The sequence below is a fragment of the Pseudomonas neuropathica genome (assembly GCF_015461835.1).
GTDB classification, from domain to species: Bacteria; Pseudomonadota; Gammaproteobacteria; order Pseudomonadales; family Pseudomonadaceae; genus Aquipseudomonas; species Aquipseudomonas neuropathica.
The window spans coordinates 1-57,439 of sequence record NZ_JACOPX010000025.1; the positions used below are offsets into that span (position 1 = coordinate 1).

The following is a 57,439-nucleotide window of genomic DNA, read 5'->3' on the forward strand; positions in this document are numbered from 1 at the left end:
GACTCGGACTGGTCTCGATACTGGATACGATAAACCGGCTTAACCGCATAACTTGAACCGCCGTATACGGAACCGTATGTACGGTGGTGTGAGAGGACGGCGGATGTGAATCCGCCTCCTACTCGATGGGTAAATGTTGGATCGCTATTGATAATCGGCGAGTGGATAGTCCCTGCACAGGGTTTCGACCTCTGAGCGAAACTGCGCGAGGAGCAGGGGTTCCAGTGTGTAATCCTGTTCGCCGAGCGGCGCTACCGTATTCAGAACCCGCACTATCAAATCGACGATCTGGCGGCTGCCGTGGACATCGACCCGGCGTTGCGCCAGCGCAGTGGTGCCGATACGCAGCCCGCTGGTGACAAGTGCCGAACGGGGATCGTCGGGTACGCGATGTTTGTTGACGATGATCCCGCAGTGCCCCAGCGCCGCCTCGGCGATAGCCCCCGTGATGCCACCCCGCAAGCGAACCAGCACCGTATGGTTTTCACTGCAGCCGCCGACCACTTCATAATCCTTGGCCTGAAACGCTTTGGCCATTTCATCCGCCGTACTGCGGATCTGCGCCATGCAGACATCGAATGCTGCGGACATTGCATAACCCAGCGCGGCAGCCTTCGCTGCGATCATGTTGGCAGCGAGCGCACCCTGCATTCGCGGGTAAACGGCTTGATCCAGCAGGCGACTGAAGGTGGTCCGCAAACCGGGAATCTTGGTGTTCGCATCAGCACCGCTGAGAATCACGCCACCGCGAGGCCCGGCGAGTTGCTTGTGCGTGCACGTGACGGTGACGTGGGCGGCGTCGATCGGACTTGGGTGTCGTCCGGTAGCGACGAGCCCGGCGATGTGCGAAATGTCGGCGAGCAGGATGGCCCCGGCTTCATCGGCAATTTCACGAAACCGCTGGAAGTCCACCACGCGCGAATAGGCGGTGGCGCCGCAGAGGATGACGCGTGGGCGATGGGCGAGTGCCAGTAGGCGAACCTTGTCGTAATCGATCAGGCCGTCTGCTGTCGTGCCGTACTGAATCGCCTTGTAGTAGGCGCCGGAAAATGCGGCAAGGCTGCCATGCGTGAGATGACCGCCGTGTTCCACCGCCATGCCCAACAGGGTATCGCCAGGCTCCATCAAGGCCGTAAGCACTTGGTAAACGGCGTTCGACGCAGAGTGTGGCTGCACGTTGGCGTATTGCGCGCCGAACAGTTGCCGCGCCCGGCGGATGGCCAGCGATTCGACCAGTTCGACGTTCTCGCACCCTGCGCTGTGGCGCTTGCCGGACATGCCCTCTGCCGTCACGTTGACCAGCACGGAAGCAGAGGCCGCCAAGGTTCGCGGCTGGACTGCGCAGGAGGACGAGACCAGTGAAAGCGTTTGCTGTTGACGCGTGATTTCCGCGTCGAGAATGGCCGCCAGTTCGGCATCTTCTGCGCGAAGATCCGCCAGGCCACGTCGCAGCAAGTCAGCCTGGTTTTCGAGCGGTTCAGTAATGACTGCCATTGCTTGATTCCTTCCCTGGTTTTGCGTGATTTGCGCATGTCCTTGCTTGCCAGATCTGTACAGGCGAATCCGTGTTTTGACCGCTGTGCGCGCAAAACTAAACCCTGTACAGGCCCCCCGTTTTTTCGTCCTTTCACTCTCGAGAATGGGACGCCGGATTGACGCATCATAAATTTTTCAGTGAGGAACGCCACAGAATTAATCAAAAAAATGAACATTCTTCAAAGAAAATGATTCTTTTTGTGGTCGCGTCGGGTGTAAAACAGGCATTGCCCGGTGCCGATTTTCCGGCCTTGGGTGGAAGTCGAAAGGAACTGACGAGTCGGTACGGAGGCTGAAATGACCCCGCACGTTGGCGGAAGCAGCCTGTGAAAGCTGACTTTTTATACCGAACCCAGGGAGGGAGAATGCTATGATCCTGCGCGGCACTGACAGGGATATAACTGCAATTTCCTACCTCACTTGTGTACGTCCGGAATGATCATTCGGGACGTGACATTGATTGCAGTTAAAAATGGATGATAAGCATGTGATGCACAGAAGAGAAAGATCGGAGAATCTGAAGAACAACATCAAATACCTGATAAAGAGTCGCGGGGAGACGCAGTTGTCCTTGTGTCACTCCAGTGGTTTGACGCGTACCACCATCTACAACATCCTTGAAGGCAAGGTGGTCAATGTCCAGCAGTCCACTGTGCGCAAAATTTCTGATTTCTTCGGCGTGTCTTACGAGGAAATAGAGACGATTGATTTTGAAGAAAAGGAAATCATCGAAAGCAGTATTTCGCCACAGGGAAACATGAACCCGGCGGCGGTTCCGGTGATTAAAGAAAGTCTGCTGCTGCAAAGTCTGGATAAGAGAATTGGTGAGTTGGCGACGATTTATCCACTGACTTACTATTTTGGCGCTTCTTTTAACCTGATTGGCGTGCTGCTGGAAAACGAAATCAGCGGTCTGCATGAACCCGGCGAACTGTTGATCGTGCAGAAAGGAGCATCAACCAGCGACAGGGAAAAACTGGTGTATGACAAAATCACAGCGAAGTTATCTATAAGCCATGAAGGCAGCTTTGATACGGATCGTGTATGCGTGATCGGAGATGTAATCGAGGAACGATTTAATGGATTGCAGTGTTGAAATGGAAAACAGCAAGTACAAATTGCTGGGGTTCGAAAATGGAAAAAGCCTGGCCGTTATCATGGTTATTGCGACAGGCAAGATAATTAAAATAAAACTAAGTGAAGTGTTGAATAGTGAGATTATGGATAATCTGAATAAAATCGAAGTGAAAAACCTCTACAAGAAGTTCTACTCCCAGGGTGGGGCGCTGACGGCTTACGAAATCAATGATCGTCATGAAAGTTCGTGGATGATCTACATCATCCTGAACCTGATGCTGTTCACGCTTTATATTTTCACCAGTATTGCAGCGACAAAACCGATCTACCTGGATTACTTTGACATTGTCGTGACCCCGGGAACCTTTCTTTACCCGCTGACCTTTCTGATCGTTGACTTGTTGAACGAGACGTTTGGTCTGCGGCTGGCGCGCCGGGCAATTCTCTTTGCGTTCATCAGCAATGCGGCGATTATCATTCTACTGGCGATTACCACCCATTTGCCGGGGCTGCCGGGGTGGAAGCTCGATGGGGCTTATAATGATGTTATCAGTCAGTTGTCAGCAGTTCTGGTAGCGTCTTCTATATCGTTTCTGGTTTCCGAGAACATAAACTCGTACCTGTTGTGCAAGATTAAAGAACTCACAAATTCCAGGTTTCTGTTTTTGCGAGTGTTTTTAAGCACATTGTTTGCCGTGATCATCGACAGCTTTCTGTTCTGCTATATCGCTTTCTACGGGACGATGGAAAATAGCGCGATACTGGGCATGATCTACGTTCAGATCGCAATCAAGGTAGGTTTTGCCTTCTTTAATATCTTGCCGGCCTACGGCGCAAGATCATTGTTCAAGAAGTACCTGACGGGTGCGCAGACGCAATAAAGAGAGGAGAGCGCTCACGCGGCATGCTTGAGTGAGCGCTTCTTGTTGCGGTTTTACTTTAAGCCAAGTTTTTCTTTCAAGCTTTGAGTGACCTGAACTTTATTATTCAGGAACTCATTCAAGCCTTTTGCGCGAAGATTGCAGGCATCACAATCGGAACATCCAGTGCCCTTGATGCCGTTGTAGCAAGTCAGTGTTTCTTCGCGAACCAGATCCAGTTGATGGTGGTAATCAGCCAAGGCCCAGGTTTCTGCCTTGTTCAGCCACATCAATGGAGTATCCAGTTGCAGATTGTAATCCATGCCTAATTCAAGGGCTTTATTCAGCGCCTTGACGAATTCATCCCGGCAATCCGGATAGCCCGAGAAGTCGGTTTCACAGACACCGGTAATGACCGTTTTGGCCTGGACTTGATAGGCATAGATAGAAGCCAGGGTCAGAAACAGGATGTTCCGCCCCGGAACAAAGGTGCTTGGCAGGCTCTCGCCGGAACTGTTCACGGTCGGGACCGGAATGTTGTCGCGGGTCAGGCTGCTGATGGCCAGTTCGTTGAGCAAGGACACATCCAGCGTTTTATGCACGGTCACACCGAGCTTTTTCGACAGCTGCTGCGCCACTTCAATTTCAGCGTGATGACGCTGACCATAGTCGAACGTAATGCAGTGGACTTCATCGTAGTGGGTCAGTGCATGGATCAGGCAAGTCGTAGAGTCCTGGCCACCACTAAAAACGATAACTGCCTTGTTGCTCATAAGTCTGCTTCCTGCATTAAACGGGTAGTTTTAAAGGTCGCAAGGGTAACTCGAAATGACGCTCGATATAAGTGCGCTGGAAGTTGCGCCCGCAGGCCGCAGGTCGCTTTGCAGCTAATCGCGGTATCCTGTGCACTCTGATTACGGACGCTTTTCCATGCTGGTGATTTCCAACAACGTGCATCTTCCCGATGCCGAGATCGAACTGACGGCCATCCGCGCACAAGGTGCCGGTGGGCAGAACGTCAACAAGGTTTCCAGTGCGATGCACCTGCGCTTCGATATTCCGGCCTCGTCGTTGCCCGAGTTCTACAAGGAGCGGCTGCTGGCGCTGCGCGACAGTCGCATCACCAGCGATGGCGTGTTGATCATCAAGGCCCAGCAGTACCGCACGCAGGAAGCCAATCGCGCCGATGCGCTTGAGCGTCTGGTCGAGCTGATCCTCAGCGCGACCAAAGTCGAAAAGAAACGCCGCCCCACCAAGCCGACCCTCGGCTCGAAGAAGCGCCGGCTCGAATCGAAAACCAAGCGCGGCAGCATCAAGGCCGGACGCGGCAAAGTGGACTTCTAGTCTTCGCGGTACTTGGCCGTGTGCTTGTACAGATAGACGCTCAAGGCCAATCCGCTCAATGCAGCGAGAGCGGCGAACAGGAAGATCGAAGCAAAGCCGAAGCCTGCCGCAATCGCTCCGGCCAATGGCCCGGTGATCCCCAGCGACAAATCAATGAACAGTGAATAAGCACCGACCGCTGCGCCACGGCTTGAAGCCGGCACCAGATTCACTGCCTCCACACCCAGCGCCGGGAACACCAGCGAGAAACCAAAGCCGCTCAGCGCCGCACCGGCCAGCGCCCAATGCGCGTCCGGTGCCAGCCACAACAGCAGCAGGCCCAGTGTCTCCACCGACAGGCAGGCAATCGCCACGCGAAAGCCGCCGAGGCGGTTGATCAGATTGCCGAACAGCAGGCGCGCACCGATGAAGCTGGCACCGAACAGGCTCAGGCACAGCACGGCGTTGTCCCAATGCTGGGTGGCGTAATACAGGGTGATGAAGGTGGCGATGGTGCCGAAGCCGATCGAGCCCAGCGCCAGACCGCAACCGTGGGGAAACACTTTGCCGAGCACGTGCATGAACGGCAGGCGTTCGCCGGCGACAATCGGTGCCGGCGTTTTTGGCCAGGCGAGCAGAAGGCCCAGCGCAGCCAGCAGGATGATGCTAACGCCCATGCTCCACAAACCCAACTGGGCGACCAGCCACACCCCGAACGGTGCGCCAACTGCCAGTGCGCCGTAACTGGCGATGCCGTTCCAGGAAATCACTTTGGCGGTGTTCGCCGCGCCAACGCGGCCAATGCCCCAGCCGATCGAACCAGAACCGACAAGGCTTTCGGCGCTGCCCAATACCAGTCGACCGATCAACAAACTGATCAAGCTGAGCATCGGCAGGTTCGGCGTCCACGCCGAGATCAACATGAACACACCGCTCAAGCCGCAACCGGCCAGGCCAATCATCACCGCGCGTTTGCTGCCCTGGTTGTCGATGATCTTGCCGGCATACGGGCGGCTGAGCAGGGTGGCGAGGTATTGCACGCTGATCACCAGGCCAGCGATCACCGCGCCAAAGCCCAGATCGCTGTGCACATAGCCCGGCAGCACCGCGAGCGGAATACCGATGTTCAGATAACCGATAAAGGTGAAGAGGACGATGGAAACGACTTGCAGCGTGACCGCCAGGGGGCGCTGGGGCTCGGACATAGAGGGCGACATGGGTAACGATCCACGGGAACGGCAGATTAGATAGGCTGCTTATGATACCGGCGTGGAGGCTTCTGGGGCGGGAAAAGTAAAACTATTTGCCGGGAGGCCGCTTCAGGGTTTGGCCGGGGCAACCAATTGTGTGGTGACCAGCGCCGCGAGGGCATTTTCTTCGCTGCCGAAGCGGGCGAGCAGGGCGGCTTGTTTCTCGGGAGAGAGGCGGTTCCAGATCTCGATCATTTTCTCGGTGGTGCCGATCAGGACGGCAGCTTGGCTTTCGGAGAATTCGTCGGTCATGGCAGGCTCGGGGTTCAGGCAGTGTGGAAAGCGCATGTTAGCGCTTTCCACACGGTCTGTACGACGGGGTCTTACTCTTCGTTGTCGGCCGGGCGGCTCTCAACGGCTTCTTTCTGCTCGGGCTGTTGGGCTCCGGCTTGCTGCGTGGTCGTCTGCTCAGGTACGTGCAGGCTTGGGAAGGGGAGATTAGGAATCTCGTGCATGGTTGCGCTCCTCGCTAAGTCTGTTGATAGATCTGGTAGATCCGCGCTTCTTGAAAGCCTGCGCAGGATACAGCAGGAAAAATGACAATCAGACTTTTAATTCAAATTAATGCGACAGATGGCCGCAGGGGAGGGCAAAACCCAAAGGTCACCGCAAAAACAACTGTAGGAGTGAGCCTGCTCGCGATGGCGGTGTGTCAGTCAACTTGAATGCTGGCTGATACACCGCCATCGCGAGCAGGCTCACTCCTACAGGGGGGTGCGGTATTACTTACAGACGCTGGCGATGGCTTCGGCCAGCAAGGCGAGGCGGGTGGCGTCGATGCCAGCGACGTTCGCCCGGCCCGAGCTGACCATGTACACGCTGTGATGCTCACGCAGTTGTTTCACGTGCTCCGGCGACAACCCGGTGTAAGAGAACATCCCGCGTTGTACGCCAATGTGTGCAAAACGCTCGCGCAGGCCATGCGGCTCCAGCGCTTCAACCAGGCCGCTGCGCAACTGCGCGATACGCAAACGCATGGCTTCCACTTCATCGGCCCAGCGGGCTTTCAGCTCGGGATCGGCGAGGATGTTCGCGACCACCGCAGCACCATGATCTGGCGGTGTCGACCACAAATTGCGGGCGATGTTGGCCAGTTGGCTGCGGATGTCGATGAGCTTGTCGGCGGTTTTCGCGCAGACGATCAGCGCACCGGTGCGGTCGCGGTACAGGCCGAAGTTCTTCGAACAGGAACTGGTGATCAGCAGCTCGGGCACTTCTGTCGCGAACAAGCGGGTCGACCACGCATCCTGCTCCAGACCGTCGCCAAAGCCCTGGTAGGCAAAGTCGATCAGCGGCAGCAGATTGCGGCTGCGCACCACATCGAGCACGCGCTGCCAGTCGTCATGGCTCAAGTCAAAACCGGTCGGGTTGTGGCAGCACGCGTGCAGCAGCACCACATCACCGTTCGGCACTTGGTTGAGTACGGCGAGCATGGCGTCGACGTCGAGGCGGTTGTCGCTGCCCACGTACGGGTAGTGACTGACCTTGACCCCGGCCGCGGCGAAAATGGTTTCGTGGATCGGCCAGGTCGGGTTGCTCAGCCACACGCCTTTGCCCGGCAGGCACTGGGCGATGAAGTCTGCGGCCAGGCGCAGGGCGCCAGTGCCGCCTGGCGTCTGGGTGGCGCCGGCACGTTGTGCGGCGATCAGCTTCGAGTCGGCACCGAGCACCAACTCATTGATCACTTTGCCGAACAACGGGTTGCCGTGGCCGCCGATGTAGGTTTTGGTGTCCTGGCTTTCGACCAGCCGCGCCTCGGCGATTTTCACCGCCTCCGGGATTGGCGTCAGGCCTTGAGCGTCCTTGTAGACGCCAACGCCCAGGTCGAATTTTCGCGGGTTGCTGTCCTGCGCATACGCCTCCATCAAACCGAGGATCGGGTCGCCGGGCACCCGGCCGATGGCGTCGAAATGCATTACTTGCGTCCTTCTGCGGTCTTGGCCACTTCGTCAGTGCGCGCAGCCATGATGAAGTCGTTGCGGTGCAGGCCTTTGATCGAATGGCTCCACCAGGTCACAGTGACTTTGCCCCATTCGGTCAGCAGGCCCGGGTGATGACCTTCGGCCTCGGAAATCTCGCCGACAGCGTTGGTGAACGCCAGGGCGTGCTTGAAATTCTTGAACAGGAAAACTTTCTCCAGTTGCATGATGCTGTCGCGGACTTCGATGTTCCAGTCAGGGATCTGCTTGATAAGGATCGGCAGTTCTTCGTCGCTGACTTGTGGCGCATCGGCGCGGCAGGCTTCGCAGTGGGCTTGGTTCAAAGTGGACATGGTGTATTCCTGAAATCGAGTGTGTTTTTTTTATAAAGGCTTCTGAGTCGTCAATGCCGTCACGCTAAACCAAAGTGGCGGCGACTGACAGGCTCAATTGTCAGCAAAAGTCGCGGTTCACGCGGCTTTCGGTTTCGGCGGAAATTTCGGTGCGTGCAGACCCAACTGCATGCCTTGGCGAACCATGGCCATGATGTCTTCATGGGCCACGTCGAACAGACGCTTGAGGTTCGGCAGGACAAAGTACAGCGGTTGCAGGATGTCGATGCGATAGGGCGTGCGCATGGCTTCGAGCGGGTCGAACGTCTGATGCTCAGGTTCGTCCGACAGCGAATAAACGGTTTCTTTTGGCGAGGACAGGATGCCGCCACCGTAAATGCGTTTGCCTTGCGGGGTGTCGACCAGGCCGAACTCGATGGTCATCCAGTACAGGCGCGCCAGATAAACACGTTCTTCCTTGGTGGCCTGCAAACCGAGTTTGCCGTAGGTGTGGGTGAATTCGGCGAACCACGGGTTGGTCAGCAGCGGGCAGTGACCAAAGATCTCGTGAAAAATGTCCGGCTCTTGCAGGTAGTCGAGTTCTTCGCGGGTGCGAATAAATGTCGCCACAGGAAACTGCTTGCTGGCCAGCAATTCAAAAAAGGTCTGGAAGGGGATCAGTGCCGGCACGCGGGCGACCTGCCAACCGGTGGTCTCGCCGAGCACCTTGTTGATCTCACCGAGTTGCGGAATGCGGTCGTGGGGCAGACCGAGTTTTTCGATACCGTCCAGGTACTCCTGGCAGGCACGCCCTTCAATCACTTTCAGTTGGCGAGTGATCAGCGTGTTCCACACCGCATGTTCTTCGGCGGGGTAGTCGATAAAACCTTGCGCATCGGGCTCGCGGGCCACGTATTGCGTCTGCTTCATACTGCTCTCCTGCTAGGGGAATTCGTTCTTGTTATGTCCAGCGATGGATTCAGAATTACCTGAGAGCGATGGGGTTTGCAGCAGGTTGATCGCGATGCGTGTAGGAAGAATCGCCGGAAATCGTAAAATAATCGTTACGCTTTGGCGGATATATCGCATTTACGGTGATTCGCGGGTTTGAAAAGGCCGATGGCTGTCACATAATCTTGACAACTATCTGCGTGCCACCATAGAAAAGTCTGGCGCGGTCCCCTGTAGGAGTGAGCCTGCTCGCGATAGCGGTGTATCAGTCAGCATCAATATCAACTGACCCAAAGCCATCGCGAGCAGGCTCACTCCTACAGGTTTCTCATCGTTTATTCGGGCGATTTATATGCGTATCAAAGTCCACTGCCAGAACCGCATCGGCATCCTGCGCGACATTCTCAACCTGCTGGTGGCCTACGGGATCAACGTGGCGCGCGGTGAGGTCGGCGGTGAGCATGGCAACGCGATCTATCTGCATTGCCCGAACCTGATCAACATCCAGTTCCAGGCGTTGCGCCCGAAATTCGAGGCGATCGCCGGGGTGTTTGGCGTCAAGCGGGTTGGGCTGATGCCCAGCGAGCGGCGGCACATGGAATTGAATGCGCTGCTCGGCGCGCTGGAGTTTCCGGTGCTGTCGATCGACATGGGCGGCTCGATCGTCGCGGCCAACCGCGCGGCGGCGCAGTTGCTCGGTGTGCGGGTCGATGAGGTACCGGGCATTCCGCTGTCGCGCTACGCCGAAGATTTCGACCTGCCGGAACTGGTGCGCGCGAATAAATCGCGAATCAACGGCATGCGGGTCAAGGTCAAGGGCGACATCTTTCTAGCCGATATCGCGCCGCTGCAATCGGAGCACGACGACAGCGAGGCCATGGCCGGTGCGGTGTTGACCTTGCACCGCGCCGATCGCGTAGGCGAGCGCATCTACAACGTGCGCAAGCAGGAACTGCGTGGTTTCGACAGCATCTTCCAGAGCTCGAAAGTGATGGCCGCCGTGGTGCGTGAAGCGCGGCGTATGGCGCCGCTCGACGCTCCGCTATTAATTGAGGGCGAAACCGGTACCGGCAAGGAATTGCTTGCGCGCGCCTGTCACCTCGCCAGTCCGCGGGGGCAGTCGCCGTTGATGGCGCTCAACTGCGCAGGCCTGCCGGAGTCGATGGCCGAGACAGAGTTGTTCGGTTACGGCCCGGGCGCGTTCGAAGGTGCACGCGCCGAAGGCAAGCTCGGGCTGCTGGAATTGACGGCGGGCGGCACGCTGTTTCTTGACGGTGTCGGTGAGATGAGCCCGCGTCTTCAAGTGAAGTTGCTGCGCTTTTTGCAGGACGGTTGCTTCCGCCGGGTCGGCAGTGATGAAGAGGTTTATCTGGATGTGCGGGTCATCTGTGCGACGCAGGTCGACTTGTCGGAGCTGTGCGCGCGCGGCGAGTTTCGCCAGGATCTGTACCACCGCTTGAACGTGCTCTCGCTGCACATTCCGCCGCTGCGTGAATGCCTCGACGGACTGACGCCGCTGGTCGAGCACTTTCTCGATCAGGCCAGTCGGCAGATCGGTTGCACACTGCCGAAACTGGCACCGGCGGCGATGGATCGCCTCAGTCATTACCACTGGCCGGGCAACGTGCGGCAACTGGAGAACGTTTTGTTCCAGGCAGTTTCGCTGTGCGATGGCGGCACGGTGAAGGCCGAACATATTCGTCTGCCGGATTACGGCGTGCGTCAGCCGCTTGGCGATTTTTCGCTGGAAGGTGGCCTGGACGAAATTGTCGGGCGCTTCGAGAAAGCGGTGCTGGAGCGGCTGTATTCCGAGCATCCGAGCAGTCGACAGTTGGGCAAGCGGCTAGGGGTTTCGCACACCACCATTGCCAACAAACTGCGTGAGTATGAAGTCGGCAAAGATCCCGAAGCTTAAGATCAAAAGATCGCAGCCTTCGGCAGCTCCTACAGGAATACGCATTTCAAATGTAGGAGCTGCGGCACGCTGCGATCTTTTGATCTTTTGCCGCCAAGCGGCATAACACCGCCGGTTTTTCGACTTCGATACATTTCAAATTCCCCCGCAACATCCCCCAAGTCCTTTGTTTACCGGGCCTTTGTGCGCCAGAAAAAAGTTGGTCTGCAAATTGCTTATGGCTCAGCAGTACAGCGGTGGGCGGCAAACGTCCGGCATGCAGAGGAAAGAGTGTGGACAAGTACCTTTATGTGGCAATGACCGGCGCCAGCCAGAACGCACTGGCGCAGAAGGCTCATGCCAACAACCTGGCGAACATCTCCACCAACGGTTTTCAGCGCGACCTGGAGCAGGCGCGTTCGATGCCGGTATTCGGTGACAGCTTTCCGGCGCGTGCGTTTGCCATGAGCGAACGGCCCGCCACCGACTTCACTCCGGGCTCGCTGGTGCAGACCGGTCGTGACCTCGACGTTGCGGTCACCGGCAATGGCTGGATCGCGGTGCAGAACCCGAATGGCGGTGAAAGCTACGTGCGCACCGGCAGCCTCAACGTCGACGCCCTCGGCGTATTGCGCGCCGGCAACGGGATGCCGGTGATGGGCAATGGCGGTCCGATCGCCGTGCCGCCCGAGCAGCAGATCGAAGTCGGTGAAGACGGCACCATCAGTATTCGTGCGATGGGCGAAGGCCCGCGCGTCATGGCGGAGGTCGACCGGATCAAACTGGTCAACCCGGACATCAAGAACATGAACAAGGGCCTCGACGGCTCGATCTACACCAAGGACGGCCAGCCTGCGCCGGCCGATGCCAACGTCAAACTGGTGTCGGGTTTCCTTGAATCGAGCAACGTCAACGCCGTTGAAGAGATGACCTCGGTGCTGGCCCTGGCCAAGCAGTTCGAGTTGCACGTCAAGATGATGAACACCGCCAAAGACGACGACCAGGCCATGGCTCGGGTCTTGCAGATCAGCTAATTATCAGAACGTCGCGCCGAAAAACAGGCGCACGAGGAGAATCGAATGCTTCCGGCTCTATGGGTTGCCAAAACCGGTCTGTCCGCCCAGGACACCAACCTGACCACCATTTCCAACAACCTGGCGAACGTGTCGACCACGGGTTTCAAACGTGATCGCGCCGAGTTCCAGGACCTGCTCTATCAGATCAAGCGCCAGCCAGGCGCTCAGTCGACCCAGGACAGCGAACTGCCGTCGGGTCTGCAACTGGGTACCGGTGTGCGCATCGTCGGCACCCAGAAAAATTTCACCGCCGGCAGCCTGCAAACCACCGAGCAGCCGCTGGACATGGCCATCGACGGTCGCGGTTTCTTCCAGATCCTGCAGCCGGACGGCACCACCTCCTACACCCGTGACGGTACCTTCCACCTCGATTCCAATGGCCAGATCGTCAACGCCAGCGGTTTCGCTCTGGAACCGGCCATCGTCATTCCGAACGATGCCCAGACCTTCACCGTCGGCCGTGACGGCACCGTGTCCATCACTGTCGCTGGCAACGCCGCGTCTCAGGTGATCGGCAACCTGCAAACCGCCGATTTCATCAACCCGGCCGGTCTGCAGGCCGTGGGTAACAACCTGTTCCTGGAAACTGCCGCTTCCGGCGCGCCGCAAGTCGGCACCCCGGGTCTGGCCGGTTTCGGTACCACCCTGCAGAACACCCTGGAAACCTCCAACGTCAGCACCGTGGAAGAGATGGTCAACATGATCACCACTCAGCGCGCTTACGAGATGAACTCCAAGGTGATCTCCACCGCTGACCAGATGCTCTCGTTCGTAACGCAGAATCTGTAATCAAGTCTATGAGGCGGCCATGAGGTCGCCTGCAACACCGTGAGGTAGGGTCATGAATCGCTTTGTATCTGTTCTGGCATTGAGTGGGGTCGTCTCGCTCGCGGGCTGCGTCGCTCCGACGCCCAAGCCCAATGACCCTTACTACGCCCCGGTGTTGCCGCGCACGCCGTTGCCGGCTGCCGCCAATAACGGCTCGATCTATCAGGCCGGCTTCGAGCAGAACCTGTACAGCGACCGTAAGGCTTTCCGGGTCGGTGACATCATCACCATCACCCTGAACGAGCGCACGCAGGCGAGCAAGAACGCCAACTCGCAGATGGACAAGAACAGCGATAACAAGGTCGGTCTGACCTCGTTGTTCGGCTCCAGCCTGACCACCAACAACCCGATCGGCGGCAACGACCTCAGTCTGAACGCCGGCTACAGCGCCGACCGCTCGACCAAGGGCGACGCCAAGTCCGGGCAGAGCAACAGCCTGACCGGTTCGATCACCGTGACCGTGGCTGACGTGCTGCCCAACGGCATCATCGCCGTGCGGGGTGAGAAGTGGCTGACGCTGAACACCGGTGACGAGCTGGTACGCATCGCCGGTCTGGTGCGCGCCGATGACATCGCCACGGACAACACCGTGTCGTCGACCCGGGTCGCCGATGCACGCATCACCTACTCGGGTACCGGCGCGTTTGCCGATACGAGTCAGCCAGGCTGGTTCGACCGTTTCTTCCTCAGCCCGCTGTTCCCTTTCTAGGTGGCTACGTTGAATCTGAAAAGCTTCATGCTGGCGGCGACCCTGATGTCCGCCGCTTTTGGTGCCCACGCCGAGCGGTTGAAAGACATCGCCAGCATTTCCGGCGTGCGCTCCAACCAGTTGATCGGTTACGGCCTGGTGGTCGGGCTTAACGGCACCGGCGACCAGACGACGCAAACCCCGTTCACCCTGCAGACCTTCAACAACATGCTCTCGCAGTTCGGCATCAAGGTGCCGCCGGGATCGGGCAACGTGCAGTTGAAAAACGTCGCGGCGGTATCGATCAGTGCCGACTTGCCGGCGTTCGCCAAACCGGGTCAGCAGGTCGACATTACCGTGTCCTCGATCGGTAACTCCAAGAGCCTGCGCGGCGGCACCTTGTTGCTGACCCCGCTCAAGGGTATCGACGGCAATGTCTACGCGGTAGCTCAGGGCAACCTTGTCGTCGGCGGTTTCGACGCCGAAGGCCGTGACGGATCGAAGATCACCGTCAACGTTCCGTCGGCCGGCCGTATCCCGGGCGGTGCCTCGGTGGAACGTTCGGTGCCGAGCGGTTTCAACCAGGGCAACAGCCTGACGCTGAACCTCAACCGTTCCGACTTCACCACGGCCAAACGTATCGTCGACAAGATCAACGACATGCTCGGCCCTGGCGTTGCGCAAGCTATCGACGGCGGTTCGATCCGTGTCACTGCGCCGCTCGATCCGAGCCAGCGCGTCGACTACCTGTCGATCCTGGAAAACCTCGAAGTCGACCCGGGTCAGGCGGTGGCGAAAGTCATTATCAACTCGCGTACCGGCACCATCGTCATCGGCCAGAACGTGAAAGTGTCGCCAGCCGCCGTGACCCACGGCAGCCTGACCGTGACCATCACCGAAGACCCGATTGTCAGCCAGCCCGGCCCGCTGTCCAACGGCCAGACCGCTGTTGTGCCGCGCTCGCGGATGAATGCCGAGCAGGAAGCCAAACCGATGTTCAAGTTCGGCCCTGGCACCACCCTCGACGAAATCGTCCGTGCGGTGAACCAGGTCGGCGCGGCACCGGGTGACTTGATGGCCATCCTTGAAGCACTGAAGCAGGCCGGCGCGTTGCAAGCCGACCTGATCGTGATCTGAGGCCGACCATCATGGATATGCGCAAGAGCGGTATGGTCAGCAGCAGCGATTCGGGTTCCTACTCGGACCTCAATCGTCTGAACCAACTCAAGGTCGGCGACAAGAACAGCGATGCGAACATGCGCAAAGTGGCGCAGGAGTTCGAATCGCTGTTCCTTGGCGAAATGCTCAAGTCGATGCGCTCGGCCACTGAAGCGCTGGGCCAGGACAATCCGCTCAACACGCCAGCGGCCAAGCAGTATCAGGAAATGTACGACCAGCAACTGGCCGTTTCCATGTCCCGCGAGGGCGGTGGTATCGGTCTGGCCGACGTGCTGATGCGGCAGATGTCGAAGAACAAACCGCTGGCGCCGGGTGAGGCTGCGGCCGCGTCCGCCGCCAAGCAGGAAGAGGCCAAGGCGAAAGCTGCGGCCGTGGTCACACCGGTTGCCGCTGGCACTGTTGCTACCAACGGCCCGTTGTCGCGCCTCAATGGCGAGCGTCCGTTGTGGGCTTCGCGTTCGGTGAGCGCGCCGAACACGCAACTGGCTCATCGCAATGACATGGAACTGATCAATCAGCGTCGTCTGGCTCTGCCACCGAAACTGGCCGATCGTTTGCTCGCAGGCCTGGTGCCATCGGCTACGCCGGCAGTGGCCACGCAATTGCCGCAACGCGCGACTACCGCGGCCACCACTGGCGCCGGCCCGCTGTACAACGGCGACTGGCTGGCACGCGCCGAGGGCGAAAAAGCCTCCGGCGGGCAGATGCAGATTTACGGTCGCGCCATGGCGCAGATCCCGTTGGCGCCGGCGAAGAAAGCCTTCAGTTCTGCCGACGAATTCGTCAACACCATGCTGCCGATGGCCAAGGAAGCGGCCGACCGCATCGGCGTCGATCCGCGTTATCTGGTGGCACAGGCGGCGCTGGAAACCGGTTGGGGCAAGTCGGTCATGCGTGCGCAGGATGGCAGTAGCAGCCACAACCTGTTCGGCATCAAGGCGAGCAGCAACTGGAAGGGCGATTCGGCCCGGGCGATCACCAGCGAGTTTCGCAATGGCGAGATGGTCAAGGAGACGGCCGAGTTCCGTTCCTACGCCTCGTACAAGGACAGCTTCCACGATCTGGTGACTTTGCTGCAGAGCAATAATCGCTATCAAGATGTGCTGAAGTCTGCCGATAACCCAGAACAGTTTGTACGCGAGTTGCAGAAGGCCGGTTACGCCACCGACCCGAACTACGCAAGCAAGATTTCGCAGATTGCCAAGCAGATGAACAGTTTCCAAAACTACGCTGCGGCGGGTGTATCCACCACGCCTTTATAAGGCACAAGGTATAAGGTCTGAACCATGAGTTTGCTCAATATCGGGATGTCGGGACTGTCGGCCAGCCAGTCCTCTTTGGCTACGACAGGCAACAACATTGCCAACGTCGACACCGCCGGTTATTCACGTCAGCAAACCGTGCAGGGCACCAAATCCTCGCAGCAGTTCGGCACCGTGTTCATCGGTACGGGCACGACCCTGGCCGACGTGCGCCGGGTGTATAACTCGTACCTGGAAAGCCAACTGCACACCGCTACTTCGCTCGACAGCGAATCGGCTGCTTACCTGGCGCAGGCCACACCGCTGGACTCGATGCTGTCGGACACCAACACCGGCCTGACCGGTGTGCTGCAGAAGTTCTTCACTACGATGCAGGGCGTTTCGACGTCGGCGACCGATGACACCTCCCGCCAATCGGTGCTGACCGGTGCGCAGGCGCTGACCAGTCGCTTCAATACCATCGCCAAACAGCTCAACGACCAGAACACCACCATCAACGGCAGCCTTGGCGACATGACGGCCCAGGTGAACAAACTGGCCACTTCGATTGCCAACCTGAACCAGAAAATCGGCGAGATCTCCACCAGTGGCGGTGCGCCGAACGATCTGCTCGACAGCCGCAACGAAGCCGTGCGCCAGCTCTCTGAACTGACGGGTGCACAAATCGTCGAGCGCGGCACCAGTTTCGACGTCTACATCGGCAGCGGCCAGCCGCTGGTGATCGGCAACACCACCAACACGCTGAGCATGGTCGCGAGCAAAGACGATCCGTCGCGCATGGCCATCCAGATGGATCGCGGTTCGAGCACCATCGACATCACCTCGGCGATGACCGGCGGTGAAATCGGCGGCCTGCTGACTTACCGCAAAGAAGTCCTCGACCCGTCGCTCAACGAGCTGGGCCGCGTGGCGCTGGTGATCGCTGATCAGGTCAACAGCCAGCAAGCCCAGGGCATCGACAAGAACGGTGACTTCGGCGCGGCGATTTTCAACAACATCAACAGTGCCGCGCTGATCAGTTCGCGCAGCATCGCGCAGTCGGGCAACAGCACCGGTTCGGGTAACCTCGATGTCACCATCAAGGACACCGGCAAGCTGACCACCAGCGATTATCAGGTGACGTTCACCAGCGCCACTGACTACACCGTCAAGCGCTCCGACGGCACCGATCTGGGTGCTTTCAGCACGACGACCAATCCACCTCCAGTGATCGACGGTTTCACCCTCGCGCTCAAGGGTGGTGCGTTGAGCGCCGGTGACAGCTTCAAAGTCACGCCGACCCGCAACGCGGCGGCGAGCATCCAGACAGTGCTCACCGATCCGAAGAAAATCGCTGCGGCCGGTCCGTTGACCGGTGTCGCGAGCGCCAACGGTCTGGGCACTTTCACCCAGCCGACGCTCAACAGCAAAATCGATATCTACAATCCGACTGCCCAGGCTGACATGCAGGCGGCGCTGAAGAATTCGACGCCGGTCAAGCTGGTGTTTGGTGCGGTCACCGGGGGCAGCCAGTCCTACACCTTTGTGGATGCCAAGGGCGGCCTCATCAGCAGCGGCACTATCGTTCCCGGTCAATCGAACACGCTGGACCTGAAAGTCGGCATCGTCGATGCCAGCGGCAACCCGGTGATGGACACCAGTGTTACGCCGAACGTGCAGAAGACATTCTCCGTACAGACCACCGTTGGCGGCACGCCGAAGTCCGGCGAAACCTTCACCATGAATCTCACCGGTGCGGCGTCTTCGGACAATCGCAACGCGCAATCGCTGGTCGCCCTGCAAACGGCGCAGACCGTCGATACCGGTTCGGCGAGCAAGGGCATCAGCCTGACTGACGCCTACAACAAGCTGGTGACCAACGTCGGTACCAAAACCGCCCAAGGCAAGTCCGACAGCGCCGCCACCTCGGCGATCCTGGATAACGCCAAAGGCGCGCGCGATTCGCTGTCCGGGGTCAACCTGGATGAAGAAACCGGCAACCTGGTCAAATATCAGCAGTACTACACAGCGTCTTCGCAGATCATCAAAGCTGCGCAGGAAACTTTCGCCACGCTGATCAACAGCCTTTAAGGAGTCGTAATTCATGCGCATTTCCACCGCCCAGTATTACGGCACGCAAGCGTCGGACTATCAGCGTAACTTCAACAAGGCCGTCGCCACCGCCAGCGAGGCGAGCAGCCTGCAGCGCATCAATACCGCCGCCGATGATCCGATCGGTGCCGGGCGCTTGCTGCAACTGGGCCAGCAGGCCGCGATGCTCGATCAGTACAAGACCAACGTCGACAGCACCAAAAGTGCATTGACCGTGCAGGAATCCACGCTGGATTCGATCACCACCGCGTTGGCCCGCGCCAAGGAACTCGCCCTGGCCGCCAACAATGGCACGGCCACCGACAAGGACCGCCAGGCTTACGCTTCGGAAATGGGCCAGATCCAGCAACAAGTGCTGGGTCTGATGAACGCCAAGGATGCCAGCGGCAACTACCTGTTCTCTGGTTCGAAGACCGACACCGCGCCGTATTCGCAGAATGCCGACGGCACCTACAGCTACAACGGTGACCAGACCACGATCAATCTGGGCATCGGCGATGGCATGACGATCGGCACCAACACCACCGGTTGGGCTGCTTTCCAGCAGACCATCAATACCGCGCGTACCAACGTCGCCATGACCGCACCGGCAGTGGATGACGGTCGCGTCGTACTGTCCAACGGCACGATCGGTACCGTAGCCACTTACAACTCCAAGTTCACCGCTGGCCAGCCGTATACCGTCAGCTTCCTCAGCAGCACCCAGCTGAAAATCACCGATGCCCTTGGCAACGACGTGACGGCTGAGGCGAGCCAGAACGGTTTGGTCAGCAACAGCAGCGGTGCCAACCAGACGGTCAGCTTCCGTGGCGTCGACATGAAGCTGAACATCAACCTGAAGGCTGGTGATACCAACCCGGACGCGGTCATTGCCGGGCACAGCTTCCAGTTGTCCACCGCGCCTGACTCGTTCACTACCACGCGCAGTCCGGGTAACCCGTCGACCGCCGTGATTACCGGTTCGAGCATCACTGACCAGGCGGCGTACACTGCGGCATTCCCGCAGGGCGGCGCCGTTCTCAAGTTCACCAGCGCCACCGCATTCGATCTGTATGCTGCGCCGGTGACTGCGGACAGCAAGCCGGTGTCCTCGGGCACCGTGACCGGTAGCAACGCCACGGCGGCAGGCGTGACCTTTGCTCTGGGCAGCGCACCGGCAGCGGGTGATCAGTTCTCGATCCGCCCAAACGATCACCAGACCCAGAACGTGCTCGACACCCTCGGTCAGATGATTACTGCTCTGAATACACCGATCGATGGTGATCCGGTGGCCAAGCAGAAATTCCAGGGCGCCATGGAGGCGGGCCTCGGCAACATCGACGCGGCCAACAATCAAATCGGCGCTGCGGTGACCGAGATTGGTGCCCGTGGTCAGGCGCTGGAAATGCAAGCCACCACCAATGACAGTCTGAGCACCGCGAATACCACCACGCAAGGTTCCATTCGCGATTCGGATCCGGCTGAAGTGATGACGCGACTGACCCTGCAGCAGACCATGCTGCAAGCTTCGCAGCTTGCGTTCAGCAAGATCAGCCAGTTGGGTCTGTTCAACAAGATCTGATCCTCAACGGGCGCGTAAGCGCCCGTTAACCCTGCCACTCAGTCATGTTTTTTAGCGGTATCAAGGGCTCGCTTTTCCGAGCGGGCTCGCACCGCCTGTGAGCCCGCCGTGAATTCACTCCCTCTTGTCAGTCTTGTCATTCCCGCCTTCAATCCGCGCTTCTTCGAGCGGACGCTGAACAGCGCTGTCAGCCAGAATTACGCCAATCTTGAAATCATTGTGTGCGATGACAGTCGTGGCGACGAGATTGAAGACATCGTTACGCGGGTGACGGAGCAGACCGGCTTTGCCGTGCGTTACGTGCGCAACCCTCGAACGCTGGGGCTGGTCGGTAACCTGAAGGCCTGCCTTGAGCAAGCCCGGGGCGAGTTCATCAAATTCCTGTGTGATGATGACCTGCTGTATTCGGCCTGTATCGAACAGCAAGCCCACGAACTGCGGCGTGACGAAGTCAGTCTGGTGGTAGCGCAACGGTTGTTGTGGGATGCCAACGACATCATCCTGCCCGCACGTCTGGAAAACAGCTCATTGTCGCCGGCCAGTGGCTTGCTCAAAGGCGACGATGTACTGAGCATCTTTGAAAAATTCCCGGTCAACGTACTGGGTGGATTCAGTAGTGCGCTGTTTCGCCGTAGCGATGTTGTGGAGCTTTTGCCAGCCTTGACCGAGGAGGGGGCCTGCTTCGTTGCGACGCTGGATTTTGCCTTGTACGTCTGTCTGCTGCGGCGCGGCAATCTGGTGGTCTCCAACAACGTGCTGAGTGCTGAGCGTCTCTACCCCGAGCGTCTGAGCGCGCAGCAACCGATGAAAGACGCGGCCGAGATCGAGCGCGAGTGGATCTCGCAAATGCTCAAGGTCCGCAGCGGCGAGTCGGCACCGGCGCCGGGCTGGGTTCGTTATGTGCCGTTGACCAAGGCCGATGAGTCGCCTCGGGTCTGGCAGGAGCTGCCGTTGAGCCGTACCCTCGGCACCAAGCAGAGCCGTCAGGAGCTGGGGGTCGGAGTCGACAGCTTCAGTTTTGGCGAACTCTATGCACAATGGCTGGCGGTTCGGGTGTTGACCGAGGCGCAGCGCCAATGGCTGCCGGAAACCCTCGCTGGCTGGCCGTACCGACCGCGCATCGTGCCGATCATCATTGATGCCCAAGGCAGTCGCGATGGCCTGAAGCGCACCCTTGAGGCGCTCGCCGCTCAGGATTACCCGCCGGAGCTGGTTCTGGTGCTGTCCACGGCTTGCAGCGAAGCGAAGCTGGACGATCGGGTGTTCCACATGCCGTTGCAGGGTGACGGCCTGGAGCAGATCAACGCTCTGCTGCCGCAACTGGAAGGCGCCGACTGGTTTTATCTGTTGCAGCCAGGTGACTGCCCGGTGGCGCCAGCATTGTTGGTGATGGCCGATCGCATTGCGCACGCAAGCTCATTGACATGCCTGTACAGCGACGAAGGCAGTCTGCGCGATGGTGAGTCGGCCGAGCCTGCGTTCAAGCCGGATTTCAACCTCGACCTCATGCGCAGCTACCCTTACGTCGGGCGTGCGCTGGCGTTCCAGCGCGAACGGTTCCTGGCGCTTGGTGGTTTTACCTCGACGTTCGCCGAACTCGCACCCCACGATGTGCTTTGGCGCATGGTTGAAAGCGATGGCCTGCAAGTGGTCGGGCACATTGCTGAAGTGTTGCTGGAGTCGAAATTCGATCTCTCGCAATGGCTCACTGATCCTGGCGTTGCGCAGCAAAGTCCGCGAATCCTCGAAGCGCATCTGCACCGCCTTGGCATTGCTCACGACATTCGCGACCGTAACGGCGGGCTGCTCAATCGTGTCGACTATCACCATGCCCGGCGCCCATTGGTGTCGGTGGTCATTGTCACGCAGGACCAGACGGCTGCCTTGCAACGCTGCGTCGAGACATTGCTGGAAAAGACCGACTACACCGAGTACGAATTGCTCTTGGTCGATAACGGCAGCGAAAGCGCTGAAGCGTTGGCTTGGCTGGACGGTATGGCGCAACTGGGCAGCGAGCGGATTCGCGTGCTGAGCTACCCGCAAAAGGGTAACGCGGCAGCGGTGCACAACTATGCCGTCAGCCAGGCGCGCGGTGAGTATGTGTTGATGCTCAACGCCTTTGCGGTGATCACCCGGAACGACTGGCTCGACGAACTGCTCAATCATGCGCAACGCCCTGAGGTCGGTGTGGTCGGCGCCAAGCTGTTCAATCCGGACGGCGGCGTGCTGCACGCCGGCCTGATTCTTGGCTTGAACGGGCCGGTCGGGTTGCCGTTCTATGGCCAGCCGATGCAGTCGGAAGGGTACATGCATCGCCTGCAGGCGGTGCATGACCTGAGTGCCGTCGGCGGTGATTGCCTGATGATTCGCAAGTCGGTGTTCGCAGCCGCCGGCGGGCTGGACGAGCAGGACCTGAAACAAACGCTCAATGTCGTGGACCTGTGTCTGCGCGTTGGCCGCGACGGTTATCTGGTGGTGTTGAACCCCAATGCGATCCTGGCTGTGGGTGCGCGGCCAAGTGCGATGGCGACGCCGGAGGAGGAAGCGCTGCACACCGAGGAGCGGGAGACGTTTTACCAGCGCTGGCTGCCGCTGGTGGCGCGTGACCCGGCCTACAACGTCAACCTGACGTTGCAGGGCGTGGGCGCCACCAACTTCAGTCTGGAGCCGGGACTGCGCACGGGGTGGAGTGCATTCTCCAAGGCGCAGTTGCCCAATCTGCTGGTGGTGCCGATCAACGCTTCGGCCATCGGCCATTACCGCATGAGCCAGCCGATGATCGAGCTGGAAGCGGCCAATCGGGCAGAAGGGCGCATTTGCTACGGCTTGCCGTCGATCATCGACATCGAGCGTCAATCGCCCGATGTGATTGTTCTGCAAGGGCGCTACTCGGAGCACGCCATCGATGAAATTCCACCGCTGAAGAAATACTTCAACGCTCGGCGCATCTTCGAACTCGACGACTATGTCATCGACGTTCCCCACCGCAACGCGCACATACGCAACATGCCGAGCAAGCAGGACATGGAGCGTATGGTGCGCCGCGCGATCGGGCTGTGTGATCGTGCGGTCGTATCCACCGCACCACTGGCTAATGTGCTCTCGGACATGCACCACGACATTCGTGTCGTCCCCAACATGTTGGCGAAGGATTTGTGGGGCCACCTGCGCAGTCAGCGCCGGACCTCGAAGAAACCGCGGGTCGGCTGGGGTGGCGGCACCAGTCACCACGGTGATCTGGCGGTAATCGCCGAGGTCGTTCGTGAACTGGCCAATGAAGTCGACTGGGTGTTTTTCGGCATGTGCCCGGATGATTTGCGTCCCTACATGCATGAGTTCCACGGTGTCATCGGTCTGGACGTGTACCCGGCAAAACTGGCCAGTCTCAACCTCGATCTGGCACTGGCGCCGCTGGAATTCCATATCTTCAACGACTGCAAGAGCAACTTGCGGCTGCTGGAATACGGCGCCTGCGGTTACCCGGTGATCTGCACCGACACCGAGGCCTATCGCGGTTACTTGCCGTGCACGCGGATCAAGACCAACTCCACGGATGAATGGCTGCAAGCGATCCGTATGCACCTGGCGGATCCGGATGCCAGTTATCGCATGGGCGATGAATTGCGTGAGGTGGTGCTGCGCGATTACGTGTTGCGCGGCGATAACTTGCGCTACTGGGAATACGGCTGGCTGGCGGATTGATCGAGCGGGGCTTGGCGGCCTTTGGGCCGACCATGCTCTTGGGGTTTTGGGGGTATATCCGTTGCTGCGGGGGTTGCTGGTTAGGGTCTGCCCTTACGGCGGGTCACTTTTTCCAGGCGCCGGAATGCCGGCCCAGCGAAGAGTAACCAAAAAGGCTTGCTCCTACGTGCGGCCCGCTCGCTGGGGCTCGGGGTTCCTTCGCTCCGGGATCGATCCGGGGGGGCATCGCCTACGGTTTGCTTCGCTGCACCTCCTCTTGCTGTGTTTGGCTTCGCCAAACGGTCGCTACGCTCCCACCCCCGGATCAATCCCTCCGCTCAGCCTTCCGACGTCTGTTCGGCTTTGGATTTGTGGTGGGTTTTCCGCTTGTTCCAGAGGGAGTCGATTTCGGGCTTTTCAAAACCTGAGTTCGACCCGGTCTTTCACGTCGGCGTAGCTCTCCCAAACGCCTCACCCTAACCCTCTCCCTTTGGGAGAGGGTTAGGGGCTTGTGGAGCTGGCGCGTTTCCTGCAAGTCCCCTGTAAATCGCCATAAAACGAGCGCTCGCGGTCACTCCAGCGGCGCCCGGAGCGGCAAAAGGTTTAGCCAGACGGCCCGCAGCGCTCAACAAAGCCATGCGCAGCCCGGTGAAGAACAAGAGGGGAGACGATGAAGGCAGTTATTTTGGCGGGTGGCCTCGGCACGCGCATCAGTGAAGAGTCGCACCTCAAGCCCAAGCCAATGATCGAGATCGGCGGCAAGCCAATTCTCTGGCACATCATGAAGCAGTATTCCGCCCATGGAATTCACGACTTCGTGATCTGCCTCGGCTACAAGGGCTATGCGATCAAGGACTTCTTCGCCAACTACTTCCTGCACACCTCTGACGTCACCTTCAACATGCGTGAAAACCGCATGGACGTGCACCAGAATTACAGCGAGCCGTGGAGCGTCACGCTCATCGACACCGGTGAGGAAACCATGACCGGTGGGCGTCTGCTGCGTGCCGGCCGTTACCTCAAGGATGAAGAGGCGTTCTGCTTCACCTACGGCGACGGCGTTTCCGATATCAACATTGCTCAACTCGTGGATTTCCACAAAGCCCACGGCCGTCTGGCGACCGTCACTGCCGTGCAACCGCCGGGCCGCTACGGCGCGCTTGAGCGTCAGGGCGATCAAGTGCTGGGCTTCACCGAAAAACCTCGCGGTGACGGTGGCTGGATCAACGGTGGCTTTTTCGTGCTCTCGCCGAAAGTGCTGCCGTACATCGCCGATGACGCCACCACCTGGGAAGCCGAGCCGCTGGCGCGTCTGGCCGCGGACGAACAGTTGAAAGCCTTCGAGCACGAAGGTTTCTGGCACCCGATGGACACCCTGCGCGACAAAAACCATCTCGAAGCGTTGTGGCAGAGCGGGGAGGCCCCATGGAAGCAATGGGCCTGAGTGCGGATTTCTGGCGCGGTAAACGCGTCCTCGTTACCGGGCATACCGGTTTCAAAGGCAGCTGGCTGACCCTGTGGCTGCAAAGCCTCGGCGCGCAAGTCAGCGGCTTTGCCCTGGATCCGTCGACCGAGCCGAGCCTGTTTGAACTGGCGCGGGTGCATGAGGGCATCAACGATCAGCGCGGTGATCTGCGGGACCTCGGTGCCTTGCTGGAAATCATCGCCGACACCGAGCCTGAGATCGTTCTGCACCTGGCTGCTCAGCCATTGGTGCGCGAAGGCTATCGCGATCCGCTCGGCACGTACTCCAGTAACGTCATGGGCACGCTGAACCTGCTCGAAGCGATTCGTCAGGTCGGTTGCGTGCGCGCCTGCGTACTGGTGACCACCGACAAGGTCTACGCCAACAAGGAATGGCTGTGGCCATACCGCGAAGACGAAGCCCTTGGTGGCCACGATCCTTACAGCAGCAGCAAGGCCTGCTGTGAATTGCTCGCACAGTCGTATGCCGCGTCGTTTTTCCCGGCGGACAAATACGCCGAGCACGGTCTGGCCCTGGCCACCGCGCGCGCTGGCAACGTCCTGGGCGGCGGCGATTTTGCCCCTGAGCGCCTGATTCCCGACGTGCTCAAAGCATGGAGCGCCGACGAACCGGTGACCCTGCGTTATCCGCAAGCCGTGCGCCCGTGGCAGCACGCGCTGGAGCCACTGGCCGGTTATCTGCAACTGGCCGCCGGTCTCTACGAACAAGGCCCGGAATACGCCGGGGCGTGGAACTTCGGCCCGGGTGAAGCGGACATGTGCAGTGTTGGCGAAGTGGTCGAATTGCTCGCCAGCCGCTGGCCGCAGGCGTGCGGTTTGCGCATCGAAAAAAGCGAACTGCACGAGGCCGGCCTGCTGCGTCTGGACAGCAGCCGCGCGCGGCAACTGCTGGGCTGGCAACCGCGCTGGACCTTGCAGGCCTGCCTGACCCAGACCCTCGACTGGCACTTGGCGTGGCAGAACGGCGATGACATGCGCAACGTCACTCTCGGCCAACTGAACCTGTACCGAGGCGCGTTGTGAGCGAATTCTCCCTGAAGGCATTGCCGCTGGCCGGACTGTTCAGCGTCCAGCACAAACGTTTCGAAGATCAGCGCGGACACTTTGCCCGGCTGTTCTGCGAAGGCAGCCTGAGTGCGTTCGGCAGTGAGTTCCATATCCGTCAGATCAACCATTCCTGCACCCGTGAGAAGGGCAGTGTGCGTGGTCTGCATTATCAGAATGCCAATGCCCCGGAAGCCAAACTGATCACTTGCCTGCGCGGTGAAGTGTGGGACGTGGCGGTGGATCTGCGTCCCGACTCGGAAACCTTTTTGCACTGGCACGCCGAGCACCTCAAGGCCGGTGACGGTCGCAGCCTGTTGATTCCTGCTGGCTTCGCCCATGGTTTCCAGACCCTCACCGAAGACGCCGAACTGCTTTATCTGCACAGCGCCGATTATGCGCCGGAGCACGAGGGCGGGCTGTCGGTGAATGATCCACGGCTGGCGATTGCCTGGCCGTTGCCTGTCAATAATTTGTCAGCGCGTGATTCCAGCCATCCCGCGCTCGATCAACACTTTGCTGGAGTGCGTCTATGAACTGCCGTGGGTGCGCCGCACCGCTGAGCCTGCCGCTGATCGACCTCGGCACCTCGCCACCGTCCAACGCCTACGTCCACGCTGATCGCCTGGAGCAGGCCGAGCAATGGGTGCCGCTGAAAGTCGCAGTGTGTCAGCAATGCTGGCTGGTGCAGACCGAGGATTACACCCGCGCTGATAGCCTGTTCGACGCCGAGTACGCCTATTTCAGTTCGTTCTCCAGCACCTGGCTGGCCCATGCCGAGCGCTATGTCGCCGAGATGGTTGAGCGTTTCGGCCTGACCGCCGACAGCCGTGTGGTTGAAGTCGCCGCCAACGACGGTTACCTGCTGCAATACGTCGCCGCTCGCGGCATTGCCTGCCTGGGCGTTGAACCGACGCGCAGCACTGCACAAGCGGCACGCGAAAAAGGCCTGGAGATCCGTGAGCTGTTCTTCGGTCGCGACACTGCCATGCAGCTGAAAAGCGAGGGTTGGGGCGCTGACCTGATGGCGGCCAACAACGTGCTCGCTCATGTGCCGGACATCAACGATTTCCTCGGTGGCTTCGCGACGCTGCTCAAGCCGACCGGCGTCGCCACCTTCGAATTCCCGCAACTGCTGACGCTGATGGCTGGCGCGCAGTTCGACACGCTGTATCACGAACACTATTCCTACCTGTCGCTGACCGCCGTGCAGTCCCTGTGCGAGCGCAATGGTCTGGAAGTCTTCGACGTCAGCCAACTGAGCACCCATGGCGGATCGCTGCGGGTGTTCGTCCAGCGCAAGGACGGTGAACGCCGCGCGGTTCAATCAGCGGTGCAACAACAGTTGCAGGCCGAGCTGGAGGCCGGGGTAAAAACCGCCGAGTACTACGCCAGCCTCGCGCCCGCCGCAGAACGCATCAAGCATGACTTGCTGCGCTTTCTGTTGCAGGCCAAGGCCGACGGCAAGCGGGTAGTCGGTTATGGCGCGGCGGCCAAGGGCAACACCTTGCTCAACTACGCCGGGGTCAAAGCGGACCTGCTCGCCTGGGTGGCTGATGCCAACCCGCACAAGCAGGGTAAATTCCTGCCGGGCAGTCGCATTCCGATTGTCGCGCCGGCGCAGATCGCTATCGAGCAACCGGATTACGTGCTGGTGCTGCCGTGGAACCTGCTGCAAGAAGTCAGTCAGCAACTGGCGCAAGTGCGTCAGTGGGACGGCCGCTTTGTGATCGCCGTGCCCGAGTTGAAAGTGCTGTGAAGGTCCTTGTTACCGGCGCTACCGGTTTTGTCGGCCGCCATCTGGTTGCGGCGTTGCTGGCCCGTGGCTGTGACGTCCGGGCGGTGGCGCGCAACGCAGAAACCGCGCAAGGCATGCCGTGGATCAACGACGTCGAGTTTGTGCGCGCGGATATTCACGCCGCCGATCTCGATGTCGCTGCGTTGACCGCTGGTATCGATGCACTGGCGCATCTGGCCTGGCCGGGTTTGCCGAACTATCGGGCGCTGTTTCATTTCGAGCACAACCTGATGGCCGATTACCGCTTTATCAAAAGCGCGGTCGAGGCGGGCGTGCAGCAGGTGCTGGTCACCGGCACCTGTTTCGAATACGGCATGCAAAGCGGTCCGCTCAGCGAAAGCTCCGCGCCACAGCCGAGCAACCCTTACGGTCTGGCCAAGCATACGCTGCACCTGTTTTTGCAAAACCTGCAGCAGGAACTGCCGTTCACATTGCAGTGGGCGCGCTTGTTCTATCTGCATGGCGAAGGGCAGAACCCCAACAGCCTGTTGGCGGCTCTGGACCGGGCGATCGATACCGGTGAGCCGTCGTTCAACATGTCGGCCGGTGAGCAACTGCGTGATTTTCTGCCGATTGAAAACGCTGCCGGTTACCTCGCCGCGATCCTGCAACGACACGACTTCGACGGCGTGATCAATTGCGCCAGCGGCCAACCGGTGTCGGTGCGTTCATTGGTTGAACAGCGCCTGCGCGAACGTGGCGCGACACTGAATCTGAACCTCGGCCACTACCCATATCCGACCCACGAGCCCTTGGCGTTCTGGGCGGTGACCGAGCGCTTGCAACAGTTATTGGGAGAGCCGCAATGAGGCACGAGTTGTACCGGGTCACCGACCTGCCGGTGCTGCAGAATCGCACCTTTGCCGATCCCGCGTCGGCGCAGGCCTCGGCCAGTGCCGACATGCTGTTGGTGCAGGACGAGCGCAGCGGTCTGATTTTCAACGCGGCGTTCGACGCCGACAAGCTCAGCTACGACGCCGATTACCAGAACGAGCAGGCGCATTCCGGCCAGTTCCAGAAGCACTTGAGTGACGTCGAAGGCATCATCGCCAAGCACTTCAAGGGCCAGGAGTTGATCGAAGTCGGCTGTGGCAAAGGCTATTTCCTTGAGCTGCTCAAGGGCCTCGGTTATTCGATCACCGGCATCGACCCGGCGTACGAAGGCGAAAACGCCGACGTGATCAAGGCACCTTTCACTCGGGGCCTGGGTCTGGCAGCGGACGCCATCGTCCTGCGCCATGTGCTGGAGCACATTCAGGATCCGGTCAGTTTCCTCGCTGAAATGGCCAACGCCAATCAGGGCGGACAGATCTACATCGAAGTGCCGTGCTTTGACTGGATCCTCGAGCACAAAGCCTGGTTCGATCTGTTCTACGAACACGTCAATTATTTCCGTCTCGATGACCTGCGCCGGATGTTCGGCACCGTGCACGAGGCCGGTCACCTGTTCGGTGGCCAATACCTGTACATCGTCGCCGACCTGTCGACCTTGCGCCTGACTCCGGACCAACCGGTGCCGCGCCTGAGCCTGCCTGACGGTTTCACCGCCAGCCTCGATCGCGCCGTGCAGATCATTCAGTCCGCCCCCGAGCAGGGTTCGGCGATCTGGGGCGCTTCGTCCAAAGGCGTGATCTATTCGCTGTTCCTGCAACGTGCCGGTGTGGCGGTGGATCGTGTGGTGGATATCAACCCGGCCAAGCAGGGGCGTTATCTGCCGTTGAGCGGCGCGCGGGTGTCCTCGCCGCAAGAGGCCATGGACGCGCTGCCCGAGGGCGCCAACCTGTTTGTGATGAATTCCAATTACCTCGAAGAGATCAAGCGGATGACCGGTGGACGCTACGTCTATCACGCCGTCGACAGCGCTTCGTTTCAGTGACCCTTGAGATTATTAAAATGACCGACAACAGCATCAACCAAGCCTTCGAAGCCGAGTGCCGGGAACAGATTGCCCAGCAGGGTGATGACCAGAAACTGACCGGCCTGGCCCGCGATTTCTTCAACGAATCGGCCAAGCACAAATACAGCTACCACTTCTCGTGGATGGGCCGTCCGATCATCCAGTTGCCACAAGACATGATGGCCATGCAGGAGATCATCTGGCAGGTCAAACCGGATCTGGTCATCGAGTGCGGCATCGCCCACGGCGGTTCGATTATCTACTACGCCTCGTTGCTGGAGTTGCAGGGCCACGGCGAAGTGCTGGGCATCGACCTCGACATTCGCCCGCACAACCGCGAAGCGATCGAAAGCCACCCGATGGCCAAGCGCATCAAGATGATCGAAGGCTCGAGCATCGACGCCGGCATTGCTGCCCAGGTGCAGGCGGCGGCCAAAGGCAAGAAAGTCATTCTGGTTCTGGACTCCAACCACACCCACGATCACGTACTGGAAGAGCTGCGTCTGTACGCACCGCTGGTGTCGGTCGACAGCTACTGCGTGGTCATGGACACCGTGGTTGAAGACATGCCGGCCGATTTCTTCCCGGATCGTCCGTGGGGCCCGGGCGACAACCCGAAAACCGCCGTGTGGAAATACCTGGAAGAGAACCAGGATTTCGAGATCGACCAGCAGTTGCAGAACAAGCTGTTGATCACCGTGGCGCCGGACGGCTATCTGCGTCGCGTCCGTTAATTCGCAACATCACCAAGCGTTGTTTCGGCGAGTCGCCGGTTGTGGAGAGAAGTTATGCAAGGCAAGTACAGTTCTGAACTGGCGCTACCGCTCGAAGAGCTATTGACCGTCGTCCTGATTACTCACAATCGACCGGCGTTTTTGCGCCGGGCGGTGAAGTATTACAGCAGCTTGCCCTGCAGAATCATGGTGCTCGATTCGACACTCGAACGACCTGAAGGCGACTTTGACGCCGTCGATTACCACCATGTGCCGCAGTTCGCGTACTGGGGCATGCAGGCCAAACTGGCGTATGGCGTGGAGAAACTGACCACGCCATACATGGTGCTGGCGGCCGACGACGATTTCATCCTGCATGATTCGCTGGCAGAGTCCGTCGGTTTCCTGCATGCCAACCCTGATTACGGGATGTGCCACGGCTATTGCCTGATGTACCTGTCATTGGCCCATGGCGTGAACTACTACCGCCGCGACAAGAAAGTCCAGGAAGACTATGCGTCCGAGCGGGCGCAAGAGCGCGTCCTCGATTACATGAACCAGTACATCCCGCCGTTCTACGCGGTGACCCGTACTGATCTGATGAAAAACTGGCACTCGGCGTTGCCGCCGGGGACCAATTTCCAGTGGCAGGAAATCGGCCACGTCTACTACCTGCTGGCCAGTGCCAAGGCCCGCATCCTGCCGATTCCGTACGTGGTGCGCGAGATCAATTACGGTGTCTCCGAGCACAATACCGATGTGTATCACTCGCTGACCTACGTCGACGCCAAATCGGTCGCCGAACGAGAGGCGTTTGCCGAGTTTCTCGTCTCGCTGCCTACCGCTATCGAAGGGTTGGATGCCGGGCAGGCCAAGGCCTTTGCCCTGGAGAGTTTCGAGGCAATGGCCGACAGCCTGAAGTCCGGGCGGGCGCTGACTGCCGAGCTGATTTTCGAATCGACCTGGAACCAGGAACTGAAGGCGCCGGATCGGCGTTTTGGCCCGCTGCAGTACGTTGAAATGCCGTTCTACAACCAGGCATTCTTTGAGCGTCTGGAGCAGTTCGAATTCATGTTGCACACCCTGCCGGCCGGTCGCATGCAACTGGAAGGGCTGGAAGGCGTGTGGGCCCGTCAAGCGCACCTGTTGCAGGCGCGCAATAACGACACGGCGGAAAGTGTGGTTGACCGGTTATGGCAGGCCCATGATCTGAGTGCGTTCAACCTGACCGTGGTCAAACGTCTGGCGACCCAACTGGACATCGTCGGGGACGAAAGCGCTGCGCAAGCCATGCGCGAGTGGATCGCCCGTCTCGAAGCGCTACTGGTCGAAGATCATCAGCCAGTCTTCGGCAAAATGAAGTCCGGTCGCCTGTTGCAGTGGCTGGCGGCTCGCGCGCCGGCGATCGAACAACTTGAGTCGATAGGCCAACATCTGGCGACTGAAGGCGGTGGCCCGCAATTCGGCATTTTCCTGCTCGATCTGGACAACGACATCGACAAGTTGCAGGTGTCGCTCGACAGCCTGCTGGAAGGTCACTGCAAAGCGTTCAGGATTGTCGTGTTCACCACCGGCGAAGCACCGGCGGCGACGACGGCACAAAACACCCTGCACTTTGTTCGTGTCACCCAAAGCAACTTTGTCGACAAGCTCAACCAGAGCGCTCAGCAGTCGCCAAGCGATTGGTTGCTGCTGGGTGAGGCGGGTGACCAGTTCACCGCCAGCGGCCTGTTGCGCGCCAGTCTGGAACTGATGTCGGCCGAAGGTGTGCGTGCGGTGGCCACCGATGAAATCCAGCGCAAGGACAATGGCGCGCTGGTTGACGTGTTCCGTCCGGGTTTCAACCTGGATCTGCTGCAAAGCGTGCCGGCACTGATGGCGCGCCATTGGTTGATCCGCCGCGAAGTGTTGCTTGAAGCCGGCGGATATCAGGCTGACTTCAGCAAAGCGCTGGAATTCGACCTGCTGTTGCGCATCATCGAGCAGGGTGGCCTCGACGGTCTGGCGCATCTCGACGAGCCGTTGCTGATCACTCAGGCGGCAGAGCTTGAAGAAAACGCCCACGAACGTCAGGCATTGCTGCGTCATCTGGGCAATCGCGGCTACAAGGCCAAGGTTACGTCGACGGCGCCGGGCACCTGGCAAATCGATTACCGCCACACCGAGCAGCCACTGGTATCGATCATTGTGCCGGTCATCGATGATCTGCCAGTGCTGCGCCGCTGCCTGGAAGGCGTGTTGCTCAGAACCCGTTACAGTCGTTATGAAGTGTTGCTGGCGGCAAACGCCAATCAGTCGGCAGCGGTCAACGACTGGCTGGGCACGCTGCGCCACGCCAAAGTCAATGTGTTGCGAGCCGATCAGCCGCTGAGCGAAGTCGCGCTGTACAACGCCGCCAGCGAGCAGGCTCAAGGTGAGTATCTGGTGCTGTTGGCCGCAGACAGTGAAGTCGTCAACCCGAACTGGATCGATTCGCTGCTCAACCACGCCCAGCGTCCGGAAGTGGGCATCGTCGGTGCGAAATTGGTCGACCGTGACGGCAAGGTGGCCCAGGCCGGCTTGATTCTTGGTCTGAACGACGGCGTGGGTTCGGCCTTCATCGGCGAAAGTCACGCAGCAGACGGCTACATGCATCGCTTGGCCGTCGAGCAGAATTACTCGGCCGTGTCGAAGGTCTGCCTGATGGTGCGCAAAGAGCTGTTCAACGCGCTTGGCGGGCTGGATGAAGTGACGTTCGTCGAGGGTTATGCCGATGTCGATCTGTGCCTCAAGGCGAGTCAGGCCGGCTACCTCACCGTGTGGACGCCGTTGGTGCAGGTGCTGCATACCGGCGAGCTGCCGCAGGCGCCAGAAGCGCTGGCGGCACTGCGTGAAAAATGGAGCGCCGTCTTCGCGCAGGATCCGGCTTACAACGCCAACCTGGCGCTGAGCGGCAAAGGTTTCACCCTGGGTGAAAATGCCTCGATCAACTGGGCACAGTTGCTCGCTTAAGCGCGCCGGACAGGAATCAGCATATGTTCAACGGTAAATCGATTTTCATCTCCGGCGGCACAGGTTCGTTCGGGCGCAAATTCATCACGCGCCTGCTCGAGCAATACCAGCCCAAGCGCGTGGTGGTGTTCTCCCGTGACGAGTTGAAGCAGTACGAAATGCAGCAGACGTTCAACGCGCCGTGCATGCGTTATTTCATTGGTGACGTGCGTGACGCTGACCGTCTGCGTCAGGCCATGCGCGGCATCGACTACGTGGTGCATGCCGCTGCGTTGAAGCAAGTGCCGGCGGCGGAATACAACCCGACCGAATGCATCCGCACCAACGTCAACGGCGCGGAGAACATCATCGCCGCCGCCATTGATAACGGCGTGAAAAAAGTTGTCGCGCTGTCCACCGACAAGGCGGCCAGCCCGATCAATCTGTACGGCGCAACCAAGTTGCTTTCGGACAAATTGTTCGTCGCCGCCAACAATATTGCCGGCGAGCAGGAAACCCGCTTTGCCGTGGTGCGCTACGGCAACGTGGCCGGTTCCCGTGGTTCGGTGGTGCCGTTCTTCAGCAAACTGATCGCCGATGGCGCACAGGAACTGCCGATCACTGACGAACGCATGACGCGGTTCTGGATCACCCTCGACCACGGCGTGCAATTCGTCCTCGACAGCTTTGCGCGGATGCACGGCGGTGAAGTGTTTGTGCCGAAGATTCCATCGATCCGCATTGTCGATCTGGCGCGCGGCATGGCTGAACACCTGCCGCACAAGAACGTCGGCATTCGTCCCGGCGAGAAGCTCCATGAATTGATGGTGCCGCTGGACGATGCGCGGATGACCCTCGAGTTCGAAGATCACTACACCATCCAGCCGTCGATTCGCTTTACCAGCGTCGATGTCGATTTTGCCGTCGACAAACTCGGCGAGCAGGGGCGTGCCGTGAGCGAGGATTTCGAGTACCGCTCCGACACCAATCCGCATTTCCTTTCGGTCGGGCAGATCGCTGATCTGCACGCGAAGCTCTCGGCATGATTCCCTACGGTCGGCAGAGCCTCGATCAGGCAGACATCGATGCCGTCGTCCAAGTGCTGCAGTCGGACTGGCTGACCCAAGGGCCGAGCATCGAGCGTTTCGAGCAGGCAATGGCCGAGCGTTGCCAGGCTGACTTCGCCGTCGCGGTGTGCAACGCCACGGCGGCGCTGCACATTGCCTGTCTGGCCGCAGGCCTGGGGCCGGGCGATCGGTTGTGGACAACACCAAACACCTTTCTTGCCTCGGCCAACTGTGGACGTTATTGCGGTGCCGAGGTTGATTTCGTCGACATCGATCCGCTGACCTGGAACCTTGATGCGTTCGCCCTCGAAGCGAAACTCGATCAGGCCGAGCAGGACGGCACTTTGCCGAAGGTGCTGGTGGCGGTGGCGTTTTCCGGGCAGAGCTGTGACATGCGCAAGATTGCCGAACTGGCTGAGCGCTACAACTTCACCGTGATCGAAGATGCGTCTCACGCGGTCGGTGCCTCCTACGCCGGGCGGCCGGTTGGTTGCGGTGAGTTCGCAGCGATGACGGTGTTCAGCTTTCATCCGGTGAAAATCATCACCAGCGCCGAGGGCGGCATGGTGCTGACCAATCGGCCGCAACTGGCTGAGCGCTTGCAACGTCTGCGCAGCCACGGCATGACCCGCGATGCGCAGCAGATGAGCGAACCGAGCCACGGCCCGTGGTACTACCAGCAGATTGAGCTGGGTTTCAATTACCGCATCACCGATCTGCAAGCCGCGCTGGGTTTGTCGCAACTGAGCAAACTCGACGACTTCATCGCCCGGCGCCGCGAGCTGGCCGCGCGTTACGCTCGCCTGCTGGCGTACCTGCCGGTTACGTTGCCCAGCCCTCAGCCTGAGGCGGAATCGGCTTGGCACCTGTATGTGATTCGGCTGCAGACCGACCGCATCGGCCTCAGTCATCGTCAAGTGTTTGAAGGCTTGCGTGCTGCCGGTGTTGGCGTGAATCTGCACTACATTCCTGTGCACCTGCAGCCGTACTATCGCGACCTGGGCTTCGCCGAGGGCGATTTCCCCGAGGCCGAGCGTTATTACGCCGAGGCGATCAGCCTGCCGCTGTTTCCGCTATTGAGCGATGCACAGCAGGATTACGTGGTCGAGCAATTGCGTCGGCTGACCGAATAATTGCCGCTGAGGCAAAGGATGAGTATCTGCAATGCGTCATTTGAGTGAGCAGGAAAAGTTCTGGCAGGGCGACTTCGGCAACCAGTACGTCGCGCGCAATGTCGGTCAGCCGCTAGTGGCGGCGAACCTGGCGTTGTTTGCCAAAGCGCTGAGCCGGGCTGCAGGTATCGAGAGTCTGGTTGAGCTGGGCACCAATGCCGGCAACAATTTGCAGGCGTTGCATCAACTGCTCCCGCGTTGTGAACTGTTCGGCGTCGAGATCAATGAAAGCGCCTGTGCTCAAGCTCGGGCGTTGGACATTGCGCAGATCTGGCAAGGCTCGCTGTTCGATTTCCCGCGCGAGCGCCGCTACGACCTGACACTGAGTAAAGGCGTGCTGATTCACTTGGCCCCGGAGCTGTTGCCGACCGCTTATGCGCAGTTGTACGAGTTGAGCCAGCGCTACATCCTGATCGCCGAGTATTACAATCCGGCACCGGTGGAGGTGTCCTATCGTGGCAACAGCGGCAAGCTGTTCAAGCGCGACTTTGCCGGTGAAATGCTCGATCGCTATGCCGATTTGCACTTGCTGGATTATGGTTTCGTCTATCACCGCGATCCGCAGTTTCCTGTGGACGACATCACTTGGTTCCTGTTGGAAAAGCGCCCTTGAGCAACGTCGCAATCATCCCGGCCCGTGGCGGTAGCAAACGCATCCCGCGCAAGAACCTTGTGCCGTTCGACGGCGTGCCGATGATTGTCCGTTCGATCCGCACCGCGCTCGAGTCCGGCCTGTTCGACCTGGTGGTGGTCAGCACGGACGATGCCGAGATGGCCGAGATGGCGCGAGCGCACGGTGCACAGGTGCCGTTCATGCGTCCGGCGGCGCTGGCCGATGATTTCACCGGCACTGCTGCGGTTATCGTGCATGCGCTGGAGCAACTGCCATCCTTCGATTTCGCTTGCTGCATTTACGCTACGGCACCGCTGTTGCAGGTACGTTATCTACGTGAAGGCCTGGAGTTGCTGGAACGGCATGCAGACAAGTCGTTTGCGTTCTCCGTTTGCGATTTCGGCTTTCCGGTGCAACGGGCATTGACGCTGGACGAGCAGGGCGCCTTGCGCGCGTTGTATCCCGAGTTCCGCAACACCCGCTCGCAGGACCTGCCCAAAGCTTTTCAGGATGCCGGTCAGTTTTATTGGGGCCGTCGTGAGGCGTGGTTGCGCGGCGAGGTGCTCTATTCCCCAGCCAGCCTGCCGGTGATTCTGCCCCGGCATCTGGTCCAGGACATCGATACCCCCGAAGACTGGAAACGCGCCGAGTACCTTTACGCCGCGCTCAAGGCCGGCGGAGAACTGCAATGAGAGTGCTGATTCGCGCCGACGCCTCGCCGACCATCGGCAGCGGCCACATCGCCCGCTGTCTGCCGCTGGCGCGAGTGCTGCGCGCGCAGGGCAGTCATGTCGCCTTCGCCTGTCGACGGTTGCCGGGACATCGTCTGGAGGCATTGAGCGCCGAGGGTTTCGAAACGTTCGCGCTGCCTGATCGCTACGCCAATGAAGACCCACAGCAAGCCATCGAATCGATGCTGCCGTGGCAGGCCGACATTGATGCGCTGGGCTCGCAGCTTGAAGGTCAGGCCGAGTTTGACTGGATCATCGTCGACCACTACGGCCTCGATCATCACTGGCAAACCGCAGCGCGGCGCTGGGCGCATCGAATTGCAGCGGTGGATGATCTTGCCACCCGGCGCTACAGCGTCGATTTGTTGCTCAATCAGAATCTTTCCGGCCTCAGTGAAAACTATGCGCCGTTGCTGCCCGAGGGTTGTCGCACGTTGCTCGGGCCGCGTTATGCGCTGTTGCGCGAAGAATTCAACTGCCCTGCCATCGAGATCAAGCCCAAGGCGCGCCGGGTACTGGTGAACTTCGGCGGATTCGATGCCGCAATGCAAACCCACCACGCGATGCTGGCCCTGGCGGATTTCACCGAGCTGCAGGTGGACTTCGTCGCTGGCGCCGATAATCCGGCGTGGGCGCAGATGCAGGCATTGGCCGAGACACGGCCGAACTGGCGTCTGCACAGTTTTGTCAGCGATTTCTACCAGCGCATGAGCGAAGCCGACCTGTTTGTCGGCGCCGGTGGCGGCACCAGTTGGGAGCGCGCAGCGTTGGGCTTGCCGACAATTTGCATTGCCGTGTCGAACAACCAGCAGGCCAACGGCGAAGTCATGGCCGTAACGGGGGCACATGTTTTCATGGGCGCCCGTGAGCAGGTCAGTGTCGAGCAGTTGCGCGACGCCATCGGCTTCGTCGCCGACAATTATTATTTGCGACAGGGCTTGGCCGAGCGCTCGCGGCAACTGGTCGACGGACGCGGAGCGCTGCGCGTTGCTGCCGCTCTGGCCGGCGCAGTGCTCGCCATCCGTCCCGCCACGTTAGAGGATGCACGGCTGTTGTTCGATGGCCGCAATGCCGAACCGGTGCGGCGTTGGTCGCTGGCGAGCGCTGAAATCGACTGGTCGCAGCACGTCAACTGGCTGACCGCCAGTCTGCGTAATCCGCAGCGTTTACTGTTGATCGCCGAAGCCGATGACGGCCCGGTCGGTGTGTTGCGTTATGACCTGCGCGGGTTTGCTGCCGAAGTATCGATCTATCTGCTTGAGGGACGTTTCGGCCTGGGTTGGGGCAAGGCGCTGCTGACGCGGGGCGAAGCGTTCGTCATCCGCCACTGGCCGCAAGTGACCGCCATTACCGCTCAGGTACTGCCGGGCAATCGTGCCTCGTTGAATGTGTTTCATGACGCCGGATTCACTCAGAGTGCCTGTACGTTCACCCGTGTTTTGAAGGATCACCCCGATGACTAGTTTCAAGATTGGTAACCGCTTGATCGGTGCCGATGCGCCGCCCTTCATCATCGCCGAGATGAGCGGCAACCATAACCAGTCGCTGGACGTGGCCCTGCAAATCGTCGACGCGGCGGCCAAGGCCGGGGCACATGCCTTGAAGCTGCAAACCTACACCGCCGAGACCATGACCCTGGATCTGGCTGAAGGCGAATTCTTCATCAAGGATCCGAACAGTCTGTGGGCGGGTACTTCGCTCTACGATTTGTATGAAAAGGCCCATACGCCGTGGGAATGGCACGCGCCGATTTTCGCCCGGGCCAAAGAGCTGGGGCTGCTCGCGTTCTCGACGCCGTTCGATGACACCGCAGTCGACTTTCTTGAAAGCCTTGATGTGCCGGCCTACAAGATTGCCAGTTTCGAAAACACTGACTTGCCGTTGATCCGTCGTGTGGCCGCCACCGGCAAACCGCTGATCATCTCCACGGGCATGGCCAGCATCGCTGAACTGGATGAAACCGTGCGCGCCGCGCGTGAAGCCGGCTGCAAGGATCTGGTCTTGCTCAAATGCACCAGCACCTACCCGGCGACACCGCTCAACAGCAACGTGCGCACGATCCCGCATCTGCGCGAACTGTTCGGTTGCGAGGTGGGGCTGTCCGACCACTCGATGGGCGTAGGCGTGTCGGTGGCAGCGGTGGCGCTGGGGGCTACGGTGGTGGAGAAGCACTTCACCCTCGACCGTTCAGCGGGGGGCGTCGATGCCAGTTTCTCGCTGGAACCGGCGGAAATGGCCAGCCTGGTGGTGGAAACCGAGCGTGCCTGGCAAGCCATGGGCCAGGTGCATTACGGCGTCACAGAGGCGGAACGCAAGTCGCTGGTCTATCGCCGCTCGCTGTACGTCACTGCCGACATGGCCGCCGGTGACACCTTTAGCGGCGACAATCTGCGCGCCATTCGCCCCGGTCTCGGCTTGCCGCCCAAGCACGCCGAAGCCGTCCTCGGCCGCCGCGCGCGCTCGCCAATCAAGCGCGGCACGCCGCTGGACTGGTCGTTGGTCGAATAACCCGATCTGCACCGATTCGGCAAAATAGCGTGACCTGCGAGTCATAACGCGCATCTTCACTGTATTGTATTGATCGGGGAGATGGCGCCTGGCTCGTTTTCGATTCCAGTGATAGCCCTTTGCGCTCCCCGTGGCTGCCCTTTGTGGCGGCCGTTTTCTGTTTGTCGGCGCCCCTCGAAATCCTTGCGAGCGGTGGTCTTGGGCTGTTTTTTATTGGGAAGCCGTAATGATTGGCATAAAAAGCATTGCGAGCTACGTTCCTGTAGCCGGCGTGGACAATTACGCACAAGGTGCAAAATTCGAGAAGGATGAAGAATTCATCCTTGGCAAGATCGGTTCGGCATTCCTGCCGCGCAAAGACGCTGAACAAGAAACCTCCGACCTGTGCGTGGAAGCGGCCAATGCGCTGTTTGCCAGCAACCCGGATCTGAAACGTGAATCGATCGACGCGTTGATCGTCGTCACCCAGAACGGTGACGAAGAAGGCCTGCCGCACACGGCTGCAATCGTGCAGGACAAACTCGGTCTACCGACCAACGTGGCGGCCTTCGACATTTCCCTGGGCTGCTCCGGTTATGTCTACGGCATCTACGCGATCAAGGGCTTCATGGAAGCCGCCGGCTTGAAGAACGGCCTGCTGATCACCGCTGATCCGTATTCGAAGATTGTCGATCCGGAAGACCGCAACACCACCATGCTGTTTGGCGATGCCGCAACCGCTACGTGGATGGGTGAAGATCCGACCTGGGCGCTGGGCAAGGCCAAGTTCGGCACCGACGGCTCCGGCGCACCGCACTTGAAAGTGACCGATGGCGTGTTCTTCATGAACGGTCGTCAGGTCTTCAACTTTGCGCTGCTCAAAGTCCCGGCACACTTGCACGAACTGCTCGACGATTCCGGTCTGAAAGCCGATGACATCGATGCCTTCTGCATTCACCAGGGCAGTGCGGCGATTGTCGATGCCGTGGCGCGGCGCTTCGAAGGCGAGCCGGAGAAGTTCATCAAGGACATGGTCGAGACCGGCAATACCGTGTCGTCGAGCATTCCGCTGCTACTGGAAAAACACGTCATCGATTCCGATTGGCAGCGTATTGCACTGAGCGGTTTTGGTGTCGGTCTGTCATGGGGCTCGGCGATCATCTATCGCCCTTGAGTCCGAGCAAAAACGGCGGATACAAAAATAGCGTTCAAGGTTAACCTTGAACGCTATTTTTTTGCCTGGAAGGGAGCGCGAGGCGCCATGAGCGAGTTTTTTCAAGCCAATGCCGAGGTGTTGCAACGGCGTTGGCCGGCGCTGTTCGAGCGACTGATGGCGGAAGACAGTGCGGCCGTCCCTGCTCAACTGGTTGAGGGGCTAGGCTCGACGCTGAGTATCAACGGCATCCAGCTCACCAGTCGTCACGATCGCCTCCATGAAGCGCAGATTCAGGCGGCCAGCCTGCCGGACAAGGCGCAATTGCACGTCTATGGCACCGGTCTCGGTGATTTGCCCGGTGTGCTGCTTGAGCGGACGGGATTGCAACGCTTGTACGTGCACATCCTCAATGGCGCGCTGTTTGCGCTGGTGGTGCAACTGCTCGATCAGCGTCAGTGGCTGGAAGACCCGCGGGTCGAGTTGTTTTACGCTGCCGATCATCCGGACTTTTTCACGCCGTTTTTTGCCCTGCCTGCCGAGATGTTGCTGGCCGATGACTACAACGCGAAGATTCGCGATCGGCTGGTCAATGAAGTCCATTTGAGTTTTAACAATCGCGAATTCGACGCGCAGTCGCCGTTCATTCAACAGCGCTTGCAGGACTGCTTGCCGGTGCTGCTTGGTGATGACGATGTGGCGCAGTTGTTTGGTACCTGCACCGATCGCGAGATCTACGTGATCGCTACCGGGCCGACTCTGGAAGGGCACTTTGAACGATTGGCAGCGCTCCGGAATCAGGCTCAGCGCCCGCTGTTCATCTGTGTCGACACGGCGTATCGGCCGTTGATTGAGCACGGGATCGTCCCCGATCTGGTGGTGACCATTGATCAGCGTATCAGCTTCCGTCATTTGCCGTTCGAGGCGTCTGACGGTATCGCGCTGGTGTATTTGCCCATGAGCGATCCCGAAGTTCTGCGGGCCTGGAAGGGCAAGCGCTATGGCGGTTACTCGGCCAGTCCGGTGTACGCCGGGTTGCGTGAACAATATCCGCGCGCACTGCTGCACGTCGGCGGCAGCGTGATCCATCCGGCGGTCGATCTGGCGGTGCAAATGGGCGCGTCTCGCATCACGCTATTTGGCGCCGATTTCGCCTTCCCGATGAACAGGACTCACGCGGGCTGGAGCGATGGCGATCTGGGGCCGGGTGTGAATCAGGCGCGGCACTGGGTGCGCGATGGGCAGGGTCAGCGAGTCAGTACCCAGCTCAACTTCCGCGGTTACCTGTGTGTGCTGGAACGTTACATCGCTGCGCATCCGCACGTTGAGTTCTTCAACAGCAGCAGGGCGGGTGCGCTGATCGCCGGGACGCAATTCAATCAGGAGTTTGTGCAATGACGGCGATGAAAAAGTGCATCGGTGAATGCCGTCAGTGTGCCGGTCTGTTTCGGCTGGGGCGGGATGTCGAGGCAGCGCTGGGCATGGTTGATGTTTTCGAAGATGCACAGCAGTTGCTGCTCTCGGGGTCTGCGGATGTCCAGCAAATGTGGGCGCAGGTGCTCGCGCAAATGCTCGATTGTCAGGAGCGCCAGGACTGGTTGGGGCTGGCTGATTATATGGAGTACGAATTGATCGAGTTGCTGGAAAGTGTTCCGGTCTGAGCAGGCCGACAGCACTGGCCCGCAGGTTTGCGCCGCAGTCGGTTTTATGACGTCATTTTATCGCGGCTGACGTACTGCTAAGTCTTTGTTTTCTCGGGGGTGGCAGGGTGATGGCAAATTTTTTTCAAAAAGCCCTCAAGCAACCTGCAAACCCGACGATAACTATTACGAAGGTTCTCTAGGCCATACCCGGCGGTTGCCAGGGCCGGAAGCCGCAGTACCCAACCAACGAGGAATTCGTCATGGCTTTAACAGTAAACACCAACACCACGTCGTTGAACGTTCAGAAAAACCTGAACCGCGCTTCCGACGCTCTGTCGACTTCGATGCAGCGCCTGTCTTCCGGCCTGAAAATCAACAGCGCTAAAGACGACGCCGCTGGCCTGCAGATCTCGAACCGTATGTCCTCGCAGATCCGTGGTAACACCCAAGCCATCCAGAACGCCAACGACGGTATCTCCGTTGCCCAGACCGCTGAAGGCGCTCTGCAAGCTACTACCGACATCCTGCAGCGTATGCGTGAACTGGCTGTTAAAGCACGTAACGGTACCAACGGCACTGCTGACCAGACCGCTACCAACGCTGAATTCGCTCAGATGTCCGACGAGATCACCCGTATCTCGGCTTCGACCAACCTGAACGGCAAAAACCTGCTGGACGGTTCGGCTGGTACTGTGACCCTGCAAGTGGGCGCAAACACCGGTTCGGCTAACCACATCGACCTGGTACTGAGCTCCAAGTTCGACGCAGTAAGCCTGTCGGTAGGTAGCGGTACTCTGTCCCTGACCGGTGCTACCGTAACTGGCGCTTCGCAGAACATCGACAACGCGATCACCGCGATCGACGCTGCAATCGCTGCCATCGGTGCAACCCGCGCCAGCCTGGGTGCTTCGCAAAACCGTCTGACCAGCACCATCCAGAACTTGCAGAACATCACCGAGAACACCACTGCTGCACAAGGTCGCGTACAAGATACCGACTTCGCCGCAGAGACTGCTAACCTGACCAAGCAGCAAACCCTGCAACAGGCTTCGACCTCTGTTCTGGCTCAAGCCAACCAACTGCCTTCCGCTGTACTGAAGCTGCTTCAGTAATTTCGGAATGAGTTTGAGCGGGGGAGTGCGCTGGTCGCGCTCTCTCGCTTTTTTCGTTAGGAGGTGATGGGCATGGACATGAGCGTAAAGCTTAACGTGTCTTATCCGGCTCCCAAGCCAGCGACACCTGTTGCTGACAAGCCGTCAGAGACGCCAAAAGTTGCCAAGGTCGAAGCGCCGGTCGCTGACAGGAAAAGTCAGGGCACGGATGACGCCAAGCTGAAACTGGCAGTGCAGGAGATCGAGAAGTTCGTTCAATCGATCAAGCGCAATCTGGAGTTCTCGATCGATGAGCATTCCGGGAAGGTCATCGTCAAGGTGATCGCAAGCGAGACGGGTGAGGTCGTACGACAGATTCCCTCCGCAGAAGCCCTCAAGCTGGCAGACAGCCTCGCCAATGCGAGTCACGTATTGTTTGACGCCAAAGTCTGATAGCTGGCATGAATTATGTTTGTCCGTTCTCAAGATGCGTGTAACGGTCAAAAGAATGGCAACAATCTGAAGGGAGATGCACATGGCAAGTCCAATTCTACCGGGTTCCGGACTGGGTTCCGGCCTGGACATCGGCGCGATCGTGACCGCGCTGGTAAACGCCGACAAGTCTGCCAAGCAGACCCAGATCGACACGCAGACGAAAACCAACTCGCTGAAGATTTCCGGTGTTGGTTCGCTGAAAAGTGCGCTGGCCGCGTTCCAGAAGTCGATGACTGACCTGAACAGTGCGTCGAGCCCTGCGTTCGCCGGTTTCACCGCGACGTCGGACACCCCGGCTGTGCTCGGTGCAACGTCGGACAAGACTGCCGTGCCTGGTACCTACAGTGTTGTCGTGAAGAACCTGGCCACCGGCTCTAAAGTAGCCAGCGCCGCCTTTGCCGGCGGTGCCACCAGTGCCATTCCGAGTGGTACTCTGAAAATCACTCAGAATGGCACTGATTACCCTGTCACGATTCCGGCCAATGCCACCTTGCAGTCGACGCGAGACGCGATCAACACCGCGCAGTCGGCCAATGGTATCTCCGCCAACATCGTGACTGACAGCACAGGTGCCTCGCGCCTGGTGCTCAGTTCGAACAAGACCGGCGCGGGCATGGACCTCAAGGTCAGCGGTATCGCGGGTCTGGAAATCGACGGGACTCAGCCAATGGGCAGTTCGCCTGCGGCGGGTGCGTCGGGTGCGGTCGAAGATGTGGCCAAGGATGCAATCCTGACCATCGACGGGCTGACTGTCACCAGCAAGTCCAATACGGTGACCGGTGCAATCAGCGGCATGACGCTGAATCTTGTTACCGCCAGTCCTGTGGACGCGAGTGGTAAGCAAACCGCTGCGACCGTCTCGGTAGCGACCAACACAACAGGCATCCAGACGTCCCTGCAGTCGTTCATCGATTCCTATAACACCCTGAAGAAAACCGTTGACACCCTGTCCAAGGCTACGGCGGACGAGGATGGCAATCTGACGGTGTCTGCGGCGTTCACTGGTGATGCATTGCCGCGTTCGCTGATGGCGGATGTGCGTGCTCAACTGACCGCTCCAGGGGCGGGCGGGCCAGGGCAATTGACCGTGCTGTCGCAGATGGGTGTTCTGACTGACAGCAAAACCGGTTTGCTGACGCTCGACACCGCGGTGTTCAAAAAGCGCATGGAAACCCCGGGCATGGCCGGTCAGGTTCAGCAGTTGTTCAGCGGTACTGACGCCAAAAACGGCTTGTTGTCGCGCATGAATACCGCGCTTGATCCGTATTCGAAAACGGGCGGTCTGCTTGATCAGCGCAGTACCAACCTGACGAGTCGAACCACTGCTCTGCAAAAGCAGCAGACAGCCCTGGATCTTCGCGTCACCAGCCTGACGGCAACGCTGACGGCCAAGTACAACGCCATGGACTTGCTGGTAGGGCAGATGAAGGCTACGGCGAGCAACATCACGTCGTTCTTCAGCTCGCTGAACGCTCAGCAGTCCGCGAAGTAACCGGCGGGCACGACAAAAACCCGGCTACGCTTCATCGGCGTGCGCCGGGTTTTTGTCTTTTGATCTAAAGTTCTGTGATTCGTTGGCGATACACTGGTTATACGAGTCATTGTGGCAATGAGGTAGAACATGAATCCGATGTTAGCCCTTCGGCAGTATCAGAAAGTCGGCGCACACGCTCAGACATCCGAAGCGAGCCCGCACCGTCTGGTGCAAATGTTGATGGAAGGTGGTCTGGCCCGTATTGCTCAGGCCAAAGGCGCCATCGAGCGCAAGGACATTCCTGGCAAATGCACTTCGATCAGCAAGGCGATTGGCATTGTCAGCGGTCTGCGTGAAGGCCTTGATCTGGAAAACAGCGCAGATACTCTGGCTGATCTGGATGGGCTGTATATCTACATGATGAAGCGCCTCGCCGAGGCGAACATCAGCAGCGACCTGCGCATTCTTGATGAGGTTGCCGGCTTGCTGAGCACGGTCAAGGAAGGCTGGGATGCTATTGCCCCTGTGCCTGCTCCGCAGTTTTAAAGGAGATCGTCATGAGTCTTGTATTGCAGCGAATCGCCGATACCCGAGAAGCGTTGGTTACTGCCCTCGCTGAACGCAATTGGGAAGCCATTGGTGAACTGGATCTGGCTTGCCGTTCCTGCATGGAAGACGTCATGGCTGAGGCTGCGCTGGACGAGGTCGCGTTGCGCGACAACCTTGAGGAGTTGCTCCACGTCTACAAGGATCTTCTCGAGGTGGCCATGGGTGAGCGGCAGGCGATAGCCAACGAGATGTCGCAGATCACGCAAGCGCAAAAGGCGGCAAAGGTTTACCATCTGTTTGGTTAATTAACCCCCAGTTAATCCAGACATGTGCGCCATAAATTTGACTGTGCACGGTTTTTTGACTTAACTAGTGGCTGTTTTCAGATTTCAGGCGTCTACAGGCACATGGTGTCCTGCAAGCGTCTCGCTTGCCCCTTATTTTGGGCATTGAGTTGACTAGGGAAGTTGCTATTGCATGTGGCGTGAAACCAAAATTCTGCTGATCGATGACGATAGCGTCCGCCGCCGCGACCTGGCGGTGATTCTAAATTTTCTTGGCGAAGAAAATTTACCCTGCGGCAGCCATGACTGGCAGCAGGCAGTCGGCTCTTTGTCGTCTAGTCGTGAGGTCATTTGCGTACTGATCGGGACCGTTAATGCTCCTGGTGCGCTTTTGGGCTTGCTAAAGACACTCTCAACCTGGGATGAGTTCCTTCCGGTTTTGTTGATGGGCGATAATTCTTCCGTTGACTTGCCTGAAGACCAGCGTCGCCGAGTGCTTTCGACCCTCGAAATGCCACCCAGCTACAGCAAATTGCTCGATTCGCTGCACCGTGCCCAGGTCTATCGCGAGATGTACGACCAGGCTCGCGAGCGCGGTCGTCATCGCGAACCCAACCTGTTCCGCAGCCTTGTCGGGACCAGCCGTGCGATTCAGCACGTGCGCCAGATGATGCAGCAAGTCGCCGACACCGACGCCAGCGTGCTGATTCTCGGTGAGTCCGGCACTGGCAAGGAAGTGGTTGCGCGTAACCTGCATTACCATTCCAAGCGCCGCGACGCGCCGTTCGTGCCGGTCAACTGCGGGGCGATCCCTGCTGAGCTGCTCGAAAGCGAACTGTTCGGCCATGAGAAGGGCGCCTTCACCGGCGCGATCACCAGCCGTGCCGGCCGCTTCGAACTGGCCAATGGCGGTACGCTGTTCCTCGACGAAATCGGCGACATGCCGCTGCCGATGCAGGTCAAATTGCTGCGCGTCCTGCAGGAGCGCACCTTCGAGCGCGTGGGTAGCAACAAGACCCAGAGCGTCGATGTGCGCATCATCGCCGCGACCCACAAGAATCTCGAAAGCATGATCGAGATCGGCACCTTCCGCGAAGACCTTTACTATCGCCTGAACGTGTTCCCGATCGAGATGGCGCCGCTGCGTGAGCGCGTCGAAGACATTCCGTTGCTGATGAACGAACTGATCTCGCGCATGGAGCACGAGAAGCGCGGTTCGATCCGCTTCAACTCGGCAGCGATCATGTCGCTGTGCCGTCACGGCTGGCCGGGCAACGTCCGCGAGCTGGCCAACCTGGTGGAGCGCATGGCGATCATGCATCCGTACGGGGTGATCGGCGTGGTCGAGCTGCCGAAGAAATTCCGCTACGTCGACGACGAAGACGAGCAAATGGTCGACAGCCTGCGCAGCGATCTCGAAGAGCGTGTGGCGATCAACGGCCATACGCCGGACTTCACCGCCAACGCCATGCTGCCGCCGGAAGGCCTGGACCTGAAAGACTACCTCGGTGGTCTGGAGCAAGGCCTGATTCAGCAGGCGCTGGACGATGCCAATGGCATTGTGGCGCGTGCGGCTGAACGCCTGCGTATCCGTCGCACCACCCTGGTGGAGAAGATGCGCAAGTACGGCATGAGCCGGCGCGATGGAGATGAACAGGCGGAGGATTGACGCCTGTTTTTCAACTGCTTCATTTATAAGCAGTTTTTTTTAGGCACGGGTATTGCTACAGCCCTCGCAACGTTCCGTTTAACTGACGGTCAGCCAAGCGAGAAAGCACAATGCCCCACGCCCAGATGTCTACTGCCTCCAGTCCCGAGGGGCAGCCGTCCTCCGTAGAGCAGGCAAGCCGACAGGGCCTGGAGCAGGCATTCGAGCTGTTCAGCCAGATGTCCAGCCAGCTGACGGACTCCTACAGCATGCTTGAAGCGCGGGTGACCGAGCTCAAGGGTGAGCTCGCAGTCGTCAGTGCCCAGCGCATGCAGGAGCTGGCGGAAAAAGAACGCTTGGCCAACCGCCTGCAAAATCTCCTTGATCTGTTGCCCGGTGGCGTCATCGTCATCGACGGTCACGGCATGGTGCGCGAATCTAATCCTGCCGCTATCGAACTGCTCGGCTTGCCGCTTGAAGGCGAGCTGTGGCGCCATGTAATTGCGCGTTGCTTTGCCCCGCGTGAAGACGACGGTCATGAAGTTTCCTTGAAAAATGGTCGACGCCTGTCGATCGCCACCCGTTCGCTGGATGCCGAGCCGGGGCAACTGGTGCTGCTCAATGACCTGACAGAAACCCGTCATCTGCAAGATCAACTGGCACGCCACGAGCGCTTGTCCTCGCTGGGGCGCATGGTCGCCTCGCTGGCCCATCAGATCCGCACGCCGCTATCCGCTGCTTTGCTCTACGCCAGCCATTTGACTGAGCAGCAATTGCCGGTCGCCACCCAGCAGCGTTTCGCCGGGCGCCTGAAAGAGCGCCTGCACGAGCTGGAGCACCAGGTGCGCGACATGCTGGTATTCGCTCGCGGTGAGTTGCCGCTGACCGATCGCCTGACCCCGAATAGCTTGATGCAGGCGCTGCAAGCGGCGGCGCTGACGCATGTCCAGGATCTGCCCATCCGCTGGCAGTGCGACAGTCATGCCGGCGAGCTGCTGTGCAACCGCGACACGCTGGTCGGAGCGCTGCTGAACCTGATCGAAAACGCCATTCAGGCCAGTGTCGGCGACGTCCGCCTGAAAGTGCATTGCTACACCCGTGACAACAACCTGCATCTGAGTATCAGCGACAGTGGCAGCGGCATCGAGCCTGCGGTTCTGGCGCGGCTCGGCGAGCCATTTTTTACCACCAAAGTCACCGGCACCGGCCTCGGCCTGACCGTCGTCAAGGCTGTGGCCCGTGCGCATCAGGGAGAATTGCTGCTGCGTTCGCGGGTCGGGCGCGGCACGTGCGCGCAGGTGATCCTGCCGCTGTTTTCCGCTGTACACGGAGCTGAGTAAAAGACATGGGCATCAAGGTTTTGCTGGTCGAGGATGACCGCTCATTGCGCGAGGCGCTGGCCGATACGTTGTTGCTGGCCGGGCACGATTACCACGCGGTCGGCTGCGCTGAAGACGCGCTGACGGCGGTGGCGCGTGAGGCGTTCAATCTAGTGGTCAGCGACGTCAACATGCCGGGCATGGACGGTCACCAGTTGCTCTCGCTGTTGCGGGCCCGCCAACCGCAATTGCCGGTGTTGCTGATGACGGCGCACGGCGCGGTCGAGCGTGCGGTCGATGCGATGCGCCAGGGCGCGGCCGACTATCTGGTCAAGCCGTTTGAACCCAAGGCCTTGCTGGATCTGGTGGCACGGCATGCGCTAGGCAGTATTGGCACAAGCGACGGCGACGGTCCGGTGGCCGTCGAGCCGGCCAGTGCGCAGTTGCTGGAGCTGGCAGCGCGGGTGGCGCGCAGCGATTCGACAGTGCTGATCTCCGGCGAATCCGGCACCGGTAAAGAAGTGTTGGCGCGCTACATTCACCAGCAATCCCATCGCGCCAGCCAGCCGTTCATTGCGATCAACTGTGCGGCGATCCCGGACAACATGCTCGAAGCCACGTTGTTCGGCCACGAGAAGGGTTCGTTCACTGGCGCCATTGCCGCACAAGCCGGCAAGTTCGAGCAGGCCGACGGTGGCACGCTGTTGCTCGACGAAATCTCCGAAATGCCCCTCGGCCTGCAAGCCAAACTGCTGCGCGTATTGCAGGAGCGCGAGGTCGAGCGCGTCGGGGCACGTAAACCGATTGCCCTGGATATTCGCGTGGTCGCCACCACCAACCGTGATCTGGCGGGCGAAGTGGCGGCGGGGCGTTTCCGTGAAGATCTTTTTTACCGTTTGTCGGTTTTCCCCTTGGCCTGGCGTCCACTTCGCGAACGCACTGCCGATATCCTGCCGCTGGCCGAAAGGTTGCTGGCCAAACACGTCAATAAAATGAAGCACGCGGCGGCGAAACTCTCGCCTGATGCACAAGCTTGCCTGACCGCTTACCCGTGGCCGGGCAATGTGCGTGAGCTGGATAACGCCATTCAGCGTGCGCTGATCTTGCAGCAGGGCGGTTTGATTCAGCCGCAGGATTTCTGTCTGTCGGGTCCCGTGACGTACACCGCGATGCCCGTCGCCGCGCCGGTCTCAGCGCTGCTTCGCGAGGTGGAAATCGAGGCGGATTCGGCCGGTGCACTGGGTGATGACCTGCGGCGCCGGGAGTTTCAGATGATCATCGACACCCTGCGCGCCGAGCGCGGCCGACGTAAAGAAGCGGCGGAAAAGCTCGGTATCAGCCCGCGCACCCTGCGCTACAAGCTGGCGCAAATGCGCGATGCCGGGATGGACGTCGAAGGTTATCTGTTCGCCACCTGACGTCTGGCGCAACGATTTGAAAACGCTTTTCTGAAAGGGGTGCCCATGAGCTGGCACCCTTGTTGCTAATACCTGTGTACCCGCCGAGTGAGTGTCAAAAAATTGCGGGCCGCCCAAGAGAGTAGACCATGAGCCAAGGTATTGAATTTAATCGGTTGATGACAGACATGAAGGCCATGAAGCTGGATGCCATGTCTGCGCCGAAATCGACGACCGCTGTCCCTGAACTGGCGGGCAGCAGCTTTTCCGACATGCTCGGTCAGGCGATCAACAAGGTCAGCGATACCCAGCAGGCGTCGACTCAGTTGGCCAACGCATTCGAAGTGGGCAAGAGCGGCGTCGATCTGACGGACGTGATGATCGCTTCGCAAAAAGCCAGCGTGTCGTTCCAGGCTCTGACCCAGGTGCGCAACAAGCTGGTTCAGGCTTATCAAGACATCATGCAGATGCCGGTTTAAGGACGAGATTGAGTCATGGCAGAAGCAGTCGCCGATAACGTTCCGGCCAAGGCCACCCCGATAGACGGCAAACCGCCGCTGTTCGGCCTGTCCTTCCTGGAAAACCTCTCCGAGATGACCATGCTGCGTCAGGTGGGCCTGTTGGTCGGCCTGGCTGCGAGCGTGGCGATTGGCTTTGCCGTGGTGCTGTGGTCGCAGCAGCCGGATTACCGTCCGTTGTACGGCAGCCTTGCCGGCATGGACGCCAAGCAGGTCATGGACACCTTGGCCACTGCTGACATTCCTTACACCGTCGAACCGAACTCCGGCGCCTTGCTGGTCAAGGCCGATGACCTGTCCCGTGCGCGGATGAAACTCGCCGCTGCTGGTGTCACTCCCAGCGACGGCAACATCGGTTTTGAAATCCTCGACAAGGAACAGGGACTGGGCACCAGTCAGTTCATGGAAGCGACGCGCTACCGTCGTGGCCTCGAAGGTGAACTGGCGCGGACCATCTCCAGCCTGAACAACGTCAAGGGTGCCCGCGTGCACCTGGCGATTCCGAAGAGTTCGGTGTTCGTGCGTGATGAACGCAAGCCAAGTGCTTCGATTCTGGTCGAGTTGTATTCCGGTCGTTCGCTGGAGCCGGGTCAGGTGCTGGCGATCATTAACCTGGTGGCCACCTCCGTTCCTGAATTGAGCAAGTCGCAGATCACCGTCGTCGACCAGAAGGGCAACCTGCTCTCTGATCAGGCGGAGAACTCCGAAATGACCATGGCCGGCAAGCAGTTCGATTACAGCCGCCGCATGGAAAGCATGCTCACCCAGCGCGTGCACAACATTTTGCAGCCGGTATTGGGCAATGATCGCTACAAGGCTGAGGTCTCGGCCGACATCGATTTCAATGCCGTCGAATCGACTGCCGAGCAGTTCAACCCTGATCAACCGGCGTTGCGCAGCGAGCAGTCGGTCAACGAACAACGCACCGCCAGTAATGGCCCGCAAGGTGTGCCGGGTGCCCTGAGCAACCAGCCGCCGTCGCCGGCCTCGGCGCCGCAAACCACCGGTGGCGCCGCCGCGCCGGCCGCTATGGTGCAGCCAGGCCAGCCGTTGGTTGATGCCAACGGTCAGCAGATCATGGACCCGGCCACCGGCCAGCCGATGCTCGCGCCGTACCCGGCAGACAAGCGTCAACAATCGACCAAGAACTTCGAGCTCGACCGTTCCATCAGCCACACCAAACAGCAGCAGGGTCGCCTGAATCGTCTGTCGGTGTCGGTGGTAGTCGACGATCAGGTCAAGGTCAACGCGGCCAACGGCGAAACCACACGCGCGCCGTGGAGCGCCGACGAATTGGCGCGCTTCACCCGTCTGGTCCAGGACGCCGTCGGTTTCGACGCCAGCCGTGGCGACAGCGTCAGCGTGATCAACATGCCGTTCTCCGCCGAGCGCGGTGAAGTGATTGCCGATATTCCGTTCTACTCCCAGCCATGGTTCTGGGACATCGTCAAACAAGTGCTGGGTGTGTTGTTCATCCTGGTGCTGGTGTTTGGTGTGCTGCGTCCGGTGCTCAACAACATCACCGGCGGCGGCAAAGGCAAGGAGCTGGCCGGTCTGGGCAGCGACGTGGAACTCGGTGGGATGGGCGGCCTGGACGGCGACCTGGCCAACGACCGCGTAAGCCTCGGTGGTCCGCAGAGCATTCTGTTGCCGAGCCCAAGTGAGGGTTATGACGCGCAGCTGAATGCAATCAAGAGTCTGGTGGCCGAGGATCCGGGTCGCGTGGCTCAGGTCGTGAAAGAGTGGATTAACGCAGATGAGTGATAACCGAGCCGCTACCGTCAAACTGACCAAGGTCGACAAAGCCGCGATTCTGCTGCTGTCCCTGGGTTCGACCGACGCCGCACAAGTGCTGCGCCACATGGGCCCGAAAGAGGTTCAGCGTGTCGGCGTGGCTATGGCCCAGATGGGCAACGTCCATCGCGAGCAGGTCGAGCAGGTCATGAGCGAGTTCGTCGATATCGTCGGCGACCAGACCAGCCTCGGCGTCGGTTCCGACGACTACGTGCGCAAAATGCTCACCCAGGCTCTGGGTGAAGACAAGGCCAACGGCCTGATCGACCGCATCCTGCTCGGTGGCAACACCAGTGGCCTCGACAGCCTGAAATGGATGGAGCCGCGCGCCGTTGCCGACGTGATCCGTTACGAACACCCGCAGATTCAGGCGATCGTGGTGGCGTACCTTGACCCGGATCAGGCCGGTGAAGTGCTGGGCAACTTTGACCACAAGGTGCGTCTGGACATCATCCTGCGCGTCTCGTCGTTGAACACCGTACAGCCAGCAGCACTGAAAGAGCTGAACCAGATTCTCGAGAAGCAGTTCTCCGGCAACTCGAATGCCTCGCGCACCACCCTGGGTGGCATCAAGCGTGCGGCCGACATCATGAACTTCCTCGACAGCTCGATCGAAGGCCAGCTCATGGATTCGATCCGCGAAGTCGACGAAGACCTGTCCGGTCAGATCGAAGACCTCATGTTCGTGTTCAACAACCTCGCCGATGTCGACGACCGTGGCATTCAGGCGTTGCTGCGCGAAGTGTCCTCGGACGTGCTGGTGCTGGCCCTCAAGGGGTCGGACGAAGGCGTCAAAGAGAAGATTTTCAAGAACATGTCCAAACGTGCCGCCGAACTGTTGCGCGACGACCTCGAGGCCAAAGGCCCGGTGCGCGTCAGCGACGTCGAAACCGCACAGAAAGAAATCCTCACCATTGCCCGCCGTATGGCCGAAGCCGGCGAGATCGTACTCGGTGGCAAAGGTGGCGAGGAAATGATCTAAGCCCATGGACAAGCACGACGACGATGTGACGGATCTGATCCGTGCCCGCGATGTGCGCGGATTCGAATCCTGGGCCATGCCCAGCTTCGACCCGCCGAAACCGGAACCCGAGCCAGAGCCGGAACCCGAACCGCCGGAAATGGAAGAGGTGCCGCTGGAAGAAGTCCAGCCACTGACCCTGGAAGAACTCGAAAGCATCCGTCAGGAGGCTTACAACGAGGGCTTCGGCATCGGCGAGAAAGAAGGCTTTCACAGCGCCACACTCAAGGTCCGTCAGGAAGCTGAAGTGGCGCTGGCGGCAAAACTTGCCAGCCTTGAGCAGTTGATGGCGAACCTGTTCGAGCCCATCGCCGAGCAAGATACGCAGATTGAAAAGTCGCTGGTCGACCTCGTGCAACACATCACCAGACAGGTGATCAAGCGCGAGCTGGCCATCGATTCCAGCCAGATCGAACACGTCATGCGCGATGCGCTCAAGCTGTTGCCGCTGGGCGTCGACAATGTGCGTCTGTACGTCAATCCGCAGGACTTCGAGCAGGCCAAGGCTTTGCGCGAACGTCATGAGGAAACCTGGCGCATTGTCGAAGACGAAGCGCTGTTGCCGGGTGGCTGCCGGGTTGAAACCGAGCACAGCCGCATCGATGCCAGCATCGAAACCCGCGTCGCTCAGGTCATGGCCAAACTGTTCGATCAGTTGCACGAGCAGGCCTTGCACCCGGCCGAGGCGGATCTGAGTCTGGACATTCCAGAAGATGTAAAACCGGCGGCCACACCTGACGAGCCGCTCGCGGACGAACCCGATGCGCCTTGAACGCACCAGTTTCGCCAAGCGCCTGAGCACTTACGCTGAGGCCACCGAGATTGCCGGCGCGCCGATTCTTGAAGGTCGCCTGCTGCGCATGGTCGGCCTCACCCTCGAAGCCGAAGGCCTGCGCGCCGCCATGGGCACGCGCTGCCTGGTGATCAATGACGACAGCTATCACCCGTCCCAGGTCGAAGCGGAAGTCATGGGGTTTTCCGGCAGCAAAGTTTTTCTGATGCCGGTCGGCAGCGTTGCCGGCATCGCCCCGGGCGCCCGTGTGGTACCACTGGCTGATACCGGTCGCTTGCCGATGGGCATGAGCATGCTCGGTCGCGTCCTCGACGGCGCCGGTCGTGCGCTGGACGGCAAGGGCGGCATGAAGGCCGAAGACTGGGTGCCAATGGACGGCCCGACGATCAACCCGCTCAACCGTGACCCGATCAGCGTACCGCTGGATGTTGGTATCCGTTGCATCAACGGTTTGCTGACGGTCGGTCGCGGCCAGCGTTTGGGTCTGTTCGCCGGTACCGGTGTCGGTAAATCGGTGTTGCTGGGCATGATGACCCGCTTCACCGAGGCCGACATTATCGTCGTTGGCCTGATCGGTGAGCGGGGTCGAGAAGTTAAGGAATTCATCGAGCACATCCTCGGTGAAGAAGGTCTCAAGCGTTCCGTGGTCGTCGCATCCCCTGCGGACGATGCGCCGCTGATGCGTCTGCGCGCCGCCATGTATTGCACGCGAATTGCCGAGTATTTCCGCGACAAGGGCAAGAACGTCCTGCTGCTGATGGATTCGCTGACCCGTTTCGCCCAGGCGCAGCGGGAAATCGCCTTGGCCATCGGCGAACCGCCGGCAACCAAGGGTTATCCGCCGTCGGTGTTCGCCAAATTGCCGAAACTGGTTGAGCGTGCCGGTAATGCGGAGAAGGGCGGTGGTTCGATTACCGCGTTCTATACGGTGTTGTCCGAAGGCGATGACCAGCAGGACCCGATTGCCGACTCGGCGCGAGGCGTACTTGATGGTCACATCGTGCTGTCCCGGCGTCTGGCCGAGGAAGGGCACTATCCGGCCATCGACATCGAGGCGTCGATCAGCCGGGTGATGCCGGCGGTGGTCTCGCCGGAACACATGCAGCGCGCGCAGTACTTCAAACAGTTGTGGTCGCGTTATCAGCAGAGCCGCGATCTGATCAGCGTCGGCGCCTACGTTGCCGGCGGCGACCGCGAGACCGATCTGGCGATTTCCCTGCAACCGCAGTTGGTGCGCTACCAGCGTCAGGGCCTTAACGACAAAATCAACATGGGTGAAAGCCAGGCCTATCTCGAGACCTTGTTCGCCCCTGCGGCGGGCGGGTAACCGGCCATGGCCGTCAGCCGCGCTGCGCGCCTGGCTCCGGTGGTGGACATGGCCGAACAGGCCGAGAAAACCGCCGTGCAACGGCTGGGCTATTTTCAGGGGCAGGTCAAAGTCGCAGAAAGCAAACTCGCCGACCTCAATGCCTTTCGTCTGGATTACTCGCAGCAATGGATCGTGCGCGGCAGTACCGGCGTGAGCGGGCAATGGCTGCTGGGTTTTCAGGGCTTTCTGGCGCAACTCGACACCGCCGTCGACCAGCAGCGCCAGAGCCTGGTCTGGCACCAGAACAAACTCGACAAGGCGCGTGAGGAATGGCAACAGGCGTTCGCCAAGGTCGAAGGTTTGCGCAAATTGGTGCAGCGTTATCGCGAAGAGGCGCAACGCCTCGAAGACAAGCGCGAGCAGAAGTTGCTTGATGAGCTGTCCCAGCGCTTGCCACGGCAGAATCCGTTTTAAAACAAAATCAAAAGATCGCAGCCTTCGGCAGCTCCTACAGAGGATCAGTGTAGGAGCTGCCGAAGGCTGCGATCTTTTGATCTGGCTTCTAACCTTGCCGCAACCCTGTGCAAGTGCTAAACCTTGTACAGGTTCGTCAATGACAAGGAAGCCAGTCAATGTCAGTCGTTACAGATCTTTCTCCGGATGGGCAAAAACTGACGATCTCGGTCAGGGGGCGCTTTGATTTTGGCCGCCATCAGGAATTTCGCGAGTCCTATGAGCGGCTCGACAAGAAACCTGAATCCATTGTGGTGGATTTGAAGGAAGCCACTTACCTCGACAGCTCCGCACTGGGCATGCTGCTCCTGCTGCGGGATCACGCCGGTGGCGATAATTCGGACGTGCGAGTCGTCAACAGCAACTCCGATGTGCGCAAGATCCTCGCCATCTCCAATTTCGACAAACTCTTCGACATCAGTTGACAGCCATGCAGGCGCAAGAGCCGCTGACCATACTGATCGCCGAAGACAGCGCCGCCGATCGCCTGTTGCTGTCGACCATCGTCCGTCGTCAGGGCCATAACGTCTTGACGGCGGCCAACGGTGCCGAAGCGGTCGATCTGTTTCGCCAACAGCAACCTGATCTGGTGCTGATGGACGCGATGATGCCGGTCATGGACGGCTTCGAAGCCGCGCGGCGGATCAAGGCGCTGGCGGGTGAAACCCTGGTGCCGATCATCTTCCTCACCTCGCTGACTGAAAGCGAAGCGCTGGCCCGTTGTCTGGAGGCCGGTGGCGACGACTTTCTGGCGAAGCCTTACAACCAGGTGATCCTTGCCGCCAAAATCAAGGCGATGGATCGCTTGCGCCGCTTGCAGGCAACCGTGCGGCAGCAGCGCGACCTGATCGCCAAACATCATGATTACCTGCTCAACGAACAGCGTGTGGCCAAAGCCGTTTTCGACAAGGTGGCGCATTCCGGCTGCCTGAGTGCGCCTAACGTGCGCTACC

At 59.6% G+C, this 57,439-nt stretch carries 53 protein-coding genes (1 of these 53 cut by a window edge); 45 read left to right on the plus strand and 8 right to left on the minus strand.

Annotated features, from left to right (window positions below):
- Window positions 1–144 precede the first annotated feature (144 nt).
- Window positions 145–1,494 (minus strand): serine hydroxymethyltransferase, encoded by a 1,350-nt coding sequence (locus H8F23_RS27055; protein ID WP_194936399.1) that lies wholly within the window; start codon window positions 1,492–1,494, stop codon window positions 145–147.
- Between the two features lie 532 nt (window positions 1,495–2,026).
- Here H8F23_RS27055 and H8F23_RS27060 point away from each other — a divergent pair.
- Together H8F23_RS27060 and H8F23_RS27065 are read left to right on the plus strand one after the other, a co-directional pair.
- Window positions 2,027–2,632: a helix-turn-helix transcriptional regulator gene (locus tag H8F23_RS27060; RefSeq protein ID WP_116254671.1), complete on the plus strand. Its 606-nt coding sequence runs from the start codon at window positions 2,027–2,029 to the stop codon at window positions 2,630–2,632.
- Window positions 2,616–3,494, plus strand: coding sequence for a queuosine precursor transporter (locus H8F23_RS27065; RefSeq protein ID WP_194936400.1), 879 nt, complete (start codon window positions 2,616–2,618; stop codon window positions 3,492–3,494). The genes H8F23_RS27060 and H8F23_RS27065 overlap by 17 nt, the downstream gene beginning before the upstream one ends.
- 53 nt (window positions 3,495–3,547) lie before the next feature.
- Here H8F23_RS27065 and queC read toward each other — a convergent pair whose 3' ends face one another.
- On the minus strand, window positions 3,548–4,246 hold the full coding sequence (gene queC / locus H8F23_RS27070) for a 7-cyano-7-deazaguanine synthase QueC (RefSeq protein WP_194936401.1): 699 nt from the start codon (window positions 4,244–4,246) through the stop codon (window positions 3,548–3,550).
- 157 nt (window positions 4,247–4,403) lie between these two features.
- On the opposite strand from queC, the gene arfB reads away from it, so the two are divergent.
- Entirely contained in the window at window positions 4,404–4,817 is a 414-nt protein-coding gene (gene arfB / locus H8F23_RS27075; RefSeq protein WP_007920134.1) for an alternative ribosome rescue aminoacyl-tRNA hydrolase ArfB, read from the plus strand.
- Here the strand turns inward: arfB and H8F23_RS27080 are convergent.
- The 6 genes from H8F23_RS27080 to phhA all read right to left on the minus strand — a co-directional run bounded on the left by H8F23_RS27080 (window position 4,814) and on the right by phhA (window position 9,227).
- A complete protein-coding gene (locus H8F23_RS27080) occupies window positions 4,814–6,001 on the minus strand; it encodes an MFS transporter (protein ID WP_194936402.1) in 1,188 nt (395 codons plus the stop codon). The two genes, arfB and H8F23_RS27080, sit on opposite strands and share 4 nt — an antisense overlap.
- A gap of 114 nt (window positions 6,002–6,115) precedes the next feature.
- Complete coding sequence (locus H8F23_RS27085; RefSeq protein WP_093440150.1) at window positions 6,116–6,298, minus strand: hypothetical protein; 183 nt, start codon at window positions 6,296–6,298, stop codon at window positions 6,116–6,118.
- Between the two features lie 71 nt (window positions 6,299–6,369).
- Window positions 6,370–6,501, minus strand: a complete 132-nt coding sequence (locus H8F23_RS29090; RefSeq protein WP_256573958.1) for a hypothetical protein — start codon at window positions 6,499–6,501, stop codon at window positions 6,370–6,372.
- Between the two features lie 267 nt (window positions 6,502–6,768).
- Complete coding sequence (locus tag H8F23_RS27090) at window positions 6,769–7,962, minus strand: amino acid aminotransferase (protein ID WP_194936403.1); 1,194 nt, start codon at window positions 7,960–7,962, stop codon at window positions 6,769–6,771.
- Window positions 7,962–8,318 (minus strand): 4a-hydroxytetrahydrobiopterin dehydratase, encoded by a 357-nt coding sequence (locus tag H8F23_RS27095; RefSeq protein WP_003222798.1) that lies wholly within the window; start codon window positions 8,316–8,318, stop codon window positions 7,962–7,964. Before H8F23_RS27095 ends, H8F23_RS27090 begins: the two co-directional genes overlap by 1 nt.
- Window positions 8,319–8,435: 117 nt before the next feature.
- Window positions 8,436–9,227: a phenylalanine 4-monooxygenase gene (gene phhA / locus H8F23_RS27100; RefSeq protein ID WP_194936404.1), complete on the minus strand. Its 792-nt coding sequence runs from the start codon at window positions 9,225–9,227 to the stop codon at window positions 8,436–8,438.
- Window positions 9,228–9,600: 373 nt separating this feature from the next.
- Here phhA and H8F23_RS27105 point away from each other — a divergent pair, with 373 nt between their 5' ends.
- The 42 genes from H8F23_RS27105 to H8F23_RS27310 form a co-directional block, all read left to right on the plus strand.
- Window positions 9,601–11,163, plus strand: a complete 1,563-nt coding sequence (locus tag H8F23_RS27105) for a sigma-54-dependent transcriptional regulator (protein WP_194936405.1) — start codon at window positions 9,601–9,603, stop codon at window positions 11,161–11,163.
- Window positions 11,164–11,435: 272 nt separating this feature from the next.
- Entirely contained in the window at window positions 11,436–12,176 is a 741-nt protein-coding gene (locus tag H8F23_RS27110; RefSeq protein WP_093439577.1) for a flagellar basal body rod protein FlgF, read from the plus strand.
- A gap of 45 nt (window positions 12,177–12,221) precedes the next feature.
- Window positions 12,222–13,007: a flagellar basal-body rod protein FlgG gene (gene flgG, locus H8F23_RS27115; protein WP_007920118.1), complete on the plus strand. Its 786-nt coding sequence runs from the start codon at window positions 12,222–12,224 to the stop codon at window positions 13,005–13,007.
- 52 nt (window positions 13,008–13,059) lie between these two features.
- Window positions 13,060–13,755, plus strand: a complete 696-nt coding sequence (gene flgH, locus H8F23_RS27120) for a flagellar basal body L-ring protein FlgH (RefSeq protein ID WP_038363773.1) — start codon at window positions 13,060–13,062, stop codon at window positions 13,753–13,755.
- Between the two features lie 27 nt (window positions 13,756–13,782).
- Window positions 13,783–14,871, plus strand: a complete 1,089-nt coding sequence (locus H8F23_RS27125; protein ID WP_228759399.1) for a flagellar basal body P-ring protein FlgI — start codon at window positions 13,783–13,785, stop codon at window positions 14,869–14,871.
- Between the two features lie 11 nt (window positions 14,872–14,882).
- Entirely contained in the window at window positions 14,883–16,175 is a 1,293-nt protein-coding gene (flgJ, locus tag H8F23_RS27130; protein ID WP_194936407.1) for a flagellar assembly peptidoglycan hydrolase FlgJ, read from the plus strand.
- 24 nt (window positions 16,176–16,199) lie between these two features.
- Complete coding sequence (gene flgK, locus H8F23_RS27135) at window positions 16,200–18,245, plus strand: flagellar hook-associated protein FlgK (RefSeq protein ID WP_194936408.1); 2,046 nt, start codon at window positions 16,200–16,202, stop codon at window positions 18,243–18,245.
- 13 nt (window positions 18,246–18,258) lie between these two features.
- Window positions 18,259–19,827, plus strand: a complete 1,569-nt coding sequence (locus tag H8F23_RS27140; RefSeq protein WP_194936409.1) for a flagellar hook-associated protein 3 — start codon at window positions 18,259–18,261, stop codon at window positions 19,825–19,827.
- A 108-nt stretch (window positions 19,828–19,935) separates the two neighbouring features.
- On the plus strand, window positions 19,936–23,529 hold the full coding sequence (locus H8F23_RS27145; RefSeq protein ID WP_194936410.1) for a glycosyltransferase: 3,594 nt from the start codon (window positions 19,936–19,938) through the stop codon (window positions 23,527–23,529).
- Window positions 23,530–24,178: 649 nt separating this feature from the next.
- Entirely contained in the window at window positions 24,179–24,952 is a 774-nt protein-coding gene (rfbF, locus tag H8F23_RS27150) for a glucose-1-phosphate cytidylyltransferase (RefSeq protein ID WP_186624419.1), read from the plus strand.
- A complete protein-coding gene (rfbG, locus tag H8F23_RS27155; RefSeq protein ID WP_194936411.1) occupies window positions 24,934–26,016 on the plus strand; it encodes a CDP-glucose 4,6-dehydratase in 1,083 nt (360 codons plus the stop codon). Before rfbF ends, rfbG begins: the two co-directional genes overlap by 19 nt.
- Window positions 26,013–26,573 carry a dTDP-4-dehydrorhamnose 3,5-epimerase family protein gene (locus tag H8F23_RS27160; RefSeq protein ID WP_093439614.1) on the plus strand — a complete coding sequence of 187 codons (561 nt, stop codon included), beginning with the start codon at window positions 26,013–26,015 and terminating at the stop codon, window positions 26,571–26,573. The genes rfbG and H8F23_RS27160 overlap by 4 nt, the downstream gene beginning before the upstream one ends.
- Complete coding sequence (locus tag H8F23_RS27165; protein WP_194936412.1) at window positions 26,570–27,796, plus strand: class I SAM-dependent methyltransferase; 1,227 nt, start codon at window positions 26,570–26,572, stop codon at window positions 27,794–27,796. Before H8F23_RS27160 ends, H8F23_RS27165 begins: the two co-directional genes overlap by 4 nt.
- A complete protein-coding gene (locus H8F23_RS27170) occupies window positions 27,793–28,644 on the plus strand; it encodes an NAD-dependent epimerase/dehydratase family protein (RefSeq protein WP_194936413.1) in 852 nt (283 codons plus the stop codon). Before H8F23_RS27165 ends, H8F23_RS27170 begins: the two co-directional genes overlap by 4 nt.
- Window positions 28,641–29,711 (plus strand): class I SAM-dependent methyltransferase, encoded by a 1,071-nt coding sequence (locus H8F23_RS27175; protein WP_093439628.1) that lies wholly within the window; start codon window positions 28,641–28,643, stop codon window positions 29,709–29,711. Before H8F23_RS27170 ends, H8F23_RS27175 begins: the two co-directional genes overlap by 4 nt.
- Before the next feature lie 17 nt (window positions 29,712–29,728).
- Entirely contained in the window at window positions 29,729–30,466 is a 738-nt protein-coding gene (locus H8F23_RS27180) for a cephalosporin hydroxylase family protein (protein ID WP_093439633.1), read from the plus strand.
- A 54-nt stretch (window positions 30,467–30,520) separates the two neighbouring features.
- Window positions 30,521–33,436 carry a TIGR00180 family glycosyltransferase gene (locus H8F23_RS27185; protein ID WP_194936414.1) on the plus strand — a complete coding sequence of 972 codons (2,916 nt, stop codon included), beginning with the start codon at window positions 30,521–30,523 and terminating at the stop codon, window positions 33,434–33,436.
- A 23-nt stretch (window positions 33,437–33,459) separates the two neighbouring features.
- Window positions 33,460–34,461, plus strand: a complete 1,002-nt coding sequence (pseB, locus tag H8F23_RS27190; RefSeq protein WP_194936415.1) for a UDP-N-acetylglucosamine 4,6-dehydratase (inverting) — start codon at window positions 33,460–33,462, stop codon at window positions 34,459–34,461.
- A complete protein-coding gene (pseC, locus tag H8F23_RS27195; protein ID WP_194936416.1) occupies window positions 34,458–35,615 on the plus strand; it encodes a UDP-4-amino-4,6-dideoxy-N-acetyl-beta-L-altrosamine transaminase in 1,158 nt (385 codons plus the stop codon). Before pseB ends, pseC begins: the two co-directional genes overlap by 4 nt.
- A gap of 31 nt (window positions 35,616–35,646) precedes the next feature.
- Window positions 35,647–36,267, plus strand: a complete 621-nt coding sequence (locus tag H8F23_RS27200) for a pseudaminic acid biosynthesis-associated methylase (RefSeq protein ID WP_194936417.1) — start codon at window positions 35,647–35,649, stop codon at window positions 36,265–36,267.
- A complete protein-coding gene (pseF, locus tag H8F23_RS27205; RefSeq protein ID WP_194936418.1) occupies window positions 36,264–36,959 on the plus strand; it encodes a pseudaminic acid cytidylyltransferase in 696 nt (231 codons plus the stop codon). The genes H8F23_RS27200 and pseF overlap by 4 nt, the downstream gene beginning before the upstream one ends.
- Window positions 36,956–38,461, plus strand: coding sequence for a UDP-2,4-diacetamido-2,4,6-trideoxy-beta-L-altropyranose hydrolase (gene pseG / locus H8F23_RS27210; protein WP_194936419.1), 1,506 nt, complete (start codon window positions 36,956–36,958; stop codon window positions 38,459–38,461). The genes pseF and pseG overlap by 4 nt, the downstream gene beginning before the upstream one ends.
- The gene (gene pseI / locus H8F23_RS27215) at window positions 38,454–39,506 is read left to right on the plus strand and encodes a pseudaminic acid synthase (protein WP_194936420.1); all 1,053 of its coding nucleotides are present in this window, start codon (window positions 38,454–38,456) and stop codon (window positions 39,504–39,506) included. Before pseG ends, pseI begins: the two co-directional genes overlap by 8 nt.
- A 226-nt stretch (window positions 39,507–39,732) precedes the next feature.
- Entirely contained in the window at window positions 39,733–40,659 is a 927-nt protein-coding gene (locus tag H8F23_RS27220; protein ID WP_007920064.1) for a ketoacyl-ACP synthase III, read from the plus strand.
- Between the two features lie 87 nt (window positions 40,660–40,746).
- Window positions 40,747–42,036, plus strand: coding sequence for a motility associated factor glycosyltransferase family protein (locus H8F23_RS27225; RefSeq protein WP_194936421.1), 1,290 nt, complete (start codon window positions 40,747–40,749; stop codon window positions 42,034–42,036).
- The gene (locus H8F23_RS27230) at window positions 42,033–42,299 is read left to right on the plus strand and encodes a hypothetical protein (RefSeq protein WP_194936422.1); all 267 of its coding nucleotides are present in this window, start codon (window positions 42,033–42,035) and stop codon (window positions 42,297–42,299) included. Before H8F23_RS27225 ends, H8F23_RS27230 begins: the two co-directional genes overlap by 4 nt.
- 242 nt (window positions 42,300–42,541) lie before the next feature.
- The gene (locus tag H8F23_RS27235; RefSeq protein ID WP_007920059.1) at window positions 42,542–43,393 is read left to right on the plus strand and encodes a flagellin domain-containing protein; all 852 of its coding nucleotides are present in this window, start codon (window positions 42,542–42,544) and stop codon (window positions 43,391–43,393) included.
- Window positions 43,394–43,465: 72 nt separating this feature from the next.
- The gene (locus H8F23_RS27240; RefSeq protein ID WP_093439690.1) at window positions 43,466–43,825 is read left to right on the plus strand and encodes a flagellar protein FlaG; all 360 of its coding nucleotides are present in this window, start codon (window positions 43,466–43,468) and stop codon (window positions 43,823–43,825) included.
- Window positions 43,826–43,907: 82 nt separating this feature from the next.
- The gene (gene fliD, locus H8F23_RS27245) at window positions 43,908–45,359 is read left to right on the plus strand and encodes a flagellar filament capping protein FliD (RefSeq protein WP_194936423.1); all 1,452 of its coding nucleotides are present in this window, start codon (window positions 43,908–43,910) and stop codon (window positions 45,357–45,359) included.
- Between the two features lie 129 nt (window positions 45,360–45,488).
- Window positions 45,489–45,887: a flagellar export chaperone FliS gene (gene fliS / locus H8F23_RS27250; RefSeq protein ID WP_093439698.1), complete on the plus strand. Its 399-nt coding sequence runs from the start codon at window positions 45,489–45,491 to the stop codon at window positions 45,885–45,887.
- 11 nt (window positions 45,888–45,898) lie between these two features.
- Window positions 45,899–46,195, plus strand: a complete 297-nt coding sequence (locus H8F23_RS27255) for a flagellar protein FliT (protein ID WP_095114152.1) — start codon at window positions 45,899–45,901, stop codon at window positions 46,193–46,195.
- Between the two features lie 172 nt (window positions 46,196–46,367).
- Window positions 46,368–47,843 carry a sigma-54 dependent transcriptional regulator gene (locus tag H8F23_RS27260; RefSeq protein WP_007920053.1) on the plus strand — a complete coding sequence of 492 codons (1,476 nt, stop codon included), beginning with the start codon at window positions 46,368–46,370 and terminating at the stop codon, window positions 47,841–47,843.
- A 125-nt stretch (window positions 47,844–47,968) separates the two neighbouring features.
- Complete coding sequence (locus H8F23_RS27265) at window positions 47,969–49,162, plus strand: sensor histidine kinase (protein ID WP_177413071.1); 1,194 nt, start codon at window positions 47,969–47,971, stop codon at window positions 49,160–49,162.
- A 5-nt stretch (window positions 49,163–49,167) separates the two neighbouring features.
- Window positions 49,168–50,559, plus strand: coding sequence for a sigma-54-dependent transcriptional regulator (locus H8F23_RS27270; RefSeq protein WP_194936424.1), 1,392 nt, complete (start codon window positions 49,168–49,170; stop codon window positions 50,557–50,559).
- A gap of 128 nt (window positions 50,560–50,687) precedes the next feature.
- Window positions 50,688–51,017, plus strand: a complete 330-nt coding sequence (fliE, locus tag H8F23_RS27275) for a flagellar hook-basal body complex protein FliE (protein WP_123452716.1) — start codon at window positions 50,688–50,690, stop codon at window positions 51,015–51,017.
- A 15-nt stretch (window positions 51,018–51,032) separates the two neighbouring features.
- Complete coding sequence (gene fliF / locus H8F23_RS27280; RefSeq protein WP_194936425.1) at window positions 51,033–52,820, plus strand: flagellar basal-body MS-ring/collar protein FliF; 1,788 nt, start codon at window positions 51,033–51,035, stop codon at window positions 52,818–52,820.
- Entirely contained in the window at window positions 52,813–53,832 is a 1,020-nt protein-coding gene (gene fliG, locus H8F23_RS27285; RefSeq protein ID WP_016771079.1) for a flagellar motor switch protein FliG, read from the plus strand. The genes fliF and fliG overlap by 8 nt, the downstream gene beginning before the upstream one ends.
- A gap of 4 nt (window positions 53,833–53,836) precedes the next feature.
- Window positions 53,837–54,643: a flagellar assembly protein FliH gene (fliH, locus tag H8F23_RS27290; protein WP_194936426.1), complete on the plus strand. Its 807-nt coding sequence runs from the start codon at window positions 53,837–53,839 to the stop codon at window positions 54,641–54,643.
- Window positions 54,633–55,991 carry a flagellar protein export ATPase FliI gene (gene fliI / locus H8F23_RS27295; protein WP_093439720.1) on the plus strand — a complete coding sequence of 453 codons (1,359 nt, stop codon included), beginning with the start codon at window positions 54,633–54,635 and terminating at the stop codon, window positions 55,989–55,991. The genes fliH and fliI overlap by 11 nt, the downstream gene beginning before the upstream one ends.
- 6 nt (window positions 55,992–55,997) lie before the next feature.
- Window positions 55,998–56,447, plus strand: coding sequence for a flagellar export protein FliJ (fliJ, locus tag H8F23_RS27300; RefSeq protein WP_093439724.1), 450 nt, complete (start codon window positions 55,998–56,000; stop codon window positions 56,445–56,447).
- Between the two features lie 158 nt (window positions 56,448–56,605).
- Entirely contained in the window at window positions 56,606–56,911 is a 306-nt protein-coding gene (locus tag H8F23_RS27305; protein WP_194936427.1) for an STAS domain-containing protein, read from the plus strand.
- 5 nt (window positions 56,912–56,916) lie between these two features.
- Window positions 56,917–57,439, plus strand: partial view of an ATP-binding SpoIIE family protein phosphatase gene (locus H8F23_RS27310; protein WP_194936428.1) — the 5' portion only. It continues 1,181 nt past the right edge of the window; 523 of the gene's 1,704 nt are visible here — the first part of the coding sequence; the start codon lies at window positions 56,917–56,919; its stop codon lies beyond the right edge, outside the window.

Excerpts from the sequence above, each read along its gene's own strand:
- H8F23_RS27055 (WP_194936399.1), bottom strand. The coding sequence starts at position 1,494 with ATGGCAGTCATTACTGAACCGCTCGAAAACCAGGCTGACTTGCTGCGA.
- H8F23_RS27060 (WP_116254671.1), top strand. The coding sequence starts at position 2,027 with ATGCACAGAAGAGAAAGATCGGAGAATCTGAAGAACAACATCAAATAC.
- H8F23_RS27065 (WP_194936400.1), top strand. The coding sequence starts at position 2,616 with ATGGATTGCAGTGTTGAAATGGAAAACAGCAAGTACAAATTGCTGGGG.
- queC (WP_194936401.1), bottom strand. The coding sequence starts at position 4,246 with ATGAGCAACAAGGCAGTTATCGTTTTTAGTGGTGGCCAGGACTCTACG.
- arfB (WP_007920134.1), top strand. The coding sequence starts at position 4,404 with ATGCTGGTGATTTCCAACAACGTGCATCTTCCCGATGCCGAGATCGAA.
- H8F23_RS27080 (WP_194936402.1), bottom strand. The coding sequence starts at position 6,001 with ATGTCCGAGCCCCAGCGCCCCCTGGCGGTCACGCTGCAAGTCGTTTCC.
- H8F23_RS27085 (WP_093440150.1), bottom strand. The coding sequence starts at position 6,298 with ATGACCGACGAATTCTCCGAAAGCCAAGCTGCCGTCCTGATCGGCACC.
- H8F23_RS29090 (WP_256573958.1), bottom strand. The coding sequence starts at position 6,501 with ATGCACGAGATTCCTAATCTCCCCTTCCCAAGCCTGCACGTACCTGAG.
- H8F23_RS27090 (WP_194936403.1), bottom strand. The coding sequence starts at position 7,962 with ATGCATTTCGACGCCATCGGCCGGGTGCCCGGCGACCCGATCCTCGGT.
- H8F23_RS27095 (WP_003222798.1), bottom strand. The coding sequence starts at position 8,318 with ATGTCCACTTTGAACCAAGCCCACTGCGAAGCCTGCCGCGCCGATGCG.
- phhA (WP_194936404.1), bottom strand. The coding sequence starts at position 9,227 with ATGAAGCAGACGCAATACGTGGCCCGCGAGCCCGATGCGCAAGGTTTT.
- H8F23_RS27105 (WP_194936405.1), top strand. The coding sequence starts at position 9,601 with ATGCGTATCAAAGTCCACTGCCAGAACCGCATCGGCATCCTGCGCGAC.
- flgG (WP_007920118.1), top strand. The coding sequence starts at position 12,222 with ATGCTTCCGGCTCTATGGGTTGCCAAAACCGGTCTGTCCGCCCAGGAC.
- flgH (WP_038363773.1), top strand. The coding sequence starts at position 13,060 with ATGAATCGCTTTGTATCTGTTCTGGCATTGAGTGGGGTCGTCTCGCTC.
- H8F23_RS27125 (WP_228759399.1), top strand. The coding sequence starts at position 13,783 with ATGCTGGCGGCGACCCTGATGTCCGCCGCTTTTGGTGCCCACGCCGAG.
- flgJ (WP_194936407.1), top strand. The coding sequence starts at position 14,883 with ATGGATATGCGCAAGAGCGGTATGGTCAGCAGCAGCGATTCGGGTTCC.
- flgK (WP_194936408.1), top strand. The coding sequence starts at position 16,200 with ATGAGTTTGCTCAATATCGGGATGTCGGGACTGTCGGCCAGCCAGTCC.
- H8F23_RS27140 (WP_194936409.1), top strand. The coding sequence starts at position 18,259 with ATGCGCATTTCCACCGCCCAGTATTACGGCACGCAAGCGTCGGACTAT.
- rfbF (WP_186624419.1), top strand. The coding sequence starts at position 24,179 with ATGAAGGCAGTTATTTTGGCGGGTGGCCTCGGCACGCGCATCAGTGAA.
- rfbG (WP_194936411.1), top strand. The coding sequence starts at position 24,934 with ATGGAAGCAATGGGCCTGAGTGCGGATTTCTGGCGCGGTAAACGCGTC.
- H8F23_RS27165 (WP_194936412.1), top strand. The coding sequence starts at position 26,570 with ATGAACTGCCGTGGGTGCGCCGCACCGCTGAGCCTGCCGCTGATCGAC.
- H8F23_RS27175 (WP_093439628.1), top strand. The coding sequence starts at position 28,641 with ATGAGGCACGAGTTGTACCGGGTCACCGACCTGCCGGTGCTGCAGAAT.
- H8F23_RS27180 (WP_093439633.1), top strand. The coding sequence starts at position 29,729 with ATGACCGACAACAGCATCAACCAAGCCTTCGAAGCCGAGTGCCGGGAA.
- H8F23_RS27185 (WP_194936414.1), top strand. The coding sequence starts at position 30,521 with ATGCAAGGCAAGTACAGTTCTGAACTGGCGCTACCGCTCGAAGAGCTA.
- pseB (WP_194936415.1), top strand. The coding sequence starts at position 33,460 with ATGTTCAACGGTAAATCGATTTTCATCTCCGGCGGCACAGGTTCGTTC.
- pseC (WP_194936416.1), top strand. The coding sequence starts at position 34,458 with ATGATTCCCTACGGTCGGCAGAGCCTCGATCAGGCAGACATCGATGCC.
- H8F23_RS27200 (WP_194936417.1), top strand. The coding sequence starts at position 35,647 with ATGCGTCATTTGAGTGAGCAGGAAAAGTTCTGGCAGGGCGACTTCGGC.
- pseG (WP_194936419.1), top strand. The coding sequence starts at position 36,956 with ATGAGAGTGCTGATTCGCGCCGACGCCTCGCCGACCATCGGCAGCGGC.
- pseI (WP_194936420.1), top strand. The coding sequence starts at position 38,454 with ATGACTAGTTTCAAGATTGGTAACCGCTTGATCGGTGCCGATGCGCCG.
- H8F23_RS27220 (WP_007920064.1), top strand. The coding sequence starts at position 39,733 with ATGATTGGCATAAAAAGCATTGCGAGCTACGTTCCTGTAGCCGGCGTG.
- H8F23_RS27225 (WP_194936421.1), top strand. The coding sequence starts at position 40,747 with ATGAGCGAGTTTTTTCAAGCCAATGCCGAGGTGTTGCAACGGCGTTGG.
- H8F23_RS27230 (WP_194936422.1), top strand. The coding sequence starts at position 42,033 with ATGACGGCGATGAAAAAGTGCATCGGTGAATGCCGTCAGTGTGCCGGT.
- H8F23_RS27235 (WP_007920059.1), top strand. The coding sequence starts at position 42,542 with ATGGCTTTAACAGTAAACACCAACACCACGTCGTTGAACGTTCAGAAA.
- H8F23_RS27240 (WP_093439690.1), top strand. The coding sequence starts at position 43,466 with ATGGACATGAGCGTAAAGCTTAACGTGTCTTATCCGGCTCCCAAGCCA.
- fliD (WP_194936423.1), top strand. The coding sequence starts at position 43,908 with ATGGCAAGTCCAATTCTACCGGGTTCCGGACTGGGTTCCGGCCTGGAC.
- fliS (WP_093439698.1), top strand. The coding sequence starts at position 45,489 with ATGAATCCGATGTTAGCCCTTCGGCAGTATCAGAAAGTCGGCGCACAC.
- H8F23_RS27255 (WP_095114152.1), top strand. The coding sequence starts at position 45,899 with ATGAGTCTTGTATTGCAGCGAATCGCCGATACCCGAGAAGCGTTGGTT.
- H8F23_RS27260 (WP_007920053.1), top strand. The coding sequence starts at position 46,368 with ATGTGGCGTGAAACCAAAATTCTGCTGATCGATGACGATAGCGTCCGC.
- H8F23_RS27265 (WP_177413071.1), top strand. The coding sequence starts at position 47,969 with ATGTCTACTGCCTCCAGTCCCGAGGGGCAGCCGTCCTCCGTAGAGCAG.
- H8F23_RS27270 (WP_194936424.1), top strand. The coding sequence starts at position 49,168 with ATGGGCATCAAGGTTTTGCTGGTCGAGGATGACCGCTCATTGCGCGAG.
- fliE (WP_123452716.1), top strand. The coding sequence starts at position 50,688 with ATGAGCCAAGGTATTGAATTTAATCGGTTGATGACAGACATGAAGGCC.
- fliF (WP_194936425.1), top strand. The coding sequence starts at position 51,033 with ATGGCAGAAGCAGTCGCCGATAACGTTCCGGCCAAGGCCACCCCGATA.
- fliG (WP_016771079.1), top strand. The coding sequence starts at position 52,813 with ATGAGTGATAACCGAGCCGCTACCGTCAAACTGACCAAGGTCGACAAA.
- fliH (WP_194936426.1), top strand. The coding sequence starts at position 53,837 with ATGGACAAGCACGACGACGATGTGACGGATCTGATCCGTGCCCGCGAT.
- fliI (WP_093439720.1), top strand. The coding sequence starts at position 54,633 with ATGCGCCTTGAACGCACCAGTTTCGCCAAGCGCCTGAGCACTTACGCT.
- fliJ (WP_093439724.1), top strand. The coding sequence starts at position 55,998 with ATGGCCGTCAGCCGCGCTGCGCGCCTGGCTCCGGTGGTGGACATGGCC.
- H8F23_RS27305 (WP_194936427.1), top strand. The coding sequence starts at position 56,606 with ATGTCAGTCGTTACAGATCTTTCTCCGGATGGGCAAAAACTGACGATC.